55 protein-coding genes (2 of these 55 cut by a window edge) are annotated in these 55,749 nt (G+C 56.3%); 23 read left to right on the top strand and 32 right to left on the bottom strand.

The annotated features are described in order from the left end of the window. From SERS4_RS0116585 to SERS4_RS0116575, 3 genes are all read right to left on the bottom strand, one after another. On the bottom strand, positions 1-184 hold the 5' portion of the coding sequence (locus SERS4_RS0116585; RefSeq protein WP_017893332.1) for a hypothetical protein. It extends 11 nt beyond the left edge of the window; the window shows 184 of its 195 coding nt (coding positions 1-184); the start codon lies at positions 182-184; the stop codon falls past the left edge of the window. Between the two features lie 310 nt (positions 185-494). Beyond that, complete coding sequence (locus tag SERS4_RS0116580) at positions 495-2,870, bottom strand: glucose/quinate/shikimate family membrane-bound PQQ-dependent dehydrogenase (protein WP_012145820.1); 2,376 nt, start codon at positions 2,868-2,870, stop codon at positions 495-497. 359 nt (positions 2,871-3,229) lie between these two features. Continuing rightward, positions 3,230-4,129 carry a LysR family transcriptional regulator gene (locus SERS4_RS0116575; RefSeq protein WP_017893331.1) on the bottom strand — a complete coding sequence of 300 codons (900 nt, stop codon included), beginning with the start codon at positions 4,127-4,129 and terminating at the stop codon, positions 3,230-3,232. Between the two features lie 171 nt (positions 4,130-4,300). On the opposite strand from SERS4_RS0116575, the gene SERS4_RS0116570 reads away from it, so the two are divergent. The 3 genes from SERS4_RS0116570 to SERS4_RS0116560 all read left to right on the top strand — a co-directional run bounded on the left by SERS4_RS0116570 (position 4,301) and on the right by SERS4_RS0116560 (position 7,654). Beyond that, a complete protein-coding gene (locus SERS4_RS0116570) occupies positions 4,301-5,083 on the top strand; it encodes a carboxymuconolactone decarboxylase family protein (RefSeq protein WP_037410431.1) in 783 nt (260 codons plus the stop codon). Between the two features lie 85 nt (positions 5,084-5,168). Beyond that, the gene (locus tag SERS4_RS0116565; RefSeq protein ID WP_017893329.1) at positions 5,169-5,564 is read left to right on the top strand and encodes a cupin domain-containing protein; all 396 of its coding nucleotides are present in this window, start codon (positions 5,169-5,171) and stop codon (positions 5,562-5,564) included. 173 nt (positions 5,565-5,737) lie between these two features. Next, positions 5,738-7,654, top strand: a complete 1,917-nt coding sequence (locus tag SERS4_RS0116560; RefSeq protein WP_017893328.1) for a hypothetical protein — start codon at positions 5,738-5,740, stop codon at positions 7,652-7,654. 83 nt (positions 7,655-7,737) lie between these two features. Here the strand turns inward: SERS4_RS0116560 and SERS4_RS0116555 are convergent, their stop codons facing one another. Together SERS4_RS0116555 and gabD are read right to left on the bottom strand one after the other, a co-directional pair. Further along, a complete protein-coding gene (locus tag SERS4_RS0116555; RefSeq protein WP_017893327.1) occupies positions 7,738-8,100 on the bottom strand; it encodes a glyoxalase superfamily protein in 363 nt (120 codons plus the stop codon). 60 nt (positions 8,101-8,160) lie between these two features. Next, on the bottom strand, positions 8,161-9,636 hold the full coding sequence (gabD, locus tag SERS4_RS0116550; protein ID WP_017893326.1) for an NADP-dependent succinate-semialdehyde dehydrogenase: 1,476 nt from the start codon (positions 9,634-9,636) through the stop codon (positions 8,161-8,163). Positions 9,637-9,853: 217 nt separating this feature from the next. On the opposite strand from gabD, the gene SERS4_RS0116545 reads away from it, so the two are divergent. Continuing rightward, the gene (locus SERS4_RS0116545; protein WP_017893325.1) at positions 9,854-10,063 is read left to right on the top strand and encodes a glycogen synthase; all 210 of its coding nucleotides are present in this window, start codon (positions 9,854-9,856) and stop codon (positions 10,061-10,063) included. Between the two features lie 59 nt (positions 10,064-10,122). Here the strand turns inward: SERS4_RS0116545 and SERS4_RS0116540 are convergent, their stop codons facing one another. Next, positions 10,123-11,037: a pyridoxamine 5'-phosphate oxidase family protein gene (locus SERS4_RS0116540; RefSeq protein ID WP_017893324.1), complete on the bottom strand. Its 915-nt coding sequence runs from the start codon at positions 11,035-11,037 to the stop codon at positions 10,123-10,125. 5 nt (positions 11,038-11,042) lie between these two features. Next, positions 11,043-11,660: a glutathione S-transferase gene (locus SERS4_RS0116535; protein WP_017893323.1), complete on the bottom strand. Its 618-nt coding sequence runs from the start codon at positions 11,658-11,660 to the stop codon at positions 11,043-11,045. A 98-nt stretch (positions 11,661-11,758) separates the two neighbouring features. On the opposite strand from SERS4_RS0116535, the gene SERS4_RS0116530 reads away from it, so the two are divergent. The 6 genes from SERS4_RS0116530 (at position 11,759) to SERS4_RS0116505 (ending at position 17,650) form a co-directional block, all read left to right on the top strand. Beyond that, a complete protein-coding gene (locus tag SERS4_RS0116530; RefSeq protein ID WP_012145811.1) occupies positions 11,759-12,664 on the top strand; it encodes a LysR family transcriptional regulator in 906 nt (301 codons plus the stop codon). 155 nt (positions 12,665-12,819) lie between these two features. After that, positions 12,820-13,614 (top strand): alpha/beta hydrolase, encoded by a 795-nt coding sequence (locus SERS4_RS0116525; RefSeq protein ID WP_017893322.1) that lies wholly within the window; start codon positions 12,820-12,822, stop codon positions 13,612-13,614. A gap of 3 nt (positions 13,615-13,617) precedes the next feature. Next, positions 13,618-13,989, top strand: coding sequence for a RidA family protein (locus tag SERS4_RS0116520; RefSeq protein WP_017893321.1), 372 nt, complete (start codon positions 13,618-13,620; stop codon positions 13,987-13,989). A 59-nt stretch (positions 13,990-14,048) separates the two neighbouring features. Continuing rightward, positions 14,049-15,236, top strand: coding sequence for an amino acid aminotransferase (locus tag SERS4_RS0116515; RefSeq protein WP_017893320.1), 1,188 nt, complete (start codon positions 14,049-14,051; stop codon positions 15,234-15,236). A 16-nt stretch (positions 15,237-15,252) separates the two neighbouring features. Beyond that, the gene (locus SERS4_RS0116510; protein WP_012145807.1) at positions 15,253-16,653 is read left to right on the top strand and encodes an amino acid permease; all 1,401 of its coding nucleotides are present in this window, start codon (positions 15,253-15,255) and stop codon (positions 16,651-16,653) included. Between the two features lie 94 nt (positions 16,654-16,747). After that, positions 16,748-17,650, top strand: coding sequence for a DMT family transporter (locus SERS4_RS0116505; RefSeq protein WP_017893319.1), 903 nt, complete (start codon positions 16,748-16,750; stop codon positions 17,648-17,650). A 54-nt stretch (positions 17,651-17,704) separates the two neighbouring features. Here the strand turns inward: SERS4_RS0116505 and SERS4_RS0116500 are convergent, their stop codons facing one another. From SERS4_RS0116500 to paaA, 14 genes are all read right to left on the bottom strand, one after another. Then, the gene (locus SERS4_RS0116500) at positions 17,705-19,189 is read right to left on the bottom strand and encodes a PLP-dependent aminotransferase family protein (RefSeq protein ID WP_017893318.1); all 1,485 of its coding nucleotides are present in this window, start codon (positions 19,187-19,189) and stop codon (positions 17,705-17,707) included. A gap of 81 nt (positions 19,190-19,270) precedes the next feature. Continuing rightward, the gene (gene paaY / locus SERS4_RS0116495; RefSeq protein ID WP_017893317.1) at positions 19,271-19,867 is read right to left on the bottom strand and encodes a phenylacetic acid degradation protein PaaY; all 597 of its coding nucleotides are present in this window, start codon (positions 19,865-19,867) and stop codon (positions 19,271-19,273) included. Positions 19,868-19,879: 12 nt separating this feature from the next. Beyond that, the gene (gene paaX / locus SERS4_RS0116490) at positions 19,880-20,818 is read right to left on the bottom strand and encodes a phenylacetic acid degradation operon negative regulatory protein PaaX (RefSeq protein WP_017893316.1); all 939 of its coding nucleotides are present in this window, start codon (positions 20,816-20,818) and stop codon (positions 19,880-19,882) included. Positions 20,819-20,896: 78 nt separating this feature from the next. Then, positions 20,897-22,204, bottom strand: a complete 1,308-nt coding sequence (gene paaK, locus SERS4_RS0116485) for a phenylacetate--CoA ligase PaaK (RefSeq protein WP_017893315.1) — start codon at positions 22,202-22,204, stop codon at positions 20,897-20,899. A gap of 17 nt (positions 22,205-22,221) precedes the next feature. Then, on the bottom strand, positions 22,222-23,427 hold the full coding sequence (gene pcaF, locus SERS4_RS0116480) for a 3-oxoadipyl-CoA thiolase (RefSeq protein WP_017893314.1): 1,206 nt from the start codon (positions 23,425-23,427) through the stop codon (positions 22,222-22,224). Continuing rightward, the gene (gene paaI / locus SERS4_RS0116475) at positions 23,424-23,864 is read right to left on the bottom strand and encodes a hydroxyphenylacetyl-CoA thioesterase PaaI (protein WP_012145801.1); all 441 of its coding nucleotides are present in this window, start codon (positions 23,862-23,864) and stop codon (positions 23,424-23,426) included. Before paaI ends, pcaF begins: the two co-directional genes overlap by 4 nt. Beyond that, positions 23,861-25,381 carry a 3-hydroxyacyl-CoA dehydrogenase gene (locus SERS4_RS0116470; protein WP_017893313.1) on the bottom strand — a complete coding sequence of 507 codons (1,521 nt, stop codon included), beginning with the start codon at positions 25,379-25,381 and terminating at the stop codon, positions 23,861-23,863. Before SERS4_RS0116470 ends, paaI begins: the two co-directional genes overlap by 4 nt. Positions 25,382-25,383: 2 nt before the next feature. Next, positions 25,384-26,175 carry a 2-(1,2-epoxy-1,2-dihydrophenyl)acetyl-CoA isomerase PaaG gene (gene paaG / locus SERS4_RS0116465; protein WP_017893312.1) on the bottom strand — a complete coding sequence of 264 codons (792 nt, stop codon included), beginning with the start codon at positions 26,173-26,175 and terminating at the stop codon, positions 25,384-25,386. A 3-nt stretch (positions 26,176-26,178) separates the two neighbouring features. After that, positions 26,179-26,952, bottom strand: a complete 774-nt coding sequence (paaF, locus tag SERS4_RS0116460) for a 2,3-dehydroadipyl-CoA hydratase PaaF (protein ID WP_017893311.1) — start codon at positions 26,950-26,952, stop codon at positions 26,179-26,181. Between the two features lie 9 nt (positions 26,953-26,961). After that, positions 26,962-28,020: a 1,2-phenylacetyl-CoA epoxidase subunit PaaE gene (gene paaE / locus SERS4_RS0116455; RefSeq protein ID WP_017893310.1), complete on the bottom strand. Its 1,059-nt coding sequence runs from the start codon at positions 28,018-28,020 to the stop codon at positions 26,962-26,964. Between the two features lie 8 nt (positions 28,021-28,028). After that, a complete protein-coding gene (gene paaD / locus SERS4_RS0116450; RefSeq protein WP_017893309.1) occupies positions 28,029-28,526 on the bottom strand; it encodes a 1,2-phenylacetyl-CoA epoxidase subunit PaaD in 498 nt (165 codons plus the stop codon). A 9-nt stretch (positions 28,527-28,535) separates the two neighbouring features. Continuing rightward, positions 28,536-29,297, bottom strand: coding sequence for a 1,2-phenylacetyl-CoA epoxidase subunit PaaC (gene paaC, locus SERS4_RS0116445; RefSeq protein WP_017893308.1), 762 nt, complete (start codon positions 29,295-29,297; stop codon positions 28,536-28,538). Positions 29,298-29,305: 8 nt separating this feature from the next. Next, positions 29,306-29,593, bottom strand: a complete 288-nt coding sequence (gene paaB / locus SERS4_RS0116440; RefSeq protein ID WP_017893307.1) for a 1,2-phenylacetyl-CoA epoxidase subunit PaaB — start codon at positions 29,591-29,593, stop codon at positions 29,306-29,308. 10 nt (positions 29,594-29,603) lie between these two features. After that, positions 29,604-30,542: a 1,2-phenylacetyl-CoA epoxidase subunit PaaA gene (gene paaA / locus SERS4_RS0116435; protein WP_012145793.1), complete on the bottom strand. Its 939-nt coding sequence runs from the start codon at positions 30,540-30,542 to the stop codon at positions 29,604-29,606. A gap of 318 nt (positions 30,543-30,860) precedes the next feature. On the opposite strand from paaA, the gene paaZ reads away from it, so the two are divergent. Beyond that, positions 30,861-32,933, top strand: a complete 2,073-nt coding sequence (gene paaZ, locus SERS4_RS0116430) for a phenylacetic acid degradation bifunctional protein PaaZ (protein ID WP_017893306.1) — start codon at positions 30,861-30,863, stop codon at positions 32,931-32,933. 37 nt (positions 32,934-32,970) lie between these two features. Here the strand turns inward: paaZ and SERS4_RS0116425 are convergent, their stop codons facing one another. Together SERS4_RS0116425 and SERS4_RS0116420 are read right to left on the bottom strand one after the other, a co-directional pair. Then, positions 32,971-33,867, bottom strand: coding sequence for a Kdo hydroxylase family protein (locus SERS4_RS0116425; RefSeq protein ID WP_017893305.1), 897 nt, complete (start codon positions 33,865-33,867; stop codon positions 32,971-32,973). A gap of 322 nt (positions 33,868-34,189) precedes the next feature. Then, complete coding sequence (locus SERS4_RS0116420) at positions 34,190-35,740, bottom strand: GGDEF domain-containing protein (RefSeq protein ID WP_017893304.1); 1,551 nt, start codon at positions 35,738-35,740, stop codon at positions 34,190-34,192. Between the two features lie 185 nt (positions 35,741-35,925). Between SERS4_RS0116420 and SERS4_RS0116415 the strand changes: the two genes are divergently transcribed. After that, complete coding sequence (locus tag SERS4_RS0116415) at positions 35,926-36,120, top strand: hypothetical protein (RefSeq protein ID WP_012145786.1); 195 nt, start codon at positions 35,926-35,928, stop codon at positions 36,118-36,120. Positions 36,121-36,175: 55 nt separating this feature from the next. Here SERS4_RS0116415 and SERS4_RS0116410 read toward each other — a convergent pair whose 3' ends face one another. Continuing rightward, entirely contained in the window at positions 36,176-36,592 is a 417-nt protein-coding gene (locus SERS4_RS0116410) for a VOC family protein (RefSeq protein WP_012145785.1), read from the bottom strand. Positions 36,593-36,863: 271 nt separating this feature from the next. Here SERS4_RS0116410 and SERS4_RS0116405 point away from each other — a divergent pair, with 271 nt between their 5' ends. From SERS4_RS0116405 to SERS4_RS0116385, 4 genes are all read left to right on the top strand, one after another. Continuing rightward, positions 36,864-37,637 carry an SDR family oxidoreductase gene (locus SERS4_RS0116405; protein WP_012145784.1) on the top strand — a complete coding sequence of 258 codons (774 nt, stop codon included), beginning with the start codon at positions 36,864-36,866 and terminating at the stop codon, positions 37,635-37,637. Between the two features lie 53 nt (positions 37,638-37,690). After that, on the top strand, positions 37,691-38,593 hold the full coding sequence (locus tag SERS4_RS0116400; RefSeq protein ID WP_026142436.1) for a LysR family transcriptional regulator: 903 nt from the start codon (positions 37,691-37,693) through the stop codon (positions 38,591-38,593). Positions 38,594-39,089: 496 nt separating this feature from the next. After that, positions 39,090-39,338: a GlsB/YeaQ/YmgE family stress response membrane protein gene (locus SERS4_RS0116390; RefSeq protein WP_017893301.1), complete on the top strand. Its 249-nt coding sequence runs from the start codon at positions 39,090-39,092 to the stop codon at positions 39,336-39,338. A 94-nt stretch (positions 39,339-39,432) separates the two neighbouring features. Further along, on the top strand, positions 39,433-39,822 hold the full coding sequence (locus SERS4_RS0116385; RefSeq protein ID WP_017893300.1) for a YidB family protein: 390 nt from the start codon (positions 39,433-39,435) through the stop codon (positions 39,820-39,822). Between the two features lie 3 nt (positions 39,823-39,825). On the opposite strand, the gene SERS4_RS0116380 is transcribed toward SERS4_RS0116385, so the two are convergent. After that, positions 39,826-40,758 carry a LysR family transcriptional regulator gene (locus SERS4_RS0116380; RefSeq protein WP_012145780.1) on the bottom strand — a complete coding sequence of 311 codons (933 nt, stop codon included), beginning with the start codon at positions 40,756-40,758 and terminating at the stop codon, positions 39,826-39,828. A 115-nt stretch (positions 40,759-40,873) separates the two neighbouring features. On the opposite strand from SERS4_RS0116380, the gene SERS4_RS0116375 reads away from it, so the two are divergent. Next, the gene (locus SERS4_RS0116375; RefSeq protein ID WP_017893299.1) at positions 40,874-41,926 is read left to right on the top strand and encodes an SDR family oxidoreductase; all 1,053 of its coding nucleotides are present in this window, start codon (positions 40,874-40,876) and stop codon (positions 41,924-41,926) included. A 109-nt stretch (positions 41,927-42,035) separates the two neighbouring features. Next, positions 42,036-43,115 (top strand): endonuclease/exonuclease/phosphatase family protein, encoded by a 1,080-nt coding sequence (locus SERS4_RS0116370; protein WP_017893298.1) that lies wholly within the window; start codon positions 42,036-42,038, stop codon positions 43,113-43,115. Between the two features lie 40 nt (positions 43,116-43,155). Here SERS4_RS0116370 and SERS4_RS0116365 read toward each other — a convergent pair whose 3' ends face one another. From SERS4_RS0116365 to SERS4_RS0116350, 3 genes are all read right to left on the bottom strand, one after another. Continuing rightward, positions 43,156-44,163, bottom strand: a complete 1,008-nt coding sequence (locus tag SERS4_RS0116365; RefSeq protein WP_017893297.1) for an NAD(P)H-quinone oxidoreductase — start codon at positions 44,161-44,163, stop codon at positions 43,156-43,158. Between the two features lie 158 nt (positions 44,164-44,321). Then, positions 44,322-44,531: a hypothetical protein gene (locus tag SERS4_RS0116360; RefSeq protein WP_012145776.1), complete on the bottom strand. Its 210-nt coding sequence runs from the start codon at positions 44,529-44,531 to the stop codon at positions 44,322-44,324. A gap of 510 nt (positions 44,532-45,041) precedes the next feature. Beyond that, on the bottom strand, positions 45,042-45,425 hold the full coding sequence (locus tag SERS4_RS0116350) for a hypothetical protein (RefSeq protein WP_012145775.1): 384 nt from the start codon (positions 45,423-45,425) through the stop codon (positions 45,042-45,044). Between the two features lie 153 nt (positions 45,426-45,578). Between SERS4_RS0116350 and SERS4_RS0116345 the strand changes: the two genes are divergently transcribed. The 3 genes from SERS4_RS0116345 (at position 45,579) to dsrB (ending at position 47,504) form a co-directional block, all read left to right on the top strand. Further along, positions 45,579-46,445 (top strand): ion transporter, encoded by an 867-nt coding sequence (locus SERS4_RS0116345; RefSeq protein WP_017893294.1) that lies wholly within the window; start codon positions 45,579-45,581, stop codon positions 46,443-46,445. Positions 46,446-46,729: 284 nt separating this feature from the next. Further along, positions 46,730-46,942 (top strand): transcription antiterminator/RNA stability regulator CspE, encoded by a 213-nt coding sequence (gene cspE, locus SERS4_RS0116340; RefSeq protein ID WP_004946278.1) that lies wholly within the window; start codon positions 46,730-46,732, stop codon positions 46,940-46,942. Positions 46,943-47,288: 346 nt separating this feature from the next. Next, positions 47,289-47,504, top strand: coding sequence for a protein DsrB (gene dsrB / locus SERS4_RS0116335; RefSeq protein ID WP_017893293.1), 216 nt, complete (start codon positions 47,289-47,291; stop codon positions 47,502-47,504). 212 nt (positions 47,505-47,716) lie between these two features. Here the strand turns inward: dsrB and rcsA are convergent, their stop codons facing one another. Further along, a complete protein-coding gene (gene rcsA / locus SERS4_RS0116330) occupies positions 47,717-48,346 on the bottom strand; it encodes a transcriptional regulator RcsA (protein WP_012145772.1) in 630 nt (209 codons plus the stop codon). A 739-nt stretch (positions 48,347-49,085) separates the two neighbouring features. Beyond that, the gene (locus SERS4_RS0116325; RefSeq protein WP_017893292.1) at positions 49,086-50,504 is read right to left on the bottom strand and encodes a pyridoxal-dependent decarboxylase; all 1,419 of its coding nucleotides are present in this window, start codon (positions 50,502-50,504) and stop codon (positions 49,086-49,088) included. 100 nt (positions 50,505-50,604) lie between these two features. On the opposite strand from SERS4_RS0116325, the gene SERS4_RS0116320 reads away from it, so the two are divergent. Further along, positions 50,605-51,477 (top strand): LysR substrate-binding domain-containing protein, encoded by an 873-nt coding sequence (locus SERS4_RS0116320; RefSeq protein ID WP_017893291.1) that lies wholly within the window; start codon positions 50,605-50,607, stop codon positions 51,475-51,477. Between the two features lie 2 nt (positions 51,478-51,479). Here SERS4_RS0116320 and SERS4_RS0116315 read toward each other — a convergent pair whose 3' ends face one another. Both SERS4_RS0116315 and SERS4_RS0116310 read right to left on the bottom strand, forming a co-directional pair. Further along, positions 51,480-52,868, bottom strand: coding sequence for a CoA transferase (locus SERS4_RS0116315; RefSeq protein WP_017893290.1), 1,389 nt, complete (start codon positions 52,866-52,868; stop codon positions 51,480-51,482). Between the two features lie 62 nt (positions 52,869-52,930). Next, a complete protein-coding gene (locus SERS4_RS0116310) occupies positions 52,931-55,114 on the bottom strand; it encodes a glycoside hydrolase (protein ID WP_017893289.1) in 2,184 nt (727 codons plus the stop codon). A gap of 514 nt (positions 55,115-55,628) precedes the next feature. Between SERS4_RS0116310 and SERS4_RS0116305 the strand changes: the two genes are divergently transcribed. After that, positions 55,629-55,749: the start of an MgtC family protein gene (locus tag SERS4_RS0116305; protein ID WP_012145767.1), read on the top strand. It continues 578 nt past the right edge of the window; the window shows 121 of its 699 coding nt (coding positions 1-121); it begins with the start codon at positions 55,629-55,631; the stop codon falls past the right edge of the window.

The raw sequence follows: 55,749 nt of genomic DNA, 5'->3' as shown, positions 1-55,749 counted from the left end.
ATGTCATGAGGCTAAAGAACAACAATGTCAGGGCGATGATAAACCCGGTTTGCAGCGTTTTGCGCAGCAGGCGGCCCTGGCCCCAGCGGGTAGTGCTCAGGCGGTTGTCGATCGCAAACAGCGCCGGCACCATCAGCAGCAGATAAACCAGCATCAGCATGGCGGTCAAAGGTTGTTGGCTCATGCAAAAACCTCCATACCGGTAGGGATGGGTGAGGCGATAACGATTTTTTGTCTGCTGCGGTGTTGAATCATATGTCTCCAAAGAGGGCCGCCCGGAGGCGGCCGTCAGTTCACTGCCTGTCATATCGAGATGATTGTCGGCCACTGCCGGGGCCAACGCAGTTATAATATTGCGAATGATAATCATTATCAACATATAATGTGAAATTTATTGTGGGAAAGGGCGGTCTGGCGTGAAAAGTTTTTACGGGGTGTTTACGGTGACAGAGCACGCCAGGCGGCGTGCTCTGTGATAGGTCTATCCTCGACGATTATTTCTCATCTGGCAGTGCGTAAGCAACGATATAGTCGCCCAGTTTGGTGCCGAACGAGCCATGGCCGCCGGCGGAAATCACCACGTACTGCTTGCCGTTGACCTCATAGGTCATTGGCGTCGCCTGGCCACCGGCCGGCAGCCGCGCTTCCCACAGTTTTTCACCGTTGGTCACGCTGAAGGCACGCAGGTAGTTGTCCGCCGTTGCGCCAATGAAGAACACATTCCCGGCGGTTGAGACCGGTCCGCCCAACATCGGCATCCCCATTTTGAACGGTAACGGCAGCGGTGAACTGTCGCGCACGGTACCAATGCGTTTTTTCCACACGATGTCGTTGGTTTTCAGGTCCACGGCAGAAATATAACCCCAGGCAGGCTGTTTGCACGGCAGGCCAAGTGGCGACAGGAACGGGTTCAGGGTCACGCCGAACGGTACGCCGTATTGTGGTTGCACACCGGCTTCGGTACCGCTGCCGCCTTTATCGCCGACCGGCGGCTCGATTGGGTTGCCTGGGCCACGTGGGATCAGTTTTGACACAAACGGCAGCGCGATAGGGTTGGCGATGGCCACCTGACGGTCAGTATCGACAGACAGGCCACCCCATTCGAACATGCCAAGGTTACCCGGGAACACCAACGTGCCCTGTTCGGAAGGCGGGGTGAAGGTGCCCTCGTAACGCAGGCTGTGGAACATCACCCGGCAAACCAGTTGGTCATAAATGGTGGCGCCCCACATATCCGCGCCGGTCAGTTTCTTCTCAGGGCGGAAAGTCAGCTCAGAGAAAGGCTGAGTCGGTGACAGGCGGTCGCCCTTGGCCGGGCCTTGCGGAACCGGTTTTTCCGGTGCAGGAACCACCAACTCACCGTTGGTACGGTTAAGAACGAAAATGTTACCGGTCTTGGTCGGTACATAAATCACCGGCACCTTGTTGCCGCTCTTGTCGGTGATATCCGCCAGCGTCGGCTGGGCCGGTACGTCCATATCCCACAGGTCGTGGTGCACCGTTTGATAGAACCACACCAGTTTACCGGTAGAAGCGTTCAATGCCAGCAGGCCGCTGGCGTAGCGCTCCATGTTTGGCGTGCGATCGCCGCCCCAGATATCCGGAGTGGTCACCCCCATTGGCAGGTAAACGATATCCAGCTTGGCATCGTAGGCTGAAGGCGCCCAGGAGTTTGGCGAGTTCGGCGTGAAGTGATGTTCATCCGCCGGAATGGCGTTGGGATCATCTGCACCCGGATCAAACGCCCACAGCAGTTTACCGCTGTTGACGTCAAAACCGCGGATCACGCCCGAAGGTTCGCGATTGGAGTAGTTATCGGTCACCGCACCGGCAATGACAATCACCTTATCGGTGATCACCGGTGGTGAAGTCGGCTCATAATGACCCGGAGTGGCATATGGCATATTGCTTTGCAGATTGAGTTCACCGTTATTGGCGAAGTCGGCGCAAGGCTTGCCGGTCTCGGCATCCAAAGCAAACAGGCGGCCATCATTCACCGGCAGGATAATGCGGCGTGCGCACTGTGCCGGCGAGGCGTCGGTGGCGTTGCCTGCGGCGGCAGGGGTCTCATGATAAGAAACGCCACGGCAGGTGATGTGCTGGAAGGTTGGGTTGAACTTCAACTGAGGATCAAACTGCCACTTTTGCTTACCGGTGGCCGCGTCCAGCGCGAACAGTTTCTGGTGTGGGGTACACAGATAGAGCGTGTCGCGGATTTTAATCGGGGTCACTTCGTTGGTGATTTCCCCCGGATCGTTGGCGGTTTTCAGGTCGCCGGTCTGGAAGGTCCAGGCTTCCTTGAGCTGACCGACATTCTTGTCGTTGATCTGGCTCAGTGGGGAATAACGCGTACCTTCCTGAGTACGTCCATAGGCCGGCCAATCGGCGTCTGAGGCCTGAGGGGCAACCTTCACCTGGGCCGGTTCAAGGGTGCCGTTGATCTCTTGCGGATCGTTAAACACCGCATAGGCCAGTACTGCGACGGTAAACACCAGCGCGATACTCAGTGCGCTGTAGGCCAACTTGCCGCTGGCAATCAGCTTGTGATAGATAAACGGCAATACCAGCCACAGGCCGAAGAAGAAGGTGACGTCCAGACGTGGCGTCAGTGCCCAGAAGTCCGGGCCGACCTCCCACAGTGCCCAAATTGTGGTGCCGAGTAAAAATACGGCATACAGCAGCAGGGCAGTGGCGCGGCGGCGAGCCAACAGCCAGGCGGTAACCAGCAACACCAGGCCGGCGATGATGTAATACAGCGAACCGCCGAGCTTGGCCAGCCAGATGCCGCCTCCCAGCAGATAGAGTCCGCTCAGCGCGGCAAATAATGCCGTGATGATGATGAGCGGCGACAATGATGCTTTATTTTGCATAGTATTATCCTTACCAAAATGAAAAGTCCCCGATTTAGAGATTAAGCCATATCCAAAAAAACACGCGGTTTCTCCCTAAAAATCCATCCCGTGCGTTCGGCAAACCCTCTCCAGCGCCAAGGCTAAAAGGCAGTGGCAGTTAAAATGGTGAGGCTGGTTTTGGCTTATTGAAAAACTCTGTCATTGGGGACGAAAGTAAAAAAACACTGCATCGGGCGTAGCGTTTTGCCCCTTCATTGAGAGGCTGGCGACCGCTCCGCCTGAAGCGCGGCTAGGTTACTCCAATTGTTACTCTTTCGTTGCATACCTTGTGCTGTTTCGACGATTTTTTGTTGGCTTTATGAATGGAAATTAGATTTTCAGGCTTGCCGTGGGTAGCGCAGTGCCTCGACAAACAGCGCAAAGGCGGTGGTGTGCTGCCTGCGGCTGGGATAATAGAGGTGATAGCCGGGGAACCGTGGGCACCATTCGTCGAGCACCTGGACCAAACGGCCGTCGGCTAGCTCATCGGTGACGCTGTCTTGCGGGACAAAGGCGATGCCGAAGCCGAGCCTCGCCGCGTCAATGCGTTGGCGCAGACTGTTAAAGGTTAGCTGGCCGTCGACCCGAACCTTAATTTCGCGCCCGTCCTTTTCGAACTCCCAGGCGTAGAGACCGCCCATGGTGGGTAAGCGCATGTTGATGCAACGATGGTTTTGCAGTTCCTGTGGGGTGGTTGGCGTGCCGTATTGTTCAAAATAAGCGGGGGAGGCGATGGGGATCAGGCGCATATCCGCTGCGATACGCACCGCAACCATATCCTTGGCGACCTGTTCACCCAGACGAATTCCGGCATCAAAACGGCCGCTGACGATATCGGTCAGGGTGTTATCCAAGGTGATCTCGACATTGATATCCGGGTAGTCCGCCAGAAATGTCTTCAACACCGGCCACAGCACCGAGTCGACGGCATGTTCGCCGGCGGTGATGCGGATGTTGCCCGCCGGACGTGCCCGCATTTCACTTAATGCGTTCAGCTCGGTTTCAATCTCGGTAAAACGCGGACCGATGCTGTTGAGCAGTCTTTCACCGGCTTCGGTAGGAGCCACGCGGCGGGTGGTTCGGGTCAATAAACGCAGTTCCAGCCGTTCTTCCAGCCCCCTGATGGCATGACTCAAGGCCGATTGGGAAACGCCAAGTTTCGCTGCCGCTTTGGTGAAGCTACGCTCGCGGGCGACCATCAGAAACGAAATTAAATCGTTAAAGTTTTCTTTTAACATCCCGGCCTCGCCGTATGGGCAGAATTAATGACGATATTCTAGCCGTTTGCGATGACCACCGACAATTAATGAATTCAGCTCATAGCTCCTTGCGCATTTTGCCATCTAGTCCTGATGCCGGAGCGACGTTATCTTTGGTCTTTCGCGCCACCCTTATCGGGAGATAAATGAATGAAATATTTTGCAGCCACAGCCCTTTCTATGTCGATGGCGATTTCCGGCAGTGCCGGGGCGGAAACTCCGGAGTTGGAAGAGCGGGTTAAAAGCGTTTCACCGGCATTGGCCCAATTTCAGCGTGGCACATTACAGGGCGATCTTTGGCAGCGTCCGGAGCTTTCGCCACGCGACCGCAGCGTGATCACTGTCGCAGCGGTTATCGCCCGTAACCAAAGCGCGTTGATGGCAGCGCAATTCAACCAGGCATTGGACAACGGCGTAAAAGCCGCTGAATTGTCGGAGATTATCACCCATCTGGCTTTCTATACCGGCTGGGGTAATGCCATGGCGGCAGTGGCGGTTGCCCGTGAGGTTTTTCAACGGCGCGGCATTAATGCTGCCGAATTGCCGGCGGCGGATCCCCAACGGCTGCCGCTGGATGAAGCGGCGGAACAGCTGCGGGCCAGTGCGGTAGAAAACGCGGTCGGCAGTGAGCAGTTCCCTGGGCTGGTTGCCTACACCTCGGACGTGCTGTTTCACGATCTTTGGCTCCGGCCGGCACTGGCACCCCGCGATCGCAGTTTGGTTACGGTGAGCGCACTGGTAGCTAACGGGCAGGTGGCGCAAATGACCTTCCATCTCAACAAGGCAATGGATAACGGCCTGACCCAGCAACAGGCTGGCGAGGTTATTGCTCATCTGGCGTTCTATGTCGGTTGGCCCAACGCCATGTCCGCCGTACCTGTTGCCAAAGAGGTGTTTGCCAAGCGCGCCTCTTCATCAGCCGTCACCCGTTAGGAATTACCCAGTGAAGTGGCTGGCAGCCTCTACAATTATTCTGTCCCTATTAGCGTCGGCTACTTTGGCCGAAACGGAGCAACAAATGAAAATTCAACGCAGCGGTTCCCAACCCTCCCGTCCGGGCCCAGAAGACTATTTTACCGGTAAGGTGCGGATCGATGCGCCGTTTGCCGGCAGTGAGCCGGCCCGCGTAGGCGGTGCTACCGTGACCTTCGAGCCAGGTGCGCGCACAGCCTGGCACACCCATCCGCTCGGCCAGACGTTGATCGTCACCCAGGGGCGCGGTTGGATCCAGGTGTGGGGCGAGGAGATCCAGGAAATGAACCAGGGCGATATCGTCTGGATCCCGGAAGACGTCAAACACTGGCACGGCGCGACGCCGGAGACGGCCATGACCCACATTGCCATCGCTGAATCATTAAACGGCAGCCCGGTGGATTGGCTGGAGCAGGTCAGCGACGCGCAGTACCAAAAATAATGGCTGCGCTACGATGATGTCTGACTTTCCTGATAGGATCGGTTACCGGGTATCTGCAGGGTTAGCGACGGATTGGCCAGCGATGGCACAACAGCCCACTCACGACCCGGTGGCTGGTTTTCATTTACCTTGGATATGCCGACTGTCGGTCTTAATCCAATAAGGTAAATACCATGAACCATTGTCCTGATATATCTACGTTGCGGACCCTCATACCGGCTGCTGTCGGAGAGCTGGTTGAGGTGACCTCCTATTATTCCAATTGGAATGCTCCAGTGACGCTTCCGGATGGTGGCGGCTTATTCAGTGCTATTCAGTCGTCAACGCTGACTGATGACGGGGGGATGTATATCAAATCTACCGGCAATTGGGTCTGGGTAAGGGTTTTGGATATCTCAGGTACCGTTACTCCCGCGATGTATGGGGCGCGTGGCGATAATGTTGCCGACGATACTCTACCGCTTACCACATGTTTTCTTTCCCCTTACGCCGTGATTTGCCGAGCTGGTGCCACTTATCTGACGTCTGATACGGTCAGAATCAAAGATGGCCGCACGTCGCGTAAAACCATCAATTTAAATGGTGCCACGATCAAGGCCAAAACGGGCCATGTGAAACCGATGTTCGCCAATGAAACATCGACAGCAGAAGCTTATGACTATCTTCATGGCGTTGAAATGTTCGGCGGGAAGCTGATGGGGGTAGCCAACCGCGACAGTGTTTACAATTCGGTGAAAAGTCATGTTGGTTATTCTGGCGCTGACGGTAGCTATTTCCACCATATGCAACTGAGTGGTTTTAACGACGGATTCAGCCTCCAGGGGCGGTCGATGGCACACGACATTATTGTGGATGAATGCCGTGATGATTTTTTCGCCACCTATAATGACAGTAATGTGATCTCCGATGTTATTTGTGGTTATTGCCTCGGCGATGGATTTTTAGTTAAGGGAAATAATAACAATGTGACTAATATTCGCATGAAGGGGGCGGGTATTCCTTCGGACAAGCCTGAGGCTGGTTATCTTTCCGGCGCAGTGTTAAGTGTTGCGCAAGATAAAGATATGGGAAGTAATAATTATATCTCGAATATTCAGTGCGGTCAGTGGGGGAGTGGGATAGCTATTTTATCCGGTAGCAATAATACCTGTATTAACATTCAGGCCGGGGACTGCTATTTTTTAAACAACCCAACCAGTAGCGCGATCAAAAATCGTGCTTGCGCGGTTTATGTTTCAGGGACAGGGCAGGTTGTCCGCAATGTGGCTGCCGGAGCCTGCCTCAGTGGCGTTGAGCTACATGACGGTTCTGAAGACAACTTAATCGATGGTATTTCTCTGCGCTCCTGTTTTCACAGTTTCGCGTTAACCGCATCAGGCCAGCAGAGCCGTTGCCGCATTGGTCGCCTGGATATTGGAAAAGTCGATAGTGCGGACAGTATTTATATCCGAATGCCACAGTTGGTAATCGACGAGATTAACGTGCTTGAATTTTCAGCTGCTTATACTTCTGGCTCTGCAATTTGTCGAATTTTGGAACCTTGCTCGATTCGTCGCTTGAGTTTTGCTCACGGGTTGCCTGAGGGTGTGCTGCCAATTGTTCTACTGGCAGCCGATTGTGATATTGACGAATTGATTATTAAAGAGACGAAGGCCGTTTGCCTGGTCACTACGGCCACTACTATCAAAGTTCCGCGCAATCTGACCATAGAACAAAGCAGTGAGGCGATTGATTCGCCTGTGAAGTTGATGGGCGCTGGGCAAAGTGTGGCCGGAAACTGGAGTATAAAAGGGAAAAACAGTGTGTTACCTGCATTGCGCGGGCCGGATGTGCATCTGACCTTAGGCCAGTACACGGGTTTACCATGGTATATTGATACGCCATTATCATCGGACGTACGTATTAGTAAACCGGTTGGCGGTAACTACAGCAAGGCCACTACTGCGGTGGCTCAGGGCGGGTTTACGCTGAAAACGGGAAGTGGACAGGCAAGCGCTGCGGAGTTGGCATTAGCCTGGGATGGGACGCGGATCCATGTTGCTCTCGGTGGCCAGGACATTGGCTTTCTAACGCCACAGGACTACAGCTGATCTTTTTCCCGATCGCTGCACATCAATCGTTGTTTTATTAGTCCTTGCCCTGCATGCGATGCTGCAGGGCTTTTTAGTTTATGTCAGTCCTGTTGCTCACAAAACCGCAGTCGATTACCGAAGGGATCGGCGATGTTCAGCTCTTTTCCCCAGTCGACAGTTTCAACCCCCGGCCTGGCATAGCGATACTGCCTGGCCGAAAGCTCGGCGTGCAGTGCGTCGATATCCTGGGTGGGAATGAATAGGGCGGAACCCGGCGTGCTGTCACCGTGGTGTTCGCTGAGGTGAAGCGTCAGGCCGGAGCGGGTGATCTGCATATACAGCGGCAGGTCTTCACTGAAACGGTGCTCCCAATCCAGCGTGAAACCGAGAAAATCCAGATAAAACTCCCTGGCCTTTTCAACCGAGAAGATGCGAAGAATGGGGATAGCGGCGGAGAATTCCATTGTTGACCTCATTAAAATCATTGGCCCGCGCCGTGCGGGCCATATAAAGACATCGGGTGATTAGTTCCCCAGCCCACCGAGGCACAGGTACTTAATCTCAAGATAATCCTCGATACCGTATTTTGACCCCTCACGGCCCAACCCGGAGTTTTTAACCCCGCCAAAGGGGGCGACTTCGGTGGAAATCAGCCCTTCATTAATGCCGACGATGCCGTATTCCAGCGCCTCGGCGACGCGCATGACCCGGCCAATATCCCGGCTGTAGAAGTACGAGGCCAGGCCAAACGGCGTGTCATTGGCCAGCTCAATGGCTTCGGCTTCGCTATTGAAACGGATCAGCGGTGCTACCGGGCCAAAGGTCTCTTCATGGAAGATTTTGGCCTGTCGTGGTACGTCGGTCAGAATGGTCGGCGTAAAGAAATTATTGCCCAGCGCATGGGGTTTGCCTCCCAGCAGAACCTTGGCACCCAACTGCACCGCGTCGGCGATATGCTCGTTGACCTTTTCCACGGCGGCCGGGTTAATTAACGGGCCGATAGTCACTCCGTCGTCCAGGCCGTTGCCGACCTTAAGCTTTTCTACCGCCGCCTTCAGTTTTTCGGCGAAAGCGTCGTAGATGCCGTCCTGAACCAGAAAACGGTTGGTACACACGCAGGTCTGGCCGGCATTGCGGTATTTGGAAGCGACTGCGCCTGTTACGGCGGCGTCCAGGTCGGCATCGTCAAACACGATAAACGGCGCGTTGCCGCCCAGTTCCATACTGGTCTTTTTGATGGTCGGGGCACACTGTGCCAGCAGTTGCGCACCGACCTCGGTGCTGCCGGTGAAGGAGAGCTTACGTACGTCCGGGTTGGCGGTCAATTCCGCCCCTATGGCCTGGCTCGGGCCAGTGATAACGTTGCAGACGCCGGCCGGTAAGCCCGCACGCTCGGCCAGCACGGCGATGGCCAGTGCAGAGAAGGGAGTTTGGCTGGCGGGGCGGATCACCCCGGTACAGCCCGCAGCCCAGCCGGGGCCTGCTTTACGGGTGATCATCGCCGCCGGGAAATTCCACGGCGTAATGGCAGCAAATACCCCAATCGGCTCTTTCTGCACGATAATGCGGCGTCCTGCCTGGGGCTGCGGAATGGTGTCGCCGTAGACGCGTTTGCCTTCTTCGGCAAACCATTCGATAAAGGACGCCGCGTAGGCAATCTCACCCCGGCTTTCAGCCAGCGGCTTGCCCTGTTCTGCGGTCATGATCAGCGCCAAATCGTCCTGATTCTCCATCATCAACTCGAACAGGCGGCGCAGTTTGCCGGCACGTTCTTTGGCGGTCAATGCGCGCCAGGCCGGCTGGGCCTTTTTCGCGGCAGCGATCGCCAGTGCGGTTTCCCTGGCACCGAACGCCGGCACCTGACCGACCCGTTCGCCGGTGGCAGGATTGTGGATCTTGATGCTCTGGTCGCCTTTGATCGGCAGCCATTGCCCATCGATATAGTTGGCCTCGCGGAACAGCGCAGGATCTTTGAGAGTGGCAGAGAAGTGATTGCTCATCGGTTTTCTTCCTTTTTCAGAATTCAACACAGGGTGACCTATCCCAAACGGCACCCCTTTACCCTAGCAAACTTTTCCGCCGCTATTTGCCCGATCCGTGGCAACAAATCAATTTACCGTCAAGCGCACCTTCTGTACAAAAAACATCCGGCTGCGGAACGATACTGAAATCAGCAGGCATATGACCCTTTTCGATGTGATTAAAAGGAGTGTGCAAATGATGAAATCAGTGGACAGACATCTTTATGGCGGCGGAGAAATGGACTTTTTGGCTTCCAGCATTGCGTTGATGGAGTGGCAGGGGCGAGAGGTGGACGCCGGCAAAGTGGCCGGCAATATGTCGGAGTCGCAAAGCCGCTTGTTCTTTGAACGCCTGAGCTATTTCCGCCAGCTTTATCAGACTTCGAGCGTGGAACACAGCGTATAAACTCCTTACATCCCCTCTCTTTTGGGTGAGGGGATGTTAATCCGCATAACTGTGCAGATTTATACTGACCATACCCCGGTGTTCAGCGTTGCCGGGGAGAATTCCAGATTGCGGCCGCGCCACGGTAGCGCCTGCGAAAAACGCCAAGCACTCTGTATATCGAAGCGCCAGTAGCGTTCCGCACCTTTCACCCCTTGCCCCATCTCCGCTTGCCAGAGGATCTGCGTTTCCCCCTGCAAATGTAAAACATCCCCGCGTTCAAAATCGATAAACAGCAACGCCGCTCGCGGCTGCGCCAACAGATTACCCAGGGTATTCATATAGCGATTACCACGAAAATCCGGTATCCACAGAGTGCTTCCCTCCAGATAGATAAACCCCGGTTTTCCGCCCCGGTGCGAAATATCCACGCCACCTTGCGCCAGCGTGGTATGGGCAGCACTGGCCACAAAACAGGTATCCGCGTTGCGAATCAACGCCTGTGCCGCCGCGTCAAGCCGAGTGAGATATTCAATTGGCGCAGGGTTGGCAGGGGCCGGATACAGCTCGCGCCGCTGAATATACTGCGGACAATTGCCGAAGCTTTGCCTGACTTCGATCTCAAGGCGGTTTTTGTCGGTACGTCCGATCACACCGTTGACGCGGTTACGGCGTCGGTTGCTAAAATCCAGCCCCAGGGCACCTATCGGCTGGCCGGATTGCAGTGCCGCCTGCGCCGGATCGTCGCTGCGGCGTGGGGTGCTGATGCGCAGGTGGGTGCTGTCCGGCGTGCGTAAAAAACCGGGTGGGCCACTAAACAGCGTAGCCACCGGCCAACCCTGCTCGTCCAGCGTGGCGACAAACAGGTAAGGCAGTGCCTCGAAAAACTTGCGGTGCTGGTCGGGCATATTGGGGAAAATACCGCCGCCCACCTGGTCAAATCCGGCCAGGGTCTGGGCACGTAGTTCATCGGGGTGGAACATCTGCGGGATCATCGGATTTACCTCTCGACGGGGTACGGCAGCGACGGCATGGCGAAGAAGCCGGGCAATGCGGCAATGCGCGCTACCCAGCGTTGAATTGCCGGGTAAGGGACCAGCGAAATGCCACCTTCCGGCGCTACGGCCACATAGCTGTAGCAGGCCAGATCGCCAATGGTGGCCTGTTCCGTCGCCAGGAATTGACGTTGGGTCAGATGCTGCTCCATCTGTGGCAGGAAGCGTGCGCTGACGGCCTGCGCGGCCTGATAATCTTCTGGCACCCCAAACTGGGCGATCAAACGAGCGGAAGCCGGCCCATAGCGGACTTCCCCGGCGGCTTTGGACAACCATTCCTGCACCTGTGCGGCCACCGCTGGCGCCTCTGGCAACCAGTGGCTGTCCGGCGCATAGCGTTTGGCCAGATACACCAGAATGGCGTTGCTGTCGGCCAGCGCCAAATCGCCATCGAGCAACACCGGGATCTGGCCGAAAGGGTTCAGGCGCAGAAAGGCTTCGCTTTGGCGCACCGCCGCGGGGGCTTCGATAAATTCATACGGCAGTTCGAGCATCCGCAACAGCAACTCCACGCGGTGGACGTGGCCGGAAAGCGGGGTACCGTACAGTTTTAGCTTTTGCATAATCACACTCCAGAAGGATTTTAATCAGCATACTCTTGCAGTCGGTGAGCGAAATCCGGCAATCTGGAAATTAATAATTTCAATTTATGGAATAGTCTATGGATCGGTTGGACGAACTGGCGATTTTTGTAGCGGTGATCCAGCACGGCAGCCTGGCCGCCGCCGGTCGCAAACTGCGACGTTCCGCCCCGGCAGTGACCCGGGCCATCGCCTCGCTGGAGCAGCGTTTTGGCGCCCGGCTGGTTGAACGCACTACACGGCGGCTGGCCCCGACCGAAGCCGGGTTGCGGCTGGCGGAGCGCGCGCATTTACTGCTGCATGAATACCAGGCGGCGGTACTGGATACGGCGGATACCCAGCTCAGCGGCCTGCTGCGCATTACCTCGCCGGTGCAGTTCGGGCGCAAGCACGTGGCACCGGTAGTCATGGCGTTTCTCGATCTTTATCCGCAGATGCAAATTGAAATGGTGCTCAACGATCGCAACCTGGATTTGATCGACGAGGGGCTGGACGTGGCGGTGCGTATCGGCCATTTGCAGGACTCTTCCCGCGTGGCGCGTCGGTTGGGGCAGGTATCCCGGGTGACGGTCGCCAGTCCGGCCTATCTGGCGCTACGCGGCGAGCCATTGGAACCGGCGCAGTTGGTCGATCATGACACCATCGTCGGCACCCAGCGGGCGTCGCTGCGCGAATGGCGGTTTGGCCCACAGGAAAACGGTGACAGGGTAAGGCTGACGCCGCGCTTGCTGCTCAACGAAGTCGAAACCCAGTTGCTGGCGGCGCGAGCCGGCAAGGGCATCGCCCGGTTGCTGTCGTATCAGGTGGCGGACGATCTGGCAGCGGGGACGCTGGTGCGTTTGCTGCCGGCGTTTGAACCCTTGCCGATGCCGGTGCAGCTGGTGGCGCAAAATAGCCAACGCATGCCGCTAAAGGTGCGGACCTTCTGGGATTATGCCTGGCAGGAATTAAGTCAATTGGCGCAAATTCAGCCGCCGTTAAAATAGCGATTCAGGCTCAATAAGTTTCACTGGCTAAACTTATTGAGCCGCGGGAAAGATTTATATTACCCTGCACGCATTGCTGCTGTTCCCTTCTTGACAATATTATTCCCGGTGCTAATAGTTAACGCATATCTTAAATAATAAACGAAGTTTAATATATGAAACTTTTAGCGGGCAGTTACGATAACGGTTCGACGGTGGACAATGAGGATGAAATTTTGACCTCATTCCAAACTCGCAGTCAGGCGGTTTATCAGCAAGTCCGCAGCGAACGTAATATTGCCTATGGGGATTCACCCCGGGAAGTTTTCGACTGGTTATATACTGACAAGCCGCATCAGGGAACATTAATATTTATTCACGGAGGATATTGGCAATTTTGTTCCAGGGACGACTTTGCCTTTATTGCCACAGTGCCATTGGCGTTGGGTTTTGACGTGGTGCTGCTGGAATATACGCTGGCACCACAGGCCTCGCTTGACGATATTTGTCGGCAAACCGGTGTGGCGCTGAACGCGATTCAACAACGCTTGGCGCCAAATAAACTCGCGCCGGTTTACCTGTGCGGCCATTCCGCCGGGGGGCATCTGGCCAGTTTCTGGCAGCATCATCCTATGGTCGACGTGGTGTTACCGATCAGCGGTATTTTCGAGCTGGAACCCCTGTTAACCACTTACGTTAACCGGCAGTTGCAGTTGACCCTGCAGCAAATTGCCCGCTTAAGCCCGGCGCGCAATATACCCGAACGCATCAAACCGATGACGCTATTTTACGGCGCTGCCGAGTTAGCGGAACTGATTGGCCAGTCGCGACATTATTATGCTGCGCTGCAAGCAAAACAGCTGCCCGTCCGCCTGATTGCGGTCGACGGCGCCAACCATTACAACGTGCTGGATTCACTGTTCGCCAGGGATGGGGCGTTGATCCGCCAGTTAACCACTACGGGGAAATAAACCATGCGTACCATTATCGATACCGGCTTGCCGGAGATTGGCCAACCCTTTTCCTGGGCGACTAAAGGTGGCGGCATGCTGTTCACCGCCCATGGCCCGGTCAGGCCCGACGGCAGCATTGAAACCGGTGAGCCGGAAAAACAAATTACTCTGACCTTTGATAATTTGGCCCGGACGTTAAAGGCGGCAGATAGCCACAGCGATAATGTTCTGCAGGTAATTATTTATCTCACCGATGTGGACGACGTTAAATTACTTGATGAAATTTATAAGCAATATTTTAATTATCCTTACCCTAATCGTTCAACGGTAATTGTTGACAAGCTGGTGGTGCCAGGCATGAAAATAGAAATAACCGTCACTGCTACCGCCTGAAAATAGATAACTATAATCCCCACCTGCAAATTCATTAAATAATGAATTAAGGAATCGCTATGTTTAATCACATTGGCCGTTCGGCGGCCGATCCTATTATGTCGTTGATGGAAGCTTATTTACGGGATGAAAATACGCAGAAAGTTAATCTGGGTATTGGTCTTTATTACGATCAGCAAGGGCGGATCCCGCTGATGCAAGCGGTTGAGGCCGCCGAGCGGCAGTTGCTCGAACAGCGTCGCCCGCATGGATATCCGCCGATAGAAGGCTCGGCGCTGTTTGCCCAGCAGGTGCAGACCTTGTTGTTCGGCGAAGCGGCATCAGCGTCGATTAGCACGGTGCAAACCGTTGGCGGTTCAGGCGCTCTGAAGCTGGTGGCGGATTTTATCCATCACTACCTGTCCCGCCATGATATCTGGGTGTCAGATCCTACCTGGGCCAACCATTGGGCGATCTTCGAGGGCGCCGGGCTGAAGGTACATACCTATCCGTATTTCGATGAGGCCAACGGCGGCCTGCGTTTTGACGCGATGCTCGATACGTTGGACAGCCTGCCGGAAGGCAGCGTGGTGCTGTTGCATCCTTGCTGTCATAACCCGACCGGCACCGATCTCAGCCCGGCGCAATGGCGTGCCACCCTTGAGGTGGTGCAGCGTCGCCGCCTGCTGCCGTTGTTCGATATTGCCTATCAGGGCTTTGGCGACGGTCTGGACGAGGATTGTTTTGCGCTGCGTGAGGCATTGAAAACCGACCTGGAATTTTTGGTCGCCAATTCGTTTTCGAAAAACGTCGCGCTGTATGGCCAGCGGCTGGGGGGGCTTTCGGTCCGCTGCGCCAGCCCGGAGAGTGCGAACAACGTCAAGGGCGCGTTGAAAACCTTGATCCGCCGCAGCTATTCCTGCCCGCCGACTCACGGCAGCCAGATTGTGGAAACGCTGTTGGCGGATGCCAACTTGCGCCAGCAGTGGGAAAGCGAACTGGCCGGCATGCGTCAACGTATCAAACAGATGCGTCAAACCCTGGCTAACGGGCTGGAGCAGGGCGGTTCGCCGTTGGACTACCGGCGCATTCGCGACCAGAAAGGCATGTTCAGTTACACCGGGTTGAACCCGCAACAGCTCGAGCGGCTACGGCAAGATTACGCCATCTATCTGGTGGCCCCCGGCCGCATGTGTTTGCCCGGCCTGAATCAAAACAATGTCGACTACGTGACTGCCGCCATCCTGGATGTCACCCGTACTGCGTGAATAAGGTAGGACCGCCATGAAACAGATGAAAGGTTTTGAAGAAATTGCCCGGCGGCAGGGCGGGTTGAAGAAACAGCTCACCGCCGGGCAGATGACCATGCTGGCGATAGGTGGGGCGATCGGCACCGGGCTGTTTCTTGGTAGTGCCTATGCCATTCAGATGGCCGGCCCCAGCGTCCTGTTGAGCTATTTTATCGGCGGCGTGGTGGCGTTGTTGCTGATGGGATGCCTGGCGGAAATGACCTCTGAACATCCGACGCCGGGCTCTTTTGGTGACTACGCCGAGTTTTACATCAGTCCGCTGTTCGGTTTTCTGGTGCGTTATTCCTACTGGTCCTGCGTAGTGTTGGCGGTGGGCACCGAGGTCACCGCCATCGGTATGTATATGCAGTTCTGGTTCCCGACCACGCCGATTTGGCCCTGGGTGCTGCTGTTTTCTGCGGCAGTCATCGTCATCAATGTGATTGGCGTCAAGTCCTTCGGCCAGGTGGAGTATGCGCTGTCGACCATCAAGGTGGTGGCCATCGCGGCCTTTATCGCCATTGGCATCGGCATTTTGGTGTTTTCCGCTAACCCGGCCTACGGTATTCACAACTTTACCGCCAATGGCGGCTTCTTCCCGTTTGGCGTCAAGGGCATGTGGTTCGCGGTGATCGTGTCGATTTTCAGTTACCTGAGCATTGAGATGATCGCAGTAGCCGCCGGTGAAGCCAAAAACCCGGTGATTGCGGTGAAAACTGCCTTCAAGGGTACCATCTTGCGGCTGTTTATTTTCTATATGCTGTCGATTGCGCTGATGCTGGCGATCGTTCCCTGGCGGCAGTCCGGCACTGGTGAAAGCCCGTTCCTGATGGCGATGAACGTGATCCACCTGCCTGCCGCCGCCGGTATCTTCAACTTTATCGTGCTGGTGGCCGCGCTGTCGGCGATGAACAGCCAGTTGTATATCACCACCCGTATGATGTTCTCACTGTCGCGTGCCGGTCAGGCACCGGCTGCGCTGGGCCGGGTCAGCAAACGCGGCATTCCGGTGAACGCGCTGGCGATGTCCTGCATTGGCATTGTGGTGTCGATCGTGCTGAGCCTGGTTTATCCGGAGAAATCCTTTGCCGCCATGATGTCTATTTCGGTGTACGGCGCTTGCTTTACCTGGCTGATGATTTTTGTCACTCACCTGTTTTTCCGTCGCCAGCATCGCCAAACCCACCTGAAATTTCGCATGTGGGGCTTCCCCTATACCACGCTGGCCGGTGCCGGTTTGATGACCGCACTGTTGATCTCGACGGCGTTCACCGAGTTTTTCAAGATGACGCTGTGGTTCGGCATCCCGTTCACTCTGCTGCTGGTGGCGATCTATTTCTTCTATAGCCGCCATCAGCCGCTGCCCACCGCGATGGAAACGCCGGAGTTAGAGTAAAGTGGTTTGCTGATAATGTCGTTATCTGGCTCTGGCAATAAACCACTTTAACCGGAGAATAAGGGATCTTTCGCAGGTGTAGAGTGGTGTTGCCATGAGCAGTGGGACAGAAAAAATTCAGATTGTCGGCCGAAGCGATAATTCGGCCCAGGGCTGGGTTAGTGGCTTTCTGGGGATGTTGATTTTTAGCGGTTCTTTGCCTGCCACCCGCCTGGCGGTGCAAGAGTTTGATCCCCTTTTCCTGACCGCGTTGCGGGCGGTGCTGGCAGCCATATTGGCGCTGAGCGCGCTGGGGGTAATGCGTCAACGTTGGCCGCAGCGTCAGGACTTTGTGCCGCTGGTGATGGTTGCGATCGGGGTAGTGATCGGTTTCCCGTTGCTGACGGCATTGGCCTTGCAGCACACCACCTCGGCGCATGCGCTGGTGTATATCGGGCTATTGCCGCTGGCGACCGCCTGTTTTGGCGTATTGCGCGGGGGAGAACGCCCGAAAACCGCTTTCTGGCTGTTCTCGGTGTTGGGTAGTCTGTTGGTGGGGGCTTTTGCACTAAGCCAGGGGGCGGGCACTTCCTGGGTTGGTGACCTGCTGATGGTGGCTGCGGTACTGCTTTGCGGCCTGGGCTACGCGGAAGGTGCGGTGCTGACGCGCAGGCTTGGTGGCTGGCAGGTGATCTCCTGGGCGCTGGTGGTGGCCTTGCCGCTGACGGCAGGGGTTGCCGTTTGGGCCGCACCAGCGAGTTGGCCGCAGGTCAGCGTCGGTGCGTGGCTTTCTCTGGGCTATATTTCGCTGTTCAGCATGTGGATTGGTTTTATCTTCTGGTATCGCGGTTTGGCGCTGGGCGGCATTGCCGCCGTGGGGCAGTTACAACTGCTGCAGCCGTTCTTTGGTCTGGCGCTGGCCGCATGGGTGCTGCATGAAAGCATCCAGCCTTCGATGATTGCGGTCATGGCCGGGGTATTGGTTTGCGTGTACGGCGCGAAGCGGTTTTCGCGCTGAATCGGGCATATGATATTGCTCAAGTGAGCGCCCCCTCTCCAGGGGGAGAGGGGATTAGCCGGTGTTAGCCAGGGCCACCAGCACCTGATTCAGCCGTTGGGCGGCGCGATGGATTTGCAACTCATCGTAGCCGCCCAGTCCGAGTATCAAGCCGCTTTTCCCGCTGTCGATGGCATACATCGGCGAAAGTGCGCTGACTGCCACTCCAGCCTCGGCAGCACGGCGAGCGACCCGTTGGTCGTCCAGTCCCGCCTTCAACCACAACACCAGATGCATGCCCTGGCAGCTGGGGTGCAGCGTCGCCAGCTCGGCAGAAACATGGGCATTGATGGCTTCGGTTAATACCCGCCGTTTTTCCGCATACACGCCGCGCATGCGGCGGATATGACGATCCAGATGCCCCTGCGCCATAAAGGCCGCCAGCACGTGTTGATCGGCGCTGGGCGGGTGGCGATCCATCAGCACGCGCGCGCCGCAGAAGGCATCCACCAGTGGCCTGGGCACGATGGCGTAACCCAGCCGCAATGAAGGAAAAAGGATCTTGCTGAAGGTACCAAGGTAGATAACCCGGGCCGGATCCAACCCCTGCAATGAAGGAAACGGATGGCCTGAATAACGCATTTCACTGTCGTAATCATCCTCGACAATCCAGGCCCGGCTCTCTTTGGCCCAGGCCAGCAGTTCGAGCCGACGCGTCATGCTCATTGGCATGCAAAGCGGGTATTGGTGAGAAGGCGTGACAAAAACGGCTTTGGCCTGCGGTGCGATTTGGCTGCCCGCTGCCACGTCTATTCCTTCGGCATCCAGCGGGACTCTGGCCATCAGCCGGTCGCGGAACAGGTGGTTAAAGATGGCGGTAATGCCGTGATAGGCCGGATCCTCCACCCAGGCGGTGTCTCCGGCGTCTAACAGAATTTGCGTCGCCAGATACAACCCTTGTTGGGTGCCGGAAGTGATAATCACCTGTTCCGGCGTACAGAGCACCGAACGGGATTTGCGGACGTATTCACAGACCGCCTTGCGCAACGGCAGTGCCCCCAATGGGTCACCATAACCGGCGGGGGCGCCTGGCCCACGGGCGCGGATGCGGTTGCCGAGACGACGCCAGACGTCATCGGGCGCGGTATCATTGATAGGCACCGAGACGGTGAAGGGGATCGGCGGCAGCGGCCGTAACTGACCGGCAAACTGCGCCAATGCCTGCGCCTGGCTGGAAAGGGGGATGTCACAAATATCAGCCGGGCTGACTGGTGCCGGGGGCTGGCGGTGAAGTGACAGGGCGACGCGGGTGCCCGAACCGGGCTGCGCTTCGAGAAAGCCCTCGGCGGTCAGCTGTTCGAAGGCCGCCAGCACCGTGCCTCTGGCCAACTGCAATGCGCCTGCCAGCACGCGGGTGGAGGGCAGCAGATCGCCAGGTTTAAGTTCGCTTCTGTTGATGGCGGCACGCAATGCCTGAGCAAGCTGCAGACTAAGCTGCCCCGCCTGGCGATCAAGCTCGCCGATGGCGGGGACTTCAACCGTTTTGGCCGTTCTTGGCATCGATTCCGGTCCAGATAAAAAGAGTTAAACAGGGTATTCACTGTAAACCACTTTTTAACGAAATAGCGTATGTCGTGATGCTTAAAGCTGACTTTTTGGGATCAGGTGGTCGCCAAAACTTAAGCGCTGACGGCCCGGTTCGATTTCGCTCAGTGGGGCGACTTCTTGCAGTGAAGATTTACAGCGCAGCACCAAATCATGATATTCGCGCGTGCCGGCCACTTTCCACGCCAGTTCCTGTTCGGTCAGGTCGCGCAATACCCGCGCCGGGCTACCAACCACCAGCTTGTTGGCTTCAATCACCGCGGCGGCCTTAACGAACGCCATGGCACCGACGATGGTGTTTTCACCGATCTCCGCGCCGTCCATAATCACCGCATTCATGCCGACCATGGCGTTACGGCGGATGCGGCAGCCGTGCAGGATTGCGCCGTGGCCGATGTGCCCGTCCTGTTCCACCACGGTGTCCTGCTGCGGAAAGCCGTGCATCACGCAGTTGTCCTGAATATTGGCACCGTCGCCAATCACCAGGCGGCCAAAGTCGCCGCGCAGGCTGGCATTGGGGCCGATATACACCTGTTTGCCGACGATCACATCGCCAATCAATACCGCCGTCGGGTGCACATAACTGCTGGGGTCTACCACTGGCGTCAGGCCATCAATCTGATACACGGGCATAGCAAAAGCTCCTTAAAATGAAGGATCGCGCGGCAGGCCGCCAAAGCGCCGGTAATAGCCGGCCGCCGGGGCGGGCAGGGTGCCGATAGTGGTTTCCGCCAGCGCGCTGACATACTCGGTCGCGGCGCGGTCCACCCGCTGATAAATATTGATACACAGGTTGCGGGCGATCTGCCCCTCCCACTGGGCGGGCAACAAGGCGTCCGGCAGCAGCGGATCTTTAAGCACCACGCGGCGGAAGAAGTGGATCAATAATAGCTTAATCTGGAAACAGCGCTGGGGCGTCAGCAGGGCATCGTCGGTTTCGCGCAGCAACGCCATTAGCGGGCGGAAAGAGACGATAAACTCATGATAATCGGCGGCGACCTCGCCCAGCGCCCAACAGTTGGCCACCAGTTGCTGCAGGGTTTTCTCGGAGCGGTTATAGGGGTAATCGGCACGAAAATAGATCGCTTGTTCGCTGGCGTTAAGCTCGCCAAGCAGGGCGGTGACGTCGGTTTGCGCATGGGTCGGCGCCGCCATCAGGTTATTGGCTATCTGGCCAAAACCCAGCCAGCCCAGCTCTTTTTTCAGCCGTGCCCGCTCGCTTTTCTCCGCGCTTTCCAGCAACAACAGATCCCATTTCCCGTCCCAGGCCGGTGGCTCGCTGAGGTAGATTTTCGACTCGGCGTGGCGGAACTGGCGCATACCCTGTTCGGTCACCCGATAGAAGCTGCGGCGACCGATTTTTTCGACCTCCAGCCAGCCTTCTTTTTGCAGGCGAAATACCGAGGTGCGCACAAAGCGGTCTCCGAAACCCAGCGCTTCCAGCAGTGCGCTCAGGCTGCCGAGCCAAACTTCGCCACCGCGATGACTCAGCGCATCGCCGTACAGGGAGATAATCAGTGAAGTGCCGCTGATCGGCTGGGCGTCTATAGCATGGCGGATAAACTCATCCAGTTTATGTTCCATATTTTTCCATGGGTTACCCGACGGTGAGACACAACATTACCACAAATTCTTAAGGCGTCATCCGTGACGCCAATGGAATCAACGGGGGCGCAGGTCGACCACCCGCTGGGCTTTGCCTTCCGAACGCGGGATATCGCCGCAGTTGGCAATGCTGACGTCGGTGCTGACGCCAATAATCGATTTGATATGGTGACGCAGCTGGTGGCAAATCTCACAGCGCTGCTGATGGCTGAGGCTGAGTGCGGCCTCCTTCAATTCAACGCGTACCGCCAGGGTATCGAGGTGCCCACTGCGGCTGACCTGCAACTGATAATGCGGCGACAGCTGTTCGAACTGCATAATTTGTTCTTCCACCTGCGACGGGAACACATTGACGCCACGGATGATCAGCATGTCGTCGGAGCGACCGGTGATTTTTCCCATCCGGCGCATCTGGCGTGCATCGCCCGGCAGCAGGCGGGTGAGATCGCGGGTGCGGTAGCGGATCACCGGCAGCGCCTCTTTGGTCAGGGTGGTAAACACCAGTTCGCCGTGCTCCCCATCCGGCAGGGCAATGCCGGTTTCCGGGCAGATGATCTCCGGCAGGAAGTGATCTTCCCAGATAGTCGGGCCACCGCCGCTTTCGGCGCACTCCATCGCCACCCCCGGCCCCATCACTTCGGACAGGCCATAGATATCCAGTGCCTTGATGCCCATGCGGCTTTCAATTTCGTGCCGCAGCGCTTCGGTCCAGGGTTCTGCGCCAAACACCCCGAGACGTAATGAACAGCCACGCGCATCGCCGCCCATTTTGCGTTCCAGTTCATCGATCAGCGTTAAACAGTAGGATGGCGTTACCATGATCACGTCGGGTTTGAAATCCAGGATCAGCTGTGCCTGCCGCTCAGTCTGCCCGCCGGACATCGGGATCACCGTGGCCCCCAGTCGCTCCGCGCCGTAATGGGCGCCCAGCCCGCCGGTAAACAGGCCATAACCATAGGCGACATGCACCTTGTCTTTGGCCGTGGCACCGGCGGCGCGCAGGCTGCGGGCGACGATATCGGCCCAGTTATCGATGTCCCGCTGGGTATAGCCGACCACGGTAGGTCGGCCGGTAGTGCCCGACGAGGCGTGAATACGCACCACCTGTTCCATTGGTACGGCGAAGGTATCGAACGGGTAGTTGTCGCGTAAATCCTGTTTGGTGGTGTAGGGAAAACGCGCCAGATCGCTCAACTGCTTAAGATCGTCCGGATGCACGCCTGCCTGATCGAACTTGCGCTTATACATTGGCACATTGTTATAGGCGTGGTGCAACGTCCATTTCAGACGCTCCAGCTGCAGCGCTTCAATTTCATCACGCGAGGCGAACTCAATGGCGTCGAGTGGCGGTGGGTTGGTAGTCATCATTATTAGCCTCGGGGTCAAACTCGCTCAATGATCATGGCGATGCCTTGGCCGACGCCGATGCACATGGTGCAAAGCGCGTAGCGGCCGGAACGCCGTTCCAGTTCAAACAAGGCGGCCAGCGCCAGGCGTGCACCGCTCATCCCCAGCGGGTGGCCAAGGGCAATAGCGCCACCGTTGGGATTCACCTGCGGGGCGTCGTCCGGCAGGCCAAGCTGGCGCAGTACCGCCAACGCCTGGGCGGCAAAGGCCTCATTCAGTTCGATCACGTCCATTTGCGCCAGGCTTAGCCCGGCTAACTCCAGTACCTTGCGGGTGGCCGGCAGTGGGCCGATCCCCATCAAGCCGGGTTCGACGCCGCAGGTGGCGGTGGCGACGATACGTGCGCGCGGGGTGAGGCCCTGACTGACGGCGATTGCCTCGGAGGCAACAATCAGAGCCGCTGCGCCGTCGTTTAAGCCAGAGGCGTTACCGGCGGTCACGGTACCGGCTTGGCGGAACGGCGTTTTCAGCGCCTGCAATTGTTCCAGCCGGGTGTCTGCGCGCGGGTGTTCGTCTTGGCTGAACAACGTCACCGCACCTTTTTTACCGCTGAGGCTGACCGGCACTATCTCCTGCGCCAGTAAACCTGATTCTTGCGCCCGGGCGGCGCGTTGCTGGCTGCGCAGCGCGAAGGCGTCCTGATCGGCGCGGCTGATGTTGAACTGCGCCGCCACGTTTTCGGCGGTTTCCGGCATCGAGTCGGTGCCGAACTGCGCCTGCATCAGCGGATTGATAAAGCGCCAGCCCAGAGTGGTGTCATACAGTTGCGCCTGACGGCTGAAAGCGCTGTCGGCTTTGCCCATCACCAGCGGGGCGCGGGTCATTGATTCTGCGCCGCCGGCCAGCACCAGCCCGGCTTCACCGGCCTTGATGCTGCGAGCCGCCATGGCCAGTGCGTCCAGCCCCGAACCGCACAGGCGATTGACGGTAGTGCCGGAAACGTTCACCGGCAGGCCGGCCAGCAATACTGCCATCCGGGCCAGATTGCGGTTGTCTTCCCCGGCCTGATTGGCGCAGCCGAGGATCACGTCATCGACCAATGACCAGTCCACCTGTGGGTGGCGAGCTAACAGGGCACGCAGCGGCAGCGCGGCCAAATCATCGGCACGCACGTTGGCCAATGCGCCGCCGTAGCGGCCAATCGGCGTACGAACGCCATCGCAGATAAACGCCTGACTCATGGTTGTTCCCCTAAAATGGCATGGCCGAGGCGATGTGCCCGCCCGCGGAACCAGGCGACGGTCTTGCCCAGTTGGTTGACGATTTCGACGTCATACAGCCCGGTGGTTTTACCCTGATGGCGTACCTCGGCGCTGGCAGTCAGGCGATCGCCGGCCAGCGCCGGGCGAATAAACTCGATATTGCAGCCAGAGGCCACTGCCGCCAGCCCCTGACTGTTGCAGGCATAGGCGAAGGCGGTGTCCGCCAGGCTGAACAGTTGGCCGCCGTGGCAGGTCTGGTGGCCGTTGAGCATCTGCGGGCCGACGGTCATGCTGACCCGGGCGAAACCGGCATCAACCGCATCCACCCGCATCCCCATCGCCTGGGCACAGGTATCCTGTTGAAACATCTGTTCGGCGCAGCGTTGCGCCAGTGCCTGTGGCGTATTGGCGTTCATGGTTGGGCTCCTGAAGAGAGGGATGCGTAATGACGCAGCAGCGGCATTGGGCGATAACGTGGCTCACCATAGTAGAGTTGCAGGTTTTCCAGCGTGGTCAGGATGTGTTGCCAACCCAGAGACGTCCCCCATTCCAGCGGGCCGCGTGGGTAATTGACGCCGTAGCGCATGGCGTGGTCGGTATCCTCGGCACTGGCGACGCCCTTGTTGACCACGTCAAGCGCCTCATTGGCCAACATGGCGAGGGTGCGCATCACCAACAGGCCGGGATAGTCCGGCAAAGCGATCACCTTCTTGCCGAGAGATTGCAGCAGACGGACGATGGTGGCGTTGTGCCTGGCATCGTTTTGCGCGGCGCAGCTGATAGCAACGGTGGTGGCCTGCGAGTAGTCGGCAGACAGATCAAACAGCACCACGGGGGTTGCGGTTTCATCGGCCACCTGGCTGGCTGTTTTACCATTAGTTAACATAAGTGTAACTTCATCGATCCGGGCGTAGGCGCTGGTCTGGCCAGATTGTTTGATCGACTGCGCATTTCCGCTCAGTAATTTGCTCAGTAGTGCAATACCAGCGGCATCGCCATGCAGTGTGATGCTGCGCGGCAATGCTGCCGTAGAGGCAGGCAGAACGGCAGCGACCGGCGGCTGATGATCGCCATAGCGATAAAAACCACGGCCACTTTTGCGGCCAAGACGCCCGGCCGCCACCAGTTCCTGCTGTACCAGCGACGGGGTAAAACGGGGATCCTGGAAGAAAGCCTGAAACACCGATTCGGTCACGGCGTAGTTGATATCCTGACCAATCATGTCGGTCAGTTGCATTGGCCCCATGGCGAAGCCACCCGCGTCGCGTATCACCGCATCCAGCGTGGCGGCGTCGGCGACCTGTTCTTCCAGCGCGCGCAGGGCCTCGGCATAAAACGGCCGTGCTACCCGGTTAACGATAAACCCCGGCGTGGAGCGGCACAGCACGCTTTGTTTGCCCCATTGCCGGGTTAGCCTTTGCAGTGTGGCGACGGTTTCGGCGCTGGTGTCCAGCCCACTGACGATCTCCACCAGCTTCATCAGCGGTGCCGGGTTGAAGAAGTGCAGCCCGGCCAGACGCTGTGGATGTTGCAGCGCACCGGCGATGGCGGTTATCGACAGTGAGGAGGTGTTGCTGGCAAACAGCGTGGCGGGTGAGCACAGCGCTTCCAGATCGCGGAACAGGCTTTGTTTGATTGCCAGCTTTTCCGCCACCGCTTCTATCACCAGACCGCTGTCGGCCAGCGAGTTAAGCGACTCTGCCGGCTGAATGCGCGCCAGCAGGGCTTCGGTGGTGGTGGCATCGGCCTTGCCGGCCGCAACACGCTGACGCAGCCGTTGGGCGAGAGCGCCGAGTGCCTGCCGGGCAGCAGAGGCGGCAATATCAAACAGCTGCACCTGATGCCCGGCGGCGGCGGCCACCTGAGCGATACCGATGCCCATGGTACCGGCACCAATCACCGCCACCCTGAGGTTTAAGTTCGGCTGGTCCATGGTTATTTCCCGCTGAAATTGGGCGCGCGTTTGGCGAAGAAGGCGCTGACGCCCTCGCGGTAGTCGTCGCTGCGACCGCCAAGACGTTGCAGATCGCGTTCCAGATCCAACTGTTGGTCAAGGCTGTTGTTGGCCGAACTGTAGAGGGCTTTTTTAATCAGTCCCAGCCCATAGGTTGGCTGAGTAGCCAGGTGTTGCGCCAGCGTTTGGCTGGTGGCGGCCAGTTCATCCGCAACAACCACCTGCCAGATCATGCCCCAGGCCAGCGCTTGCTGTGCGCTGACTTTGTCACCCAGCATCGCCATGCCCATGGCACGGGCGTGGCCTGCCAGGCGTGGCAGGAACCAACTGCCGCCAGAGTCCGGCACCAGTCCCAGACGGCAGAAGGACTGGATAAAGTTGGCGTTATCGGCGGCAATGACGATGTCGCAAGCCAGCGCCAAAGCGGCTCCGGCACCCGCGGCCACGCCGTTGACGGCGCATACCACCGGTTTTGGCAAGGCGGTCAGGCGGCGGATCAGTGGGTTGTAGAAACGTTCTACCGACAGGCCGAGATCCGGCGCCTGTTGCTCAACGCTAACGTTGCGATCGTTCAGATCCTGTCCGGCGCAAAAACCACGCCCGGCACCGGTGATCAGCAGGCAGCGCACGGTTTCGTCGCGTTCGGCGAGGGTCAGCGCTTCGCTAAGCTGGCGGTGCATCTCGTCGTTAAAACTGTTGAGCCGATCGGGCCGGTTAAGAGTCAGGGTCAACACCCCGGCTTCCAGATGGGTGAGAATCAATGCGTTATCCATAAATCAGCGCCCCTGATAGTTTGGCGTACGTTTTTCGAAGAAGGCGGCGATGCCTTCACGGCGATCGTCGGTGGCAGCCAGGGTGACAAACTGCTGGCGCTCGATGGCCAGCCCCTGGCTAAGGCCGGTTTCTTCAGCCTGTTTCAATGCCTGCTTGGCGGCGCGTAATGCCAGCGGCGCCTGCAGGCTGATGCGTTCGGCAACCTGTTGCGTGCGCTCCAGCGTCAGAGCATCGACACAGACTTCACTGACCAGGCCACTTTGCAGTGCGCAACTGGCGTTGATCGCTTCACCGGTCAGCACCATCTGGCTGGCGCGAGACTTGCCGACGCAGCGGATCAAACGCTGGGTGCCCCCGGCGCCTGGCATCAGGCCGAGGGTGATTTCCGGCAGGCCAAAACGGGCGCTTTCGCCGCAGATAACGATGTCGCAGGCCAATGCCAATTCACAACCGGCACCCAGCGCATAGCCGTTGACCGCCGCCAGCAGCGGTTTGCTTAATTGGGCCAGGCGCTGCCACAACAGCGGACGGCGATCCGTCAACGTGGCGGGCAAGTCTTGTTTTTGCAGCTCGCGCAGGTCGGCACCGGCGGCAAAGAAGCGGGGCGCGCCGGTAATCACCACTGCGCCAACGGTGGCATCGGCATCGGCCTGTTCCAGCCAATAAACCAACTGTTCCAGACACGGGGTGCTCAGGGCGTTGCGCGCCTCTGGGCGATGCAGTGTCAGTGTCACCACTCGCTGGTGTTGCTGTCGCAGGACAAAAGGGGTTTCCATCGGCGGCTCCTATACGTCAAAGTCCAATACCACACCGTCGCCACGCGGCCACGACTGACAACTCAATACGTAGCCCGCCGCCAGCTGATCCGGCTCCAGGCTGTAGTTAACCGCCATATCCACCTGACCGGCCTTTAACCGGCACTTGCAGGTCGCACACACTCCGCCTTTGCAGGCGTAGGGCAGGTCAGCACCCTGACGCAGCGCCGCATCCAGAATGCTGTCATCCTGGGCGCCTACTTCGATATCCAGCCGACGGCCATCGAGCAAAATTTCGATCCGGGTGGCGTTGCGGTTGGCGTCATTGACCGGCCGGGCAACCATGCCGCTGGTGTTAAAACGTTCGCTGTGAATGTGTCCGGCGGGCATGCCAGCCTGTTCAAGTACGCTCTGGGCGTCGTCCATCATGCTTTCAGGCCCGCAGATAAAGGCGTGGTCATAGTCGCGGTAATTGAGTAATGCACCGCCGATCGCCAGCAGGTGCTCACGGTCGATGCGGCCGCTGAGCAGTGGGCTATCAAGATTTTCCTGGCTGAACAGGTACAGCGGCTGAAAACGCTGGGGATAGCGGTTCTTCAGATCGGACAGTGCTTCTTTGAACATCACCGAGCGGCTGCTGCGGTTGCCGTAAATCAGCGTGAAACTGCTGTTTGGCTCGAGTTGCAACGTAGCCTTGATGATCGACAGCATCGGCGTAATGCCGGAACCGGCCGCAATCGCCAGATAGTTACCGCTGTTTTCCGCCTGCGGTTGATAGCCGAATCGCCCTTGTGGCACCATCACTTCCAGTGCGTCGCCGACCAACAGCCGCTGGTTAACGAACGAAGAGAAGCGGCCCTGATGAATGGCTTTAACGCCGATCTGCAGCAAACCTTCCTGCGGCGAGCTGCAAATGGAGTAGCAGCGGCGCAGCTCTTCGCCGTCGACCAGCGCCTTCAACGTCAGGTGCTGGCCGGGCGTATAGCAATAGTGACTTTTCAGTTCTTCGGGTACCCGCAGAGTGATGGCTACGGCGTCCGGCGTTTCGCGCTCGATGGCGGCGACGTTCAGGCGATGGAAGACCGTCATGGTTATTCCTAAATGCATTTGAAGTAGTCGAAGGGTTCACGGCAATCGCAACAGCGGTACAGCGCCTTACAGGCGGTGGAGCCGAATTCGCTGATTTTCTCGCTGTGGGTGCTGCCGCATCGCGGGCAGGGTACCGGGCCGTGCGCCTGGGGTTTGTCGCAGGTATGGCCCTGTGGCGGCGCGACGCCATATTCCCGCAGCCGCTCACGCGCAGCCGCATTCATCCAGTCGGTAGTCCAGGCCGGACTAAGGCGGATATCCACTTTTACCGGGCTGAAACCGGCCGCGGTCAACTGCTGTTCGATCGCTTCGAGCAGGAACTCGGTGGCGGGGCAGCCGGAATAGGTCGGCGTGAAGGTAATGCGCCAGCCGCAGCCGTCGGCTACTACGTCACGCACCATGCCCAGATCGGTAATCGACAGCACCGGCAGTTCCGGATCGCTGATCTGTTGCAGGCAGTGCCAGATTTGCGGGATTTCGGCGGCTTGCAGCCGGGTAATGTTCATGACGGCCTCCTACCAGTTCGCGTTGGGATAGGCGCGTTGCAGAAACTGCATCTCCGCCAATAACGGGCCGAGGTGCTCGCTGTGCCGTCCCTGTTTGCCACCGTGACGGAAGGCCTGTTCGGCCGGTAACTGCAGGCCGGCCTGTTGCAAGGTGTCGCTCACCCCTGCCAGCCACGGCGCCTCGAGCTGGCGTGGATCGGCGGCGATGCCCTGTTCCGCCAGCTGCAGTTCCAGCTCGTCGGCGTGGAACAGTTCGGCGGTAAAACGCCACAGATTATCCAGTGACTGCTGAATTTTTTGCCGGCTGAGCGGGCTGCCGTCACCCAGGCGGATCATCCAACCACGGCTGAAACGCAGGTGGTAATGGGCTTCTTTCAGTGACTTGGCGGCGATGGCAGCCAACTGTGCATTGCTGCTGCTGCTCAATGCCTGATGCAGTTGCACGTGGTAGGTGTCAATCAGGAACTGGCGCACCAGGGTGTCGTTGAAACCGCCGTTGGGCTGTTCCGCCAGCAGCAGGTTGTGAAACTCGCGCTCGTCACGGCCGAAGGCCAGGCGATCTTCACTGTATTGCGGCCCGGTCAGTTCGGCGGCGTAGCCGAGGAAGTTGCGCGCCTGGCCGAGCAGGTCCAGGCCGATGTTCGCCAGCGCCAGGTCAATTTCCAGCTCCGGCGCGTGGCCGCACCAGCCGCACAGCCGCTGTGCGAGGATCAGTGGCGTATCGCCCTGACGCAGAACATAAGTGATGAGTGGATCGTTATTAAAGGTCATGGTCGCCCCTACATGTTCTTGATGCCGTCGGGAATGGTGTAGAACGTCGGGTGACGGTAAATCTTGTCATCGGACGGATCGAAGAAGGCTTCACGATCTTCCGGCTGCGAGGCGATCAGATGGCTGGACTGCACCACCCAGATTGAGCAACCTTCGTTGCGGCGGGTATAGGCGTCGCGAGCGTTTTCCAGTGCCATCTGGTCATCGGCGGCGTGCAGACTGCCGACGTGACGGTGCGCCAGCCCTTGTTTGCTGCGGATAAACACTTCATACAGCGGCCATTCAACGTGTGTCATCATCGGTTCCTTATGCGGCGGTTGAGGTGTTTTTGGCCGCGTGGGCCAGGGCGCCTTCACGCACCCAGGCACCTTCGTCCCAGGCGCGGCGTTTGGCCTGCAGCCGTTCGTGGTTGCATTGCCCGCGGCCTTTAATCACCTCGTGAAGTTCACTCCAGTCGATTTCGCCAAAGCGATAGTGGCCGCTGGCTTCATCCCAGGCCAAATCGGCATCCGGGGCGCTCATCCCCAGGGCTTCCAGCTGCGGCACGGTATTGTCGACAAACTTCTGCCGCAGCTCGTCGTTGCTGTGGCGCTTGATCTTCCAGGCCATGCTTTGTGCGCTGTGTGGTGAATCGGTGTCGCTTGGGCCGAACATCATCAGCACCGGCCACCAGAAGCGATTAATCGCGTCCTGCAGCATGGCTTTTTGCTGTTCGCTACCCTTGGCCATCGCCATCACCGCCTCATACCCCTGGCGCTGGTGGAAGCTCTCTTCCTTGCAAATTTTCACCATCGCTCGGGCGTAAGGGCCATAAGAAGCGCGGCACAGCGCCACCTGGTTGACGATAGCCGCGCCGTCGACCAGCCAGCCGATCACCCCGATATCTGCCCAGTTGAGCGTCGGATAATTGAAGATCGAAGAGTATTTCATCTTGCCGTCGAGCATTTTCTGGTAGATGTCCTGGCGCGAGCAGCCCAGGGTTTCGGCGGCGCTGTACAGATACAGACCGTGTCCGGCTTCGTCTTGCACCTTGGCCAGTAACACCGCCTTGCGGCGCAGCGTTGGTGCTCGCGTCAGCCAGTTGGCCTCCGGCAACATGCCCACCACTTCGGAATGGGCATGCTGGCCAATCTGACGGATCAGGTTTTGGCGGTAGGCATCCGGCATCCAGTCTTTGGCCTCAATGGAGATATCCGCCGCAATCTTGTCGTCGAAGTGTTGCTGATATTGCGCGTCAGTTGTCATGCTTGCCTCTTGGTGATTCGTATTTTCCACATTAAATATAAAAATGTGAATCACGTTAACTAACCATAAGGCTACAAACTGATAACAAAAAGATCAAACGACATTTATGTGGTTTTGCGATGTCACTCACAGGTGTTTTTACTATTCTACTGTTATTTATGGTTATTTTAAAATTGACGACAACGAGAAATAGCCTGTTTTTCGAGCTTAATGGTCATGATGTTTTGTTTTTGTTAAATTTCGCCCAAGAGAAAACTGGACAATACCTGATACGTAATTAATCATTGTTGTGTAAATTTATGAATTCCGGAGGAGCAAATGCAGCAGTTACACAGTTACCTTTCTGGCGGCTGGGTGTTCGGCCAGGGCACCGCCCGCGAAATCCATCATGCCGTTACCGGCGAAGCGCTGTATCAGGTTTGTTCCGACGGGCTGCCGCTGGCCGCCAGCCTGGAGTATGCGCGCAGCCGGGGTGGCAAGGCGCTGGCGCAGATGACCTTCCAACAGCGCGCACAGATGATGAAAGCGGTGGCCAAACACCTGTTGGCTCATAAAGAAGCGCTGTATGACATTTCCTACCAAACCGGAGCGACTCGCAGTGACGGCTGGGTGGACATTGAGGGCGGTATAGCCACGCTGTTTGCCTATGCCGGTCTGGCAGGCCGTGAAATGCCGGACGATACCCTGTGGCCGGAAGACGAACTGATCCCGCTGTCCAAACAGGCGCAGTTTGCCGCCCGCCATGTGCTGACCTCACGCCCTGGTGTGGCTCTGCATATCAATGCCTTTAACTTCCCCTGCTGGGGGATGCTGGAAAAGCTGGCACCGACCTGGCTGGCCGGGATGCCGGCGATCATCAAACCGGCAACCGCCACCGCGCAGTTGACGCAGGCAATGGTCAAATTGATTATCGACAGCGGTTTGGTGCCGGAGGGCGCGCTGCAACTGGTGTGTGGCGGTATCGGCGATATGTTCGATCACCTCGATTATCAGGATGCGGTGACCTTTACCGGCTCGGCGCAGACCGGTCAGCGGCTGCGGGCCCATCCGCGCCTGCTGGAAAAATCCATTGCCTTCACCATGGAGGCCGATTCGCTCAACTGCTGCGTGCTGGGGGAAGACGTCACGCCGCAGATGCCGGAGTTTGCGTTGTTTATCAAAGAAGTGTGCCGCGAGATGACCGCGAAAGCCGGGCAGAAATGTACCGCCATCCGGCGGATTATCGTGCCGGCGAAGCGGGTGGCAGAGGTGCAGCAGGCGCTGTTGCAGCGCCTGGCCGGCGTTACGGTGGGCGACCCTAAACTGGAGCAGGTGCGCATGGGGGCGCTGGTCAGCCACGAACAACGCAATGACGTACAGCAAAAGGTCGATTTTCTGCTGCATAACGGCTGTGAACCCTTGTGCGGTGCCGTGGCGGATAAACTGACGGTGATGGGCGAAGATGCGAGTAACGGCGCATTTTACCCGGCCACCCTGTTGTACTGCGCCGATCCCTTTACCCATCAGGCGGTGCACGGTACCGAAGCCTTTGGCCCGGTGGCGACGTTGATGCCTTACCAGCACACTGAACAGGCGATCGAACTGGCGTTAATGGGCCAGGGCAGCCTGGCGGGATCGCTGGTGACCGCCGATGAAACACTGGCAACGCGCTTTATCCGCGCGACGGCCTGCGCCCATGGTCGTATGCTGATTTTGGATCAACAGGCGTCGGTGGAGTCCACCGGCCACGGTTCTCCGTTACCGATGCTGGTGCACGGCGGGCCAGGGCGAGCGGGAGGCGGTGAGGAGCTGGGCGGGTTACGGGCGGTAAAACACTATATGCAACGCACGGCGATCCAGGGTAGCCCGGCAATGTTGGCGGCGATTGGCCGTGAGTGGGTGCGCGGGGCAACGGTGATTGAGGATCCGGTTCATCCGTTCCGTAAATACTTTGAACAACTGCGGCTGGGCGAAAGCCTGCTGACCGCACGCCGTACGGTGACCGAGGCCGACATCGTTAATTTTGCCTGCCTCAGCGGTGACCATTTTTATGCTCATATGGACAAGATCGGTGCCGCCGAATCGCTGTTTGGCGAGCGGGTAGCGCATGGCTACTTTGTGGTGTCTGCCGCCGCCGGTTTGTTTGTCGACCCGGGGGTGGGGCCGGTGATTGCCAACTACGGCATGGAAAACCTGCGTTTTATCGAGCCGGTGAAAATTGGCGATACCATCCAGGTACGGCTGACCTGCAAGAAGAAAATCCGCAAGCCGCAGAAAACCGCTGAAGATCGTCCGCATGGCGTGGTGGTGTGGGATGTGCAGGTGCTCAATCAACATCAGCAGGCGGTGGCGTTGTATAGCATTTTGACGCTGGTAGCACGCCAGCAAGGGGATTTTGAGGCGGCAAGCTAAAGACGCAGCAGGGGGAAACCCTGCTGCTAACCGAGGATTAAATCAAGGGTTTGCGCAGCAGCGTTTCCAACATTTTTAGCGGTGACTGCCGTGGATTTTTCATCGCACTGACCGGCAGCAGGAAGGTTTGTTCCAACATAAACTGGCCGGCCATCGCTGCATGCGGCGTCTGATCGGAAAAACAGATCCAACTGCTGCCCGGCGGCAGGTCGAGTGCCAGCTGTGGGCCTTGCTGCTGGTAGTTTTGGTCGGCTTTCATAGCATCGTGCAGGTGCAGCATCAGGTGGTCGTAATGGCTGCGGCGGCGTTTGGTGATGCCGACCTTATGCTGCAGCCAACTGCCCAAGGGCGAATAGCGCGGCAGGCGCGGTATAAAACGCCGTGCCAATTGGGGGAAGGGTTCACCGACGCGCCATTGGCGATGCTCGCCGTGCGGATTGATGTTGGTAAAAATACGCAGGATACGCTCACCCTGATTGGGGCGTGACGGGAAGGCGTCAACGTGCAAACGACTGTCGTCCTTACGCCATGAACTGGCCGCACGCCAGGCCGAAACCGGGTGCAGGCGCAGGCTGTTAACCGGTGAATGCAAGGTCTGCTGATAATGAGGCAGTAAACCGGCGATTAACTGGCGGCAGGCCTGATAATAACGTTCCAGCAGTGCCTGTACCTGCGGTTGTTGCGCCGCTATTGCTACGCCAGATAATTTTTGGCTTTCTGGCCAATAGCTGATGTTTTTACGTTTTATATCCACCAGTGCGGGATCCAATAACGCTATTTCATCGGCTAACAATGGAAATTTTAATTCGGGTAAAAACAAGACTTTTCCTTGCTCCAGCGCCAGGGTGGCGGTGAGGGCAGCAGGCAGAGGGGCGCTATCCCACTGCCGTTGTGGCAATGTCATCAACGCTTGTTCCGGCATAAGGCTATCCATATGTATCCTATCTCCTTGCAATATAGGGTTCTTATAATTGTTTTTTATTTGAATGGAATATATAACCCGCGGGAATTATTCCCGAATTATATTAATGGCTAATAAACTGGCTTTAATAATGGTAACACTATTAAAATTCACCAAGTACTAAACAGAGATTAAACGATATGTTAATCGCACGAATGGGTAAAAATAGAATTAAACGGAATTAGTGGGTTTATTATTGGAAATTAATCAAAAACATCAATTAGGCATGATAATTCTATTAGGTGGCCTGGGTTTTTATCTGGGGCCGCCTTTTTGCTAAAGGCGGCCCATCGGATCAAGCGGAGTAAATGCGGTTTTTGCCCTGGGCTTTCGCTTGGTACAGTGCGCTGTCCGCCTGATTGATAAAGCTCATCGGCGTGTCGTTATACATATGCGGCACTTTGGCGTAGATCCCTATGCTGATGGTGATGACGCCATGTGGGTTGCCATCATGAGGTATTTTTAGCTCCCGCACTGCTTCAATGACGCGCTCGGCGAAAATCAGTGCGCCCTGGGCGTCGGTATCCGGCAAGATAATGGCCATTTCTTCGCCGCCGTAGCGGGCCATAATGTCGTTGCTGCGGCTGGCCATTCCCTTGAGCATTTGTCCGATCTGTTGCAGACACTGGTCGCCGGCAACGTGGCCATAGATGTCGTTATACTGCTTGAAATAGTCAATATCCAACATCAACAGCGCCACGCTACGGTAGTTGCGTGAGGCGCGCATCAGCTCATTCTTTAAGGCGATATCAAACTGACGACGGTTGGCCAGCCCGGTCAGGCCGTCCAGCAAGGCCAGTTCTTCCAGGGTGCGGTTGATACTGGTGAGCTGATCGCGAGTGCGCATCAGTTCGGCTTCGGTGCGCACGCTGTGGTTTATCTGACGCATCAACACCATCCCCATCGCCAACAGGATCGCCAGCAGGGTGGCGCCACCCAGGGCAAACAGGCCGGAATCGTTGCGCCAATCAGCCAGCACGTCTTTTTTCGACAACCCGGCGGCAATCACCAGTGGATAGCGGGTAACCCGTGAATAGCCGTAAATCCGTTCCACCTTGTCGTAGCGCGAGGTAATGGTGGCATTGCCAAATTCGGAATGTGGCAATATTTCCCGGAACAACACGCCCTCGGAAATATTCTTACCGATGGCCGCCAGGGAATAAGGGCGACGGTAGAGAATGGTGCCGTCCGCCAATAGTAAGTTGAGTGAAGCATCGCTGTTTAGCGCAAAGGTATCGTAAAACTGGCGGAAATAATTGATATACAATGTGGCCAGCACGACCCCGGCAAAACTGCCGTCCGGGTGGTTAAAACGGCGTGATACCGGAATGATCAAATCGCCGGTAGAGCGGCTGCGCACCACCTTGCCGATATAAACTGCATTGCTGTTGTGCTCGAGGTGATATTTAAAATATTCCCGGTCGGCATTGTTGGCGTTTTGTACAAAGCGGCCTGATGAAGTGACGACCCAATTACCTTGCGCATCGTAAACAAACAGCCCGTGCAGTTGCGGCAGGTTACCCACCTGTGTTTGCATCACTTTTTGCAATCGTAACAGCTGTGGGCTAGCCAGCCCGTCAACCTGAATGCGTTCACTCAGATCGGACAGCGTGCTGTCGGTCTGCATAAAGGTATCATCGGCATGCTGCGCCAGTGCACGGGCCAAATTGGCGGACTCATACTCGGCACTTTGCAAGTCGCGCTGATGGGCATTCCAAATTTGCCAGGCATTAAACAGGATCAGCGTAACGGCAACGATGACGACAAACACGCCGGCCTGAAATAATAACGGGGAGTTTTTACCGTTGCGAGGCCGTTCGGCATCCTGCAGTTGCTGCTGTGTCATGTCACCCTTGCTGTACAATCTTTAAATCGAGGTAGGAACAATCCTACATCTTATTCGTTATTCACCTGGACCACTACACCTTAAACGGCGAAAATGAATAAGTTGTTGAGGGCAGAGGAAGAATATATTGCCTCCGATTATACCCTTCGCATTAAAGCTGCGGAGAGAATACAGGGATCGCTTGCATGTCTGACTACATCATTATTACTTTGCTGACGCTGGTGGTTTATTACCCGGTGACGCTGGGCGTTCTGGCGTTAATGATCCTGTTTGCCTGGCGGCAGCGTAAGTCGCCTTATTGGCGTTTGGGACTGGTGCTGCTAACGGCGCTGTTTGTGCTGTTCGCCATGGCGGCCTATGACTGGTATCACTACAACTGATGGTTGATACCACGATGCCCGCTATCAGAGGCGGACACCGCAGCAGGATGAAGAACTATTCAACGTTAATCATCCAATTGACGCCAAACTGGTCGGTCAGCATACCAAAACCTTTGGCCCAGAAGGTGGACTGATAAGGCATGGTTACCTGGCCGCCCTGCGACAGTTTTTCAAACAGTTCGCGGCCTTGATCCACGGTACTCGGGTTGAGCGACAGGGCAAATCCTTTGTGTGATGCGTCGGCACCCTCCTGCGGGCAACCATCCGAGGCCATCAGCGCGGTTTCACCTATCAGCAGCCGGGCATGCATGATGGACTCCGGATTGACGTCTTGAGGGTTGCCCTGTTTGGCTTCTTCGGGCATCTCTTTGTAACGCATCATCATTTCAAGCGTGGCACCCAACTGCTGCACGTAGAAGTTCACCGCCTGTTCACAGTTACCGTTAAAGAATAAGTAGGGTTGAATCACCATGACATTGACCTCTGTTATGGCCCGTCTGGGCGTTTAGCGGCCTACGGCGGGCGGGAAACAATAGTTTCTAATTGCGACTATTGCTGTTGGAAACTTACAAGTGTAGTGCGATTTCCGCTGAATGCCTGGCTGCCGATCACGCTGTGGGGATTTTTCGCCCGCCCAGCAGTATTGACCGAAAAACCGGGATGGTTCATCCCGGTTTAGACAGATTATCTGAGCGGTCACAGTTCCTATACTCGTTACAACCTTCACTAACGGAGTCACTGTAATGAGCAAACAATCTTTGAATGGAAAAGTGGTGTTGATCGCTGGCGGTGCGAAGAACCTGGGTGGCCTGGTGGCGCGCGATCTGGCGGCCGGCGGTGCAGCAGCGATAGTCGTGCATTACAACAGCGATGCGACCCGGGCGGCAGCGGAGGAAACGCTGAAGGCGGTTAAAGCGGCGGGCGCACAGGCGATAACGGTGCAGGGCGATCTGACTAAACCGGCTAACGTGGCGCAGCTGTTTGAGCAGGCTATCAAGGCATTCGGCAAAGTGGATATTGCCGTTAATACCGCCGGTCTGGTAATCAAAAAACCGATTGCCGAGGTGACCGAAGCGGATTATGACAGCAGTTTTGACATCAATTCCAAGGCGGCTTTCTTCTTTATCCAGCAGGCGGGCAAGCATTTGGCCGACAACGGTCGCATTGTGTCCATCGTCAGCTCACTGCTGGCGGCTTATACGCCGTTTTATGCCGTCTATCCGGGCAGCAAGGCACCGGTGGAGCACTTTACCCGTGCCGCGTCCAAAGAGTTTGGCGAGCGGGGCATCAGCGTGAACGCCATCGGCCCCGGCCCAATGGATACGCCGTTCTTCTATGGGCAGGAAAGCAAAGAGGCGGTGGAATATCACAGCAGCGCCGCGGCGCTGAGCAAGTTCTCGAAAACCGGCCTGACCGACATTGAGGACATCGCGCCGATCGTCAAATTTCTGGTCACCGACGGCTGGTGGATCACCGGGCAGACGCTGTTTGCCAACGGTGGCTATACTACCCGTTAATCTCAATTTTGCTGCGGCCGATGCCGCAGCCTGTTTAACAGGATGCACTGCCGGTGGATAAAATAGGGAGATTGCGGGTCTTTATCCAGGTGGCCGAAGTGGGCAGTTTTATCCGGGCTTCGCAGATCCTGCTGATGCCAAAAACCACGGTTTCGGCCGCGATACAGCAATTGGAACATGAAATGGGCACCCGCCTGTTTCATCGCACCACTCGCCGGGTACAACTGACCAGCGACGGTGAACTGTTGCTCGAAAAGGCACGCAGCCTGCTGTTTGACGTGCAGGCATTGGAAAGTCTGTTTCACCGGCAAAACGGCCCGATCGGGGGGCGTTTGACGGTCGATGTCCCCAGCCGAATCGCCCGGAGAATGATCGTGCCGGCGCTGCCGGACTTTTTTCTGCAGTATCCCGAAATCCAACTGTTTCTCAGCGCCAGCGACCGTTCAGTCGATCTGATCCAGGAAGGGATCGATTGCGTGGTGCGTGTCGGTAGCCTCAGCGACAGCAGTCTGGTCAGCCAGCCGCTGGGCCGCCTGAGTATGATCAACTGTGCCAGTCCGGATTATTTACAGCGCTACGGGACCCCGGAGCATCCTGGCCAATTGGAAGATCACTGGGTGGTGGGCTATGCGCAGCCGACCCTGGCAGGGGCGGATAGCTGGCAGTGGCAGCAGGATGGACAGCATTTTGAGAAAACGTTGCCTAGTCGGGTGACGGTGAACAATGTGGAAAACTACATCGGCTGTTGCCTGGTGGGGTTGGGAATGATGCAGATACCGCGTTTTGATGTTCAACACTACCTGGATAACGGTAGCCTGTGCGAGATCTTGCCGCAGGCCCGGCCATCGGCAATGGGCATGGCTTTGCTTTATCCCCATCGTCGTCAGCGTTCGGCGCGTTTAACAGCCTTTTCCGAGTGGTTCAGCCAGTTAATCAAGCCGTTTTGCGAAACCTGAGGCCTGGTGGCCAATGGGATTTTTATCTAAGTGAGATGCTATTTATTATTGGCTTTCAGGCAATTAAATTTCTGTAAAAACAAGACACAATTAAAACCGCCAAAAAAGTGACAAAGGATGTGTAACATTACATCAGCAGCAGGGTAGCTGAGCCATCCCAGGCTGCAGCCAGGGCATAGATTGCAGCCAGTATCAGCAGAAACGGCGTGTTGGTCATGGTCTGTCCCCGGCGTGAAGTCTCGCCTGTCGTTATAGCCTGTATAAATGACAGTGAGATGAATTAGGCTAATTTTCGTACAGTAAAATTCAGACGGACGGAAATGGGTAAACTGCTGATATTTGACTATAGTAGTTGTGTGAAGACGCGTGTTTATCGTGATTTACCCTGTATCGTTCTGCCGTTAAGGGAAGGGGCAGGTGTGAAAGTATCGAGCAGGCGCCGTCGTGGGTCTGGTGATAGGGTTTCTTAAGGCAAAAGGTAATAGGGAGAGTAAAAATGGGCATTATTTCCTGGATCATTTTTGGGTTAATCGCCGGTATCTTGGCTAAATGGATCATGCCGGGCAAAGACGGTGGTGGCTTTATCGTGACCGTCATTCTGGGGATTATCGGTGCAGTTGTCGGCGGCTATATCAGTACCTTCTTCGGTATGGGTCGTGTGGATGGCTTCAATCTGGGCAGCTTTGTTGTCGCAGTCATCGGTGCCCTGGTGGTGCTTTTTGTCTACAGAAAGATCAGAAACTAATCAGATGCTGATCAACAGGGTCGCTGCGGCGGCCCTTTTTTCGTTAAATCACAAGGGTCGAGCGGCCTGAGCCGACGACTGGAAGGGGATTACCATGGGTCTTTTTGATAGCGTATTGGGCAATATTCTCGGCGGTGCCAACGGCGGTAAAGGCATCGATTACGTCGCCATCATGCAATGGGTCGAGCAACAGGGCGGCCTGCAGGCGATTCTGGACAAGTTCCGTCAGGGGCAATTCGGCGATGTGGTCGGTTCATGGCTGGGCAACGGTCAAAACCAGCAGATCAACGGCGATCACGTGCAGCAGGCGCTGGGCAGCGATGCCATCAATCAGCTGGCCGAAAAGCTGGGCGTCGATCCGGCTCAGGCATCCGCCACTATTGCGCAGTTCCTGCCAACGGTCGCTGACGCCGCATCGCCAAATGGCGAAGTGCAGCAGGACAGCAATGAACTGGGCGATATGGTCGGTAAACTGTTCAAATAATGTTTATGCCTCCGGCGCCTGGTCGGGGGCATAGTTTAACGTCATGCCTTCAATGTTCCCCAATGCCGTCAGCAAATACTCCACCCAGGCCCGCACTTTGCCGGGAATAAAGCGCGCCGCGGGATAAACCGCATGCAGCGCCATCGGCGGATAACGCCAGGCCGGCAAAATGGGCACCAACGCGCCACTCGCCAATTGCCGACCGATCAACGGCCGCTGTGCACCGCCAATGCCCAGCCCCGACTCAATCGCCGCCAGCAATGAAAAAGTGTTGTTAGCACGGAATACCGGACGCAGCTCCACCATCTCGGGGCCATGAGGGCCGATTAACGTCAGCGTGTCTGCGTCGCTCAGGCCGCTGTAACGGATGTGCGGATGGGTTGCCAGCTCTGCCAGCGTTTGCGGTTCACCCTGGGCTGCCAGGTAAGCCGGTGAGGCCACCAGAATACGTTGTAACTCTCCCAGTCGTCGCGCCACCGTGCCAGGTGAACTCAGTTCGCCAAAGCGGATCGCTACATCGATGCCTTCACCGATCACATCCGCCCGACGATCGTCCAGCAACAGTTCGATGTTCAGTTGCGGATGTTGTTGCTGAAAGGCGATCGCCAGCGGCGTCAGGTGTTGTTGGCCGAAACCTGTTGGTGCATGGATGCGTAACGAACCCTGCAGCCGCAGGTTTTGGCCATGTAGCACTTCTTCCGCTTCACCCACCGCCGCCAGAATCGGTTTGATTTGTCGGTAATAGCCCGCACCGGCATCGGTCAGCGTCACGGCGCGGGTGCTGCGAAACAGCAGTTGTGCGCGCAGCTGTTGTTCCAGGCTGGCGATCTGTTGGCTGACCGCCGGTTGTGTCAGGCCCAGATCGCGAGCGGCGGCCGACAGGCTGCCCAACTCGGCTACCCGAACAAAAGTCTGCATGGCGTTTAGCTTGTCCATCGGCTCTCCATCTATAGATTTTACTTATAAGTGATAGTAATAAACCCCACCTACCGCAAGCTTAACTAATAAATCATAGTAAAAGTCTCAATAGATACTGAAGCGGAGACATAACATGCAAAACGACAAACTGGCGCTGGTGGTCGGCGCTAACGGCGTTATTGGCGGCAAGCTGATTGAAGAGCTGGAACAACAAGGTTGGCAGGTGATTGGCCTGTCGCGGCGCGGAGGCGTTGACCGGCCGCAGGTGCGTTATCTGGCGGTCGATCTGTTGGATACACAGGCAACGGCTGATGCCTTGCGCCCGCTGACCCAGGTCAGCCACATTTTCTACGCAGCCTATCAGGATGCGCCGGATTGGGCGGGGCTGGTGGCGCCAAACCTGGCGATGCTAAGCAATGTGGTGGAGGCGTTGGAACCGGTGGCGCATGGGCTGGAGCACATTAGCCTGATGCAAGGCTATAAAGTGTATGGCGCCCATTTAGGGCCGTTCAAAACCCCGGCGCGTGAAAGTGATGCCGGGCATATGCCGCCGGAGTTTAATCTGGAACAGCAAAGCTATCTTGAACAGCGCCAGCAGGGGAAGAACTGGCACTGGAGCGCCATTCGCCCCAGCGTCGTCGGTGGTTTCTCGCTTGGCAACCCGATGAATCTGGCGCTGACCCTGGCGGTTTATGCCTCGATCAGCAAGGCGCTGGGGCTGCCATTGCGTTTTCCCGGCAAACCAGGGGCTTACCACAGCCTGCTGGAAATGACCGATGCCGGGTTGCTGGCGCGAGCTACCTTGTGGGCGGCTACGGAGCCGGCGGCGGCTAATCAGGCATTTAACATCAATAACGGTGACCTGTTCCGCTGGAGTGAGCTGTGGCCGAAAATTGCCGGCTATTTTGATCTGGAAGTGGCGCCGCCGTTGCCGATGCCGCTGGAGTCGGTGATGGCGGATAAAAGTGAGCTGTGGCAGGCGTTGGCGCAACAGCATCATTTAGTCGAAACGGATTACCGTGCGGTGGCGAGTTGGCGTTTTGCCGATTTTGTTTTCTCGTGGGATTACGACATGTTTGCCGATGGCAGTAAGGCACGCCGTTTTGGCTTCCATCAATTTGTCGAAACCGAAGCGATGCTGTTCGCGCTGTTTGACGAATTCCGCCGTCGCAAGATAATTCCTTAAGTCGGCTGGCGGGACAGGCGTTTTTTATGGCAATCTTTGGCTGCCGCACCAAGCGGCAGTCAGGAGGCCGTCACCCCGACCGGCCCGGATCGATGATGAGGAATTAACTGTGACAGGGATAACCGCCATACTGACGCTTTTGCTGGCGCTGGTGACCATTGCGCCACTTTCAAAGCATGCAGCCTGGTGGATCCGGGTGTGGGATTTCCCCCGCCTGCAAATACTGGCGCTCTCGTTGCTGGTGTTATTGCTTAACCTGCTGTTTGTACCGCTGTCACCCTGGGTGTGGGGCATGATAGCCGTGAATCTGGCCTGTGTGGTTTATCAGGCCGCGTGGATTTACCCTTATACCCGGCTGAGCAAACCCCAGGTGCTGGATTTTACCGGCTACCAGAAGAAACCGCGTATCCGCATTCTGGTGTCCAACGTGTTAACGCCCAATCGGCAGGCGGACAAGTTGCTGGCGTTGGTGGCGACCGAACGGCCGGACGTGCTGGTGGCGGTAGAAACCGATGCCTGGTGGGAGCAGCAGCTGTCGGCGCTGGAACAGGACTATCCTCACAGCCTGAAATGCCCGCTGGATAACCTGTACGGCATGCATGTCTATTCGCGGCTGAAACTCAGCGATGCGCAAATACAATATCTGGTGGATGAGCAGATCCCGTCGATGCACATGATGGTGCATTTGCCGCAAGGGCCACAGATACGACTGCACTGTGTGCACCCGATGCCACCCAGCCCGACCGAGAATGAAGAGTCGGAAGATCGCGATGCCGAGCTGGTGATGGTGGGCAAAAGCGCAGCCAAATCGGAGTTACCGGTAATTGTGACCGGCGATTTGAACGATGTGGCCTGGTCGACCACCACCCGGCTGTTTCTGAAAGTCAGCGGCCTGTTGGATCCGCGCCGTGGGCGTGGCATGTTCAGCACTTTTCACGCCGGCTATCCGTTTCTGCGTTGGCCCCTGGACCATGTGTTTCATAGTGATCATTTTGTTCTCGGTTCGCTGCGCCGCCTAACCAGCGTCGGCTCGGATCACTTCCCGATAATGGTGGAACTGGTGTATTCGCCGAAGCAGGGGGCACAGCAGGAAAGTCTGGAGAAAGACAGCGAAGACGAAGCGCTGGCGCAAGAGAAGTTAGCCAATACCGACTCCACGCCGGAAGAGGTCCACACGCCAGGCAGCTGAGTACGTCCCCCCGCGACCCCTGCTGCGGGGGGCGTATGACCTAGATAGTCAGCATGATTTTACCGATATGCTGACTGGACTCCATCAGCGCATGGGCTGCTGCGGCCTGATCCAGCGGGAAGGTTTTGAATATCTGCGGTTTTAATGCGCCGCGCTCCAGCAGCGGCCACACCTTCTGGCGTAAATCAGCGGCAATTTGCGCTTTATCTTCCACGCTGCGTGCACGCAAGGTCGAGCCGGTATGGGTCAGGCGCTTGATCAACAGCGGCATCAGGTTCAGTTCCTTCACCACGCCGTTCTGGGTGCCGATTTGCACAATGCGGCCGTCCATCGCCGCCGCCTGATAGTTCTTCGCCACATAGTCACCGGCAATCAGATCGACAATCACGTCGGCTCCCTTGCCGTTAGTGGCGCGCTGGGTCTGCTCAACAAAATCTTCGTTGCGGTAGTTAATCGCCACATCGGCACCCAATGCCAGACTGGCCTGGCGCTTCTCTTCGGAGCCGACGGTGGTGATCACCTTGGCGCAAAAGGCTTTCGCCAGCAGGGTGGCGACAGTGCCGATACCGGAGGTTCCGCCGTGGATCAAAACGGTTTCGCCAGCCTTAAGGTGCCCGCGCTGGAACACGTTGACCCATACGGTAAAGAAGGTTTCCGGGATCGCCGCCGCTTCAATCAGGCTAAAGCCCGCGGGGACCGGCAACGCATTGCTTTCATGTACTTTGCAGTATTCTGCGTAACCGCCGCCGGCAATCAGGGCGCAAACCGCGTCGCCGATGGCGTAATTTTGTACCCCAATACCGATAGCGACTACGGTACCGGCGATCTCCAGACCAGGAATATCCGATGCGCCAGCAGGCGGTGCGTATTGGCCGCGGCGTTGCAACACGTCAGGGCGGTTAACGCCGGCGGCAGCAACCTTCACCAGAATTTCTCCCTGTTGCAGGGTTGGCAGCGGTCTTTGGCTGCTAATCAGAACCTCTGGTTCGCCAGGCTGGCTGATTTCGACGACTTTCATGGTGTTGGGCAGCGCTGGGTTGGCTGACATGGTGATTCTCCTCAGTTGGCGTTCAGGCGCAGTAACCAGTGTAGGTAACCGCCTGCTGTAATTCATGTTTTATCTTACATAAATGCCGAAGGGAGAATGTGGATCATAGGGCGGTCGCAAGGGGAAAGGTGGGGCGCCGCCGCAGGGGCGGCATGGGATCAGTCATTGGGTGGGATGCGAAAACCTTTTAGCGAGACGATAAAATGTTCTTTCCCTTTGGAGATTTTGGCGCCTCGATCACACCACAGGCTGGCGAGCTGGAAAAAGTCGTCGCTGTCGATGTCATAGGCCAGTTCGATTTTTTTTGCCGTGCCGTAGCGGATCAGCTTTTCGGCTTCCTGGTGGTTGGTTGCTCTAATGGTGGTCATAACGAAATCCTTGGTATTAAGCCAGTGCGGATAATCGCCAACCATGATATGGCCATATTGTGACAATTTTGTGATGAAAAAATGACAGGGTGCAGTTCTGTGGCCAGGGGCAGGGTGTTAATGCCATACCCCTGTACGCTTGCATTAACGATCGTAGGGACGCAGCAAGGTGCTTTTCTTCTGAGATTTGAAATGCTTATACAACGCGAATCCTGCGATGCCGGCTAATACGGCCAGCAAAGATAAATATTCAGTCGCCATCTGACAACCCTCCGATAAAGCATGGCTAAGGAGTGGTTATTTGTGACAGCTATCACGTTACGCAGCAATGAGAGCATTCTGTAAGTCGGCAGGTGCTTGATATTCAGGCATAAAAAAAGCGCCTATAGGGAGGCGCATAAAATATTACAACACAGCTTGTTGTGTTCAGCACCAGGAGGAGTGGTGAACAGAGTGCCATTGTATGAACACTGTGCTGCGGCTGATATAGGGATAACTCTTAAAGCCGCGTTACCACTGATAACCCATGCTCACATTGTAATCAGGTTCCTGATCGGTGGAGTAGGGATCTGACTGACGGCGGCGATCGGTTTTTTTCACCGGGCCGTTATTCGGGCCGTATTTAAGCGACGAATACGGCTTGGCGCGCGGGCGACTGCAGCCGGGGTGATCACATTCCATATCAACGCGAAAACCGGTTTTGTCTTCGGTTTCCGACCACACCACCGGTGGCTTGGCCGATTTTTTTTCCGGGCCAAGGGCGGTTTGCGGTGCGGGTGCCGGTTTGATACTGGGGTCTGGTGCGGTGTAGGACAGGTCCAGCGCCTGGGCGGGGGCGCTCAGTATCAACAGAGCAGTGCAGCAGGACGCTGCCAGCGTATGCCATCTCAGCATGGTCAATCTCCCTTTATAGTTACGCCGCGCAACTATAAATTAGTCAGACGAGAATTACTATCATTTGTGGCCGAAAATGGCGCAGAGCAGAGTTGGCGGCGCCAGCGTTCGGGTCTACTCTATGAGTAACTTCTCTTTATAAGACATTGAGCTATGACCACTGACACTGCGTCGTTGAGCTTACGCCAACGCAGTTATCGATTGTTGTTCGACAACCACTCCCGTAGCGGCCGCAGAATGGAAGCCTTTTGGGTCAGTACCGCGCTGCTCAGCGTGGTGCTGCTGTTTCTTGAGCCGGGCGGCAGCGCCTTGTACGCGCCGGGGCAGCAAGCGATTTATCTTTTCTTTTATGCCGAGATTTTTTTTACCGTTATTTTCACGATCGAATATTTGCTACGGCTGTGGAGCACCCCGCGTGACCAACACTATGCCCGCAGTTTTTTCGGCGTTGTCGACCTATTGACGGTGCTGCCGATGTACATCATCTGGTTTTACCCGCATATGACGGTGGAATTCGTGATGCTGCTGCGCGTCGTGCGGATACTGCGGGTGTTACGGGTGTTGAAACTGCTGCGTTACATGAGTGAGATGGGCATGATTTGGCGCAGCATCAAACTGGCGCGTCACAAGCTGGCGATGTTTTTTGGTTTTGTCGCCGTGGTGCTGTGCGTCTTTGGCGGCCTGATGTATGCGATTGAGGGGGGCAGCGGGGGCTTTACCAGCCTGGCGGCCTCCGTTTATTGGGCGGTAGTGACGCTGACCACCGTGGGATACGGCGATATTGTTCCCCATACCCCGTTGGGGCGGTTACTGACTTCGGTACTGATCCTGCTGGGCTATTCAATCATCGCGGTGCCGACCGGCATTCTGACGGCCTATATGTCGCAGGAGCTGCAACGTAACCGTGAAAGGCGTAATTGTGAGCAATGTCAAAGAGGTGGCCACGAGACTGAGGCCATATTTTGTAAATATTGTGGCAGTGCCTTACCCCCGTTAGCCGGGAAACACAGTCACAAATGACGACAAATTAAGCAGATCGGGTGAAATCCTGTGCGTTTAGCCTCGTTTCCACAGAGGGGCTTATAAAAAGAGTTGCTATTAAAGCCCCGTCATGAGTTAATGCTTCTCGGCCTGTGGTACAGACCTATTTATGCACGACATTTTGAGTAAAGTAGTTCAAATTTAAAGCGTTATCCTAGATAGCTCTTCACTGACGAATTTCCTTTCTAGTGCCTCCATAAGTAACTGATGACCGGCTATTTCTTGCCCATGGTGGCGTAAATTTAATATTGTAGGAATTAAACATGTCTAACATGATCAAAGGTCAAGTGAAGTGGTTCAACGAGTCTAAAGGTTTCGGTTTCATCACTCCAGCAGACGGCAGCAAAGATGTGTTCGTACACTTCTCTGCTATCCAGGATCAAGGCTTCAAGACCCTGGCTGAAGGCCAGAACGTACAGTTCTCTATCGAGAACGGTGCTAAAGGTCCGTCAGCGGCTAACGTTACCGCTATCTAATCGGCCTCTCGCTGATTAATAAAAACCCGCCAAGGCGGGTTTTTTTGTGCCCGCTATTTGCCGCAGGCAAAAAAAAAGCCCGCAAGTCTGCGGGCAAAAGTTCCTTGTTACTTCTTCATTTGCAGGTACTTCTCTGGGGGGAAGCACCAGCGAACAGACTACCTGTTGCACGCTTAAGATTCTGCGGACAAAACGTTAAGAAAGTGAAAAGGCCACGGGCCGAATGGCCTGCTACGCTTGTAGAAAGGCGCTACGCAGGAGAGCTGCGGATTTACTGCAGTGTACGGTATTTTTCTTACCGCATTTTGTAATACACTGACATCAATGACAAATGATGGGGTAGGGCATGAAAGCTAACGATCTGGTAACGGTAAAAACTGATGGTGAGCAACGGCGTGAGGGAGTGATTCTGGCGGTAGAAGAGTTTAACGAGGGGGTAATGTATCTGGTCTCTTTGCCTGACTATCCTGCCGGTGTCTGGTTCTTTAACGAGATAGACAGTCGTGACGGCACCTTTGTTGAACTGCGACAGGTCGCTTCTCAGGTTCCAGACTCCAAATAGCCCGGTTTGTTAATTTAATTTGCAAGATTTACGGTGGGTGATTATTTCACAGCGCTAGGAATAATCGGTTTTTTGCTGCGGGAATACCCGCCGCGGCCGAGATTTTCGTCGCGAGCAGGTATTTAGGTTATTTAAATGCGTGGTTTCCAGCACTCTGTGCTGAACAACATTTAAAACCAACGTTTGGCAGAGTACACAACAAAGCTTTTAACCTAGCGGCTATTGACAAATATTCCGCTGGTTAGCGTGTCGGTCAAACGAACAACATGATAAATAATCTGTTTGTTGTGCGTTTTAATTTTTCTTTTGATATTTCCCTTGTGGGAAGAGACGGTTTTGGCTTTAATTTGCATCTGGTCGGATATCTGGATGGTGCCCTGACCCGACATCCACATGCGTAACATGTTTGATTCAGTTTGGCTGAGCGTAACCGGAGTCTGATCAAATGAGGTTTTTTCAGTGCGAGGAGCTTTTCTTTCCAGATAGTGACTAAGTAGTTGATTCATAGTCTCTGGTTTGATCGATTTTGACGAGATGATGACATTTTTACGAACATATAAATAATCGTCAAAATGTACGTTGGTGATGGCCATAAAGATGAAGAATAAGGTGTCAGGGTGCAGTGATATCACCCCTTTTATACGTTCCGTCGCGTTAGCTTCGTGTATAAAACAGTCTTCATTAATAAATACCAGGCTAGGCTTCAACTTGCTGCATTTTTCATGCAGATCGTCGATATCACCAATAGCATTAATCTGGCGTTTTTTTACTCCGTGCGTTGTCAGGTAGTCTGTTAAACCCAATCTGGTATAGCTGCATGAATCCATAATGATCGTTGGCATATCTCACCCCCACTTAAATCCGTTTTACCGCGGTAACAAAAAGAAAAAGCCTGAAGCCTAAAAGGCAAAAAAGAACAAAAAGAGTCACATCCAGGAATGTTCTATCAATAAATACGGTAGTACTCAACGATATTTTCTTTCTAAACTAATTAACATCATGAACCTATAAGTTTAGCTTAAGTCAGAATAATCTGCTGGCGTAAGGATTGCGGGGCAGTAACGGCAACTTGTGCTTGAGCCGCGTGCTCGCTGGTATTTTTATCATTGAATCTGCCCATCATGTCACGAAACGAAATTTTAGATTGCTAGGAAAATTCTTAAAAAAAATTCATGTGTTGTTTTTTTAACATTTCTTGGCCTATTTATTCATCAGTGTAAGTGCTGTAAGGTTTTAACGGTTTTATTTTTATTAATATTATCATATGGTTATATTTATTTCATGGGTTTTTGATAATGATAATTCTTCCATTCCTTATCACTTGCGATAACCAATAGTCACACAGAGTTAACATTGCCCGGTGTTTTTGTTACGAAAATTGGCGTTATAACAAAGAGTTGATGTGATTATTCGTGCTGTTACGACTAATGTGATAAATGTCAGTGAGTGATTAATTGGTTTTTCTGAACTATTTGGGCAGCATCCCAGGGTACCAATATTCGTTGATCGGCCGGGGGGGTTAATGCTGCCGTAGAATAATCACCGACAGCAATCAATAGTGTGGCGTTACCTTGACTTGTCCTATCTGCCAGTCTCTGCGAGGCAGTGACGTATCGATTCCAACGCCAGATGGATATCGCTTTCCTCGGTCATCCAGTTGACCAACGCAGCACGGACCCCCGGCTGTCCGTTATAACGGGTAGGGGTGCAGCGCACTACGCCGTGCCGATCGAGACGGGCTATAAAGCGATCGCGTGCAGCAGTAGCATCGCCTGCGACATTTTTGAGCGCAAAGCACACTACGTTCAGATTGACTGGCGCCAGCAGGTGGAAACCCGCGCTGGCCGTCAGCTCTGCCCCCAGCAACTGCGCCAGTCGAACATTGCGTTCAACCATATCTTGCATACCGCTGCGGCCATAAGCTTTCAACGCCATCCACAACGGCAGGGCGCGAAAACGCCGCGAGTTTTCCGGAGTCAGGTGCAGGTAGTTGTCTGGCCGCTGCGTCGGCGCTTCCAGATAAGCCGAATGGTTTTGGAAGACCTGCATCTGCAATGCCAGATGACGGCTAAATTGGATCGCGCTGTCGTAGGGCACGTTCAACCATTTATGTGCATCAACGGTAATCGAGTCAGCCTGCTCCCAACCGGCTAAGCGTGGCGCATAGTGCGGTGAACAGGCCGCCACGCCGCCAAAGGCCGCATCAACGTGTAACCAGAACGGGTAGCGCTCGCGCAACACCAGCAGCTGCTGCAGGTCGTCGAAGACCACGGTATTCACCGTTCCGGCACTGGCCAGCACCATGGTCGGTACACCGACACTGGCGGCCAGATGCCGTTCCAACGCAGCAGGGTCGATAGCTTCGGAGTTCGGCAGGCTGTCGATAATTTTTAATGCGTCGCGACCCATGCCGAGCATGCTGAGTGCTTTTTCGCTGCTGGAGTGCGCATTCGCTGACAAAACCTGTATGGCCCCTAACGCTGCCAACCCCTGTTCCGCAACATTGATGCCGCGCTGCTGCCCCAACCATTGGCGGCCGATGGCCATGCCGACAAAGTTGGCCATGGTTGCCCCGCTGACAAAACTGCCGTTGAATGCCTCTGGCAGACCCAACAAGTCTTTTAGCTGCACAATGGTCGCCAGTTCAATTGCCGCGGCCACGGTATCGTGGCTCAGCTGGCTATTTTGGTCGACAGCGCTAACCAGCCAGTCTGCTGCCAATGCGGCGGGGGTCGAGCCGCCGGTAACAAAGCCAAAATAACGCGGCCCGGCGCTGGCAGAAAGACCCTCGGCATAACGCAGCCAGAAATCGTCCAGTGCCGCCAGTGCGCCATCGCCGCTGTCAGCCAGTAAATTGTCACCCGGCTGTAGCTGTTGAGCGGCCAGAGGGGGGCAAACCGGGCGCTGTTGCAGGCCCGTCAGGAAGCCTTCGGCCAACTGCCGGGTGCGGTCGAGTATCTGTGGAAATTGCTCAAGGTCCTGCTGTAAACGTGGGTGCATCGCTGACTCCAGATGTAAGGGGCATGAGTGACAGCCTAGAACATTTGCTTTGTGGCGAAAATCGATGAAAAATGGCCTTTTTGGATAGGCTGGCTAACCAATGCTAAATGACTCGATCCCACTGCACATTCTGCCGACCTTTGTGATTGCCGCCCGGTTAGAGAATTTGCGCGCTACGGCCCTGCAAGTACATCTTACCCATGGTGCCGTCAGCCAGCAGATCCAACAGCTCGAACGGGCAATCGGCTGCCCGCTGTTTGAACGGCAGGGGCGCGGGCTGCGCCTCAATAGCGCCGGACGTGAGCTGTTGGCCGTTGCCGAACCGGCGCTGCAGGTATTGCAGCAGGGTGTCAGCCGGGTCAGAAGGATTGCGCAAAGTCAGGCTCTGCGTATCAGCGTGCTGCCCTCTTTTGCGCATTACTGGTTAATGCCGCGTCTGCCATCTTTTCATACGGCCTGTGCCGATATTGCGCTGGATATTGACGCCTCGCTGGTAGTGCAGGATCTGGTGCGCAAAGGGTTTGATGCGGCCATCCGCCTCGGCAATGGTCAATGGGCAGAGATGCAGGCACAGTGGATTGCCTCCGGAGAGGTAGTGCCGGTGGCTACCCCGGCGCAGGCCGACCAGTGGCAGGCAGCATTTGACCGTGGCGCGTCAGGCATACCGCTGTTGGAACATGATGTTACGCCGTGGCGTAGTTGGTTCACTGCGCATCAGCAGGTGGAGTCCGGCCGTCCCTTGGCATTATTCAATGATGCGGGATTGTTGATCCGCGCGGCTGAGCAAGGGTTTGGCATCGCGCTGGTGAAAAAACTGCTGGTGAGTGATGCGCTGGCAGAGGGCCGGTTGACCGCACTGGCACCGGCACGACATCTTGATCAGATAGACTTTTATCTGGTTTGGCCGCAAGCCGCCGGATTGACGCCGGCGGTCGAAGCATTATTGCACTGGTTGCAGCGGCAACTGGCCTGAGTTTAGCGGCGTAGCCATTGCGGTTGTGAACTGCCAAGGGTTGTCGCAGGCAATGCCCAGAGCAGTGCTGTGCCGTTCAACCGTAGCGGCGCGATAAGGCGTTGTGCCGCCCCCCAATGGGTCAGCTCGGTTTCCGGGTTTTCATCCGCAGCGGTGGCTGCAGCCAGCGGCGTTAACGGATGCTGTTGCGGGTAAGGGTTATCAAACAGCAGTTGTGCCGTCCGTGCCAGGGAGAGTCGGGCGCTATAGCCGGTACCCTGTAGCAGGCGTTGACGCATGCCGTGCAGCACCGCCGTCGCCATCAGGTAGCCGGTTGCGTGATCGAGAGCCTGCACCGGCAGGGGGACAGGTACGGCGGCGTTTTTCCATTGCATGCCGGATTCTGCCAGCCCACAGCTCATTTGCACCAGGCTGTCGAAACCACGCCGTCCTCGCCACGGGCCACTCCAGCCATAGGCGTTGAGGCAAACGTCGATCAATCCCGGCGATAGTGTGCGGCGTTGTTCTGCGCCATAACCCAGTTTTTCCAGCGCCCCGGCGCGATAACCATGAACCAGAACGTCGGCGTTTTTCAGTAAATGTTCGAAGGTGTGGCGATCGTGGGGGTTGTTCAGGTTCAGCCGTGCGCAGCGCTTACCGAGGATCACTTCATGTTCGACGCCGGGTTCTTCCCAACCGTAGGGATCGATACGTAATACGTCGGCCCCCAGACCGGCAAGAAAGCGCGTGGCGATCGGCCCGGCGATAATCCGCGTCAAATCCAGCACCCGCACGCCGTGCAGTGGTCTGGCGGCTGGCAGCGCCCAGCCGGGGGGCGGAGCTTCCGCCTGTTGTCGTTGATGGCAAAGCGGCTCCTGTGCAACGCTCTTGCCCTGAATATGTTGTCGCCATGCCTCGATTGAGCGCATTTCAGCCGCGCAGCCGCCGGCCTCGATCACTGCCTGCTCCAGTTCACCTTTTTTCCACGTCAGCACCTTTTGCGCCAGTGCGTTTTTATCCTGATGCGGGCCAAGCACTTGTTCTACGGCTTTGCGGTGATGAGGGGCATTGGTATGCAGGCGGATCCAGCCATCCCTGGTGGCATAGTCACCCGCCAGCGCGTCCCAGGCGGCCGGCAATGACCACCCCAGTGGCCGTAAGGTCCAGCCGAACCACAGCGATGCCAGCCGGCTGTCGACAAACACCTGCGGTTGCCCGTCCTGATTTTGTTGCAGCAGTTGAGCGCAGGCCAGCCCGGCGGCCCCCAGGCTGGCGGTTGCCAGCTCACTGACCGGGAATGCGCTGTTCAGGCTGCCTTCGCCGCCGACCGTCAGCGCAATTGCTGGCGTGTTGTCGCTGTGGCCGAAGCTTTGCCCGATTTCTGCGAGCAGTGTTTGAGTAAGGGTATCCATCATCAACTCCAGGTTGCCGGTCGGGGGACTGTGCCTAGCCTAGTTCACCCCGACCGGAGTTGCTATGGTGTGATGTTCAGGATGCGACCGTCCGCCAGTTTGGCTCGCAGACTATGGGCGGCAATGCCATCGAACGCTTGTTGGCCAAAGTTGGCCGTCAGGGTTGAACCGTCGCTGAAGGTGGTTTGCTGTACCCAACCGGCTTGATCAAGCCATTGGAAGTCGGTCAGTGCCTTATCCCACAGTGCCAGATGCAGCGGACGGAAGGCCGCATCGGCCTGTTTGATTTGCGGCAGGCGTGTCTGCAAGGTCGCGCGGCTGAGGTGGAACATCGGCGCGGTGTTGTACAACAGGCTCAGCAGGCTGCGGGTGGTTTTAACATCGCTAAACTTCAGGTTGTCGTAATTCCAGTGGTGGCTGCTGATCACTGCATCGTGAAACACCGCCTGATACATGGGCAGACGATAACGCGGATCAAATTCCACCGTCCGATAAGGCTCTTTTACTTTGGCCGGGCTGAAGAAGAAAGCCGGTTGGGCATTGGGCCACCAGGCACCCAGGTAATAAGGCGAGGATTTGTCTTGATTCATCTGCTTATCCCCCCAGCCAAAGCCCCAGGTTTCCATGCCGTGGGCAAACATGATGTGGCGTGCGGTTACCGCGTTGCCATCCTCGGAGCCGAGCGGCAGCTTAAGGGTATTGCTGAACCAGGCCAGCCGCGCATTGCGGGCCTGCGCCATTTGCGCTGCGCCGGTCGGGTGATCGGGCTGATAGTCGTCTGAAACCATCCCGGTACCGTCAACGTCCAAAAACAGGCTGTTTAGCCCGGCCAACTGCACCAGTTCGCGCATGCGCTGCTGAGAGTAAGGCAGCACGCAGCCTGGATTGAGGTAGTAACCCTGCTTGCCGAAACCGGGCTTTTTACTGCCGTCGGCCCGTACTATGGCGCACTTTTCACGTAGCGCCGTTGGCAGTTGTGCGGTTAGCCAACTGTCATTGACTCCGCGTGGGATCGCGGTGTCGTAAGAGTCGTAGCTGGCAATCAGGTAACCCGATTTTTTGGCACTTTCTACCGCCTGCGGATGCAGGAATTCGGCGGTCCAGTTGTCGGTGCCCAGCCACAGACGGGGCAGGCCAGCCTGGTGCAACGCCTCGATCAGCGGTTTCGCCAGCCCCTGGCCCCAGCTATCCGGCGGTGTCAGATAGGCCCCAAGCTGTCGCTGCGCCCATTCCCGCACGTTAGTGGCTTGCTGGCGCTGCGCCTGCAGAAAATCCTTGTCATCCGGCGTGGCGTCGAGCGGCGTTAATGCCACCAACGCCTGATTAAGAGCATCAACCAAGGCTTGTTGCTGCCAGGCTTCCGGCGTTTTCCCCGCCAGTTTCTGCACCGTTTTCTGGCTTTCGGCATCCATTTTCTGCCACAGCGTTTCGCCGGTTGGCGATGTCAGCCAGGCAAGTAATCCCGGCCAATTTTTCACGTCGGCCGGTGCCAACAGCTTGTCGCCCCACAGATAAATATGGGTGGCACCTATCAGTTTCTCACCCTCCGGCGCGATACGGATTTTATCGCGCAGGCTGCTGAACTGCCCGCTCTGCTGCAGGTATTCGCGATAACGGCGAGCGCCGGAAAGTGGGGTATCGCCTACGTGCAGCAATACCTCGAAGGCTTGTTGTTGATTAAAACGGTTGAACTGGTGGCTGCTGTGCATGGTGAGCATGTTTTTAGCGCCGGCAAAGGTAACCTGATTGCTGAACGGGGTGAGCAACAACCAGCTATAAACCTTGCCCTGCTGTTGTTGGCTCCACAGCGGCAGCTTCAGATCCCAGTTGGTATCCAGCGGTGTCATTTCTTTCACCAGATAACGCTGCCAGACGGCGTTATCCAGCGGGATGCGGCTGCCTTCGCCAATCGGTAACAGTAGGGTGGTGGCCTGCGGCGGCAGGGTGAACCAGTTCAGCGTTTGCGCCCGGTCGCTGCTGAAGCTCAGGCGCAGATCGCCGCCTTCCAGCCTGGCGGTGAGCTGCATGGCGCTGTTGGGCCATTGCCAACTTGCCTGGGCAGGCGTGCTTTGCAGGTTAGCCACGGTTTGCCCAACCTGCGCCTGGTTGACCTGGATCTTGCCTGCGGTGACCTGCAGCGTGGCCGGATCGATTTCATAGCGGATTTCACCCTGTTGCAAGAGCAGGGCCTGGGCGGGGAAACCGGCAAACAGGGCGAGGCTGATAGAGAGGCGAAGCATGTTCATCGAATAGTTGTCCTTGGTGATGATTGTCCTGCTGAACTTTCAGTTTATCGGGAATTAGCGGGCGGCCCAATGCTAATTATCTATATTCGCGTGATGAGTCAAATATACGAAATTAGTGAGTTTAGTTTTCGTTTAATAATTTTGCCTTTACATCATCACCCCACGTCACTATACTCAGCCAAAATTTCAGTGAGGAAACACAATTGGACAGTTTTAGTTGCAGTGATATAAACAAGGCAAGCTGACCAATCCTCTTCTGATTTGTTGCTTGCCGAAAACGGCGGGCAGCACCCCTCTCAAGTTATTCCGAGCTGTGCAAACCCGAATCTTATTGTTGTCCCTGTTGCCCAATGGCATCGGGTGAATTGATTTGGACGCTATTATGGCCACTTTCAGCCACAGCCTTTTCCCTCCAGGCATTCACACGCCCAACCGCTGATTTATTATCGGCGAGATTTCGCGTGTGCTAAAAAGCACATGATTTTATCTCCTGCAGTTATTTAAGGGGAAAGTCATGGCTATGACTCCTTTTGTTTTAAATTTATTACTGGCGATGAGCCTGGGCGCGGTTATTGGCGCTGAGCGGCAGTGGCGCCAACGTATGGCCGGTCTGCGCACCAATGCATTGGTGGCAA

Source organism: Serratia sp. S4 (genome assembly GCF_000347995.1).
Classification (GTDB): domain Bacteria; phylum Pseudomonadota; class Gammaproteobacteria; order Enterobacterales; family Enterobacteriaceae; genus Serratia; species Serratia quinivorans.
The sequence above is the reverse complement of the archived record's forward strand: the minus strand, read 5'-3'. Positions and strand labels throughout refer to the sequence as shown.

What these genes read in the sequence shown, in the direction of transcription:
- paaX (WP_017893316.1), bottom strand. Translation starts at nt 20,818, where the DNA reads ATGGAACATAAACTGGATGAGTTTATCCGCCATGCTATAGACGCCCAG.
- SERS4_RS0116520 (WP_017893321.1), top strand. Translation starts at nt 13,618, where the DNA reads ATGCGTACCATTATCGATACCGGCTTGCCGGAGATTGGCCAACCCTTT.
- SERS4_RS0116390 (WP_017893301.1), top strand. Translation starts at nt 39,090, where the DNA reads ATGGGCATTATTTCCTGGATCATTTTTGGGTTAATCGCCGGTATCTTG.
- paaI (WP_012145801.1), bottom strand. Translation starts at nt 23,864, where the DNA reads ATGAACGCCAATACGCCACAGGCACTGGCGCAACGCTGCGCCGAACAG.
- SERS4_RS0116510 (WP_012145807.1), top strand. Translation starts at nt 15,253, where the DNA reads ATGAAACAGATGAAAGGTTTTGAAGAAATTGCCCGGCGGCAGGGCGGG.
- paaA (WP_012145793.1), bottom strand. Translation starts at nt 30,542, where the DNA reads ATGACAACTGACGCGCAATATCAGCAACACTTCGACGACAAGATTGCG.
- SERS4_RS0116310 (WP_017893289.1), bottom strand. Translation starts at nt 55,114, where the DNA reads ATGAACATGCTTCGCCTCTCTATCAGCCTCGCCCTGTTTGCCGGTTTC.
- SERS4_RS0116470 (WP_017893313.1), bottom strand. Translation starts at nt 25,381, where the DNA reads ATGGACCAGCCGAACTTAAACCTCAGGGTGGCGGTGATTGGTGCCGGT.
- paaG (WP_017893312.1), bottom strand. Translation starts at nt 26,175, where the DNA reads ATGGATAACGCATTGATTCTCACCCATCTGGAAGCCGGGGTGTTGACC.
- SERS4_RS0116555 (WP_017893327.1), bottom strand. Translation starts at nt 8,100, where the DNA reads ATGGAATTCTCCGCCGCTATCCCCATTCTTCGCATCTTCTCGGTTGAA.
- SERS4_RS0116350 (WP_012145775.1), bottom strand. Translation starts at nt 45,425, where the DNA reads ATGCTGAGATGGCATACGCTGGCAGCGTCCTGCTGCACTGCTCTGTTG.
- SERS4_RS0116525 (WP_017893322.1), top strand. Translation starts at nt 12,820, where the DNA reads ATGAAACTTTTAGCGGGCAGTTACGATAACGGTTCGACGGTGGACAAT.
- SERS4_RS0116375 (WP_017893299.1), top strand. Translation starts at nt 40,874, where the DNA reads ATGCAAAACGACAAACTGGCGCTGGTGGTCGGCGCTAACGGCGTTATT.
- pcaF (WP_017893314.1), bottom strand. Translation starts at nt 23,427, where the DNA reads ATGAGTCAGGCGTTTATCTGCGATGGCGTTCGTACGCCGATTGGCCGC.
- SERS4_RS0116575 (WP_017893331.1), bottom strand. Translation starts at nt 4,129, where the DNA reads ATGTTAAAAGAAAACTTTAACGATTTAATTTCGTTTCTGATGGTCGCC.
- SERS4_RS0116325 (WP_017893292.1), bottom strand. Translation starts at nt 50,504, where the DNA reads ATGCACCCACGTTTACAGCAGGACCTTGAGCAATTTCCACAGATACTC.
- SERS4_RS0116315 (WP_017893290.1), bottom strand. Translation starts at nt 52,868, where the DNA reads ATGGATACCCTTACTCAAACACTGCTCGCAGAAATCGGGCAAAGCTTC.
- SERS4_RS0116345 (WP_017893294.1), top strand. Translation starts at nt 45,579, where the DNA reads ATGACCACTGACACTGCGTCGTTGAGCTTACGCCAACGCAGTTATCGA.
- SERS4_RS0116405 (WP_012145784.1), top strand. Translation starts at nt 36,864, where the DNA reads ATGAGCAAACAATCTTTGAATGGAAAAGTGGTGTTGATCGCTGGCGGT.
- paaK (WP_017893315.1), bottom strand. Translation starts at nt 22,204, where the DNA reads ATGACTACCAACCCACCGCCACTCGACGCCATTGAGTTCGCCTCGCGT.
- SERS4_RS0116360 (WP_012145776.1), bottom strand. Translation starts at nt 44,531, where the DNA reads ATGACCACCATTAGAGCAACCAACCACCAGGAAGCCGAAAAGCTGATC.
- SERS4_RS0116515 (WP_017893320.1), top strand. Translation starts at nt 14,049, where the DNA reads ATGTTTAATCACATTGGCCGTTCGGCGGCCGATCCTATTATGTCGTTG.
- paaZ (WP_017893306.1), top strand. Translation starts at nt 30,861, where the DNA reads ATGCAGCAGTTACACAGTTACCTTTCTGGCGGCTGGGTGTTCGGCCAG.
- SERS4_RS0116385 (WP_017893300.1), top strand. Translation starts at nt 39,433, where the DNA reads ATGGGTCTTTTTGATAGCGTATTGGGCAATATTCTCGGCGGTGCCAAC.
- SERS4_RS0116365 (WP_017893297.1), bottom strand. Translation starts at nt 44,163, where the DNA reads ATGTCAGCCAACCCAGCGCTGCCCAACACCATGAAAGTCGTCGAAATC.
- SERS4_RS0116320 (WP_017893291.1), top strand. Translation starts at nt 50,605, where the DNA reads ATGCTAAATGACTCGATCCCACTGCACATTCTGCCGACCTTTGTGATT.
- SERS4_RS0116380 (WP_012145780.1), bottom strand. Translation starts at nt 40,758, where the DNA reads ATGGACAAGCTAAACGCCATGCAGACTTTTGTTCGGGTAGCCGAGTTG.
- paaY (WP_017893317.1), bottom strand. Translation starts at nt 19,867, where the DNA reads ATGCCCGTGTATCAGATTGATGGCCTGACGCCAGTGGTAGACCCCAGC.
- SERS4_RS0116580 (WP_012145820.1), bottom strand. Translation starts at nt 2,870, where the DNA reads ATGCAAAATAAAGCATCATTGTCGCCGCTCATCATCATCACGGCATTA.
- SERS4_RS0116530 (WP_012145811.1), top strand. Translation starts at nt 11,759, where the DNA reads ATGGATCGGTTGGACGAACTGGCGATTTTTGTAGCGGTGATCCAGCAC.
- SERS4_RS0116545 (WP_017893325.1), top strand. Translation starts at nt 9,854, where the DNA reads ATGATGAAATCAGTGGACAGACATCTTTATGGCGGCGGAGAAATGGAC.
- cspE (WP_004946278.1), top strand. Translation starts at nt 46,730, where the DNA reads ATGTCTAACATGATCAAAGGTCAAGTGAAGTGGTTCAACGAGTCTAAA.
- SERS4_RS0116570 (WP_037410431.1), top strand. Translation starts at nt 4,301, where the DNA reads ATGAAATATTTTGCAGCCACAGCCCTTTCTATGTCGATGGCGATTTCC.
- SERS4_RS0116425 (WP_017893305.1), bottom strand. Translation starts at nt 33,867, where the DNA reads ATGGATAGCCTTATGCCGGAACAAGCGTTGATGACATTGCCACAACGG.
- SERS4_RS0116565 (WP_017893329.1), top strand. Translation starts at nt 5,169, where the DNA reads ATGAAAATTCAACGCAGCGGTTCCCAACCCTCCCGTCCGGGCCCAGAA.
- SERS4_RS0116560 (WP_017893328.1), top strand. Translation starts at nt 5,738, where the DNA reads ATGAACCATTGTCCTGATATATCTACGTTGCGGACCCTCATACCGGCT.
- gabD (WP_017893326.1), bottom strand. Translation starts at nt 9,636, where the DNA reads ATGAGCAATCACTTCTCTGCCACTCTCAAAGATCCTGCGCTGTTCCGC.
- paaE (WP_017893310.1), bottom strand. Translation starts at nt 28,020, where the DNA reads ATGACGGTCTTCCATCGCCTGAACGTCGCCGCCATCGAGCGCGAAACG.
- SERS4_RS0116535 (WP_017893323.1), bottom strand. Translation starts at nt 11,660, where the DNA reads ATGCAAAAGCTAAAACTGTACGGTACCCCGCTTTCCGGCCACGTCCAC.
- SERS4_RS0116410 (WP_012145785.1), bottom strand. Translation starts at nt 36,592, where the DNA reads ATGGTGATTCAACCCTACTTATTCTTTAACGGTAACTGTGAACAGGCG.
- rcsA (WP_012145772.1), bottom strand. Translation starts at nt 48,346, where the DNA reads ATGCCAACGATCATTATGGATTCATGCAGCTATACCAGATTGGGTTTA.
- SERS4_RS0116420 (WP_017893304.1), bottom strand. Translation starts at nt 35,740, where the DNA reads ATGACACAGCAGCAACTGCAGGATGCCGAACGGCCTCGCAACGGTAAA.
- paaD (WP_017893309.1), bottom strand. Translation starts at nt 28,526, where the DNA reads ATGAACATTACCCGGCTGCAAGCCGCCGAAATCCCGCAAATCTGGCAC.
- dsrB (WP_017893293.1), top strand. Translation starts at nt 47,289, where the DNA reads ATGAAAGCTAACGATCTGGTAACGGTAAAAACTGATGGTGAGCAACGG.
- SERS4_RS0116415 (WP_012145786.1), top strand. Translation starts at nt 35,926, where the DNA reads ATGTCTGACTACATCATTATTACTTTGCTGACGCTGGTGGTTTATTAC.
- paaB (WP_017893307.1), bottom strand. Translation starts at nt 29,593, where the DNA reads ATGACACACGTTGAATGGCCGCTGTATGAAGTGTTTATCCGCAGCAAA.
- paaC (WP_017893308.1), bottom strand. Translation starts at nt 29,297, where the DNA reads ATGACCTTTAATAACGATCCACTCATCACTTATGTTCTGCGTCAGGGC.
- SERS4_RS0116505 (WP_017893319.1), top strand. Translation starts at nt 16,748, where the DNA reads ATGAGCAGTGGGACAGAAAAAATTCAGATTGTCGGCCGAAGCGATAAT.
- paaF (WP_017893311.1), bottom strand. Translation starts at nt 26,952, where the DNA reads ATGGAAACCCCTTTTGTCCTGCGACAGCAACACCAGCGAGTGGTGACA.
- SERS4_RS0116500 (WP_017893318.1), bottom strand. Translation starts at nt 19,189, where the DNA reads ATGCCAAGAACGGCCAAAACGGTTGAAGTCCCCGCCATCGGCGAGCTT.
- SERS4_RS0116540 (WP_017893324.1), bottom strand. Translation starts at nt 11,037, where the DNA reads ATGATCCCGCAGATGTTCCACCCCGATGAACTACGTGCCCAGACCCTG.